The organism is Trichocoleus sp. DQ-A1 (genome assembly GCF_039961955.1).
Lineage (GTDB): Bacteria > Cyanobacteriota > Cyanobacteriia > Cyanobacteriales > FACHB-T130 > FACHB-T130.
Window position 1 is genome coordinate 1 of record NZ_JAMPKE010000011.1, and the last position, 57,671, is coordinate 57,671.

Consider the following 57,671-nt stretch of genomic DNA (forward strand, 5'->3'; position numbering starts at 1 on the left):
CGGACAGCGATGTCTTTCCGTTTTATGGAGTGGGTGAACGCTAATCGAGATGTATTCTCAGCCTATAAAGCTGCTTTGGGTTTTATTTGGGCTTGAAATCTGTTTAAGTCCCGATAACTGGTTGCCGAATCCATCCAGCGCCAATCCTGAGCTTGTGCTGCTTGCTTCAAATCGTAGGAAGGCCAAAAGCAACCCTGTTTAGAAATTGCACCATTTGTCATGGTGGCGTTGCACAGTCGTGTATCGGGAAATCCCACAACGCCCGTATCGGTCAAATCTGCTCGATCGAGATAAGCGGGAGCGTGCTTCACTTCGCTGAAGTCAGCCCCTACCAGTTTTGCCCCTATCATAATCGCGCCCTGCAACTCTGCACCTCTAAAACGCGCACCATTCAGGCTAGCGTTGCTTAAGTTTGCCTCCCGGAGGATTGCCCCAGAGAAATTAGCTCTGGTAGCCTGAGTGCCGGAGAGCAAAGCATTGGTTAAGTTGGCTTGGCGCAGGTCGGTGTCAATCAGGCGAGTAGCGGCACCAGAGAAGTCTGCCCCTTGGAGGTTTGCCCGTTGCAGATTCGCCTCCGACAAATCTGCCTCTCGGAAAATTTGGCGGGAAAAATCGGTACCGGCTAAGTTTTTACCATTCCATTGCACAGCCCTCAAGTCAGGAATCTTCTCATAGCTACGCAGACGATGCCAGTTAGAGAAGTTCAGTAGGGCAAAGATAGCGATCGCACTTCCTCCCAATCCTCCCAAGATCCACCACAAACTTTTTTTGTGCCACATCCTTATTTACCCGAAGTAGGAATTTTGCCAGCCTATCCTAAGCCACAATTGAGAAAGTGGCTTATTCAACCAACGTTTTGATTGAGGGTACAAACGTATTTTTATAGCTTCTAGGTCACTTTATACCCGCGAAACGAACCGCGATCGCTAAAGTAAGAATTACAGCGCTCGCTATCTAGGACAAAGTTCGGGATGATGTAGTGCTGGGCAAAATTGGCAGGAAGTCACGATGAAAACACGCGCCGCGATCGCTTGGGAAACTGGCAAGCCCTTAGAAATTGAAGAAATTGACCTGGAAGGGCCAAAAGCTGGAGAGGTTTTGGTTCGGATTGTTGCCACAGGCGTTTGCCACACGGATGCATTTACGCTGTCTGGTAAAGATCCAGAGGGCATTTTCCCAACGATTTTGGGGCATGAAGGCGGCGGGATTGTGGAGGAAGTGGGTGCTGGCGTCACCAGCGTGCAACCAGGCGACCATGTAATTCCGCTGTATACCCCAGAGTGTCAGGAATGCAAGTTTTGTCTGTCTGGAAAAACCAATCTGTGTCAGGCAATTCGCGCCACGCAAGGCAAAGGATTGATGCCCGATGGAACTAGCCGTTTCAGCAAGAACGGTGAAACTATCTATCACTATATGGGCACCAGTACGTTCAGCGAATACACCGTATTGCCCGAAATTGCGATCGCCAAGATTAACAAAGCCGCGCCGTTAGAAAAAGTTTGCCTCTTAGGATGTGGCGTTACTACAGGTATTGGTGCTGTATTGAACACGGCGAAAGTGGAACCAGGCTCAACGGTTGCGGTGTTTGGTTTGGGGGGAATTGGGTTAAGCGTCGTTCAGGGAGCCGTAATGGCTCAAGCGGGACGGATTATTGGCATAGATATCAATCCCAGTAAATTTGAACTGGCAATGCAGTTAGGCGCGACGGAATGCATCAATCCCAAAGACTACGAGCAGCCAATTCAGCAAGTGATTGTCGAACTCACGGATGGCGGTGCTGACTATACCTTTGAGTGCATCGGCAATGTCAATTTGATGCGAGCTGCCCTTGAAGCTTGCCATAAAGGTTGGGGAGAATCGACGATTATTGGGGTTGCGGGTGCGGGAGAAGAAATTAGCACTCGTCCGTTCCAACTGGTTACGGGGCGCGTGTGGCGGGGTTCTGCCTTTGGAGGAGTTAAAGGGCGATCGCAACTTCCCGGCTATGTAGATAGGTATCTCGCAGGCGAAATTAAACTTGATGAATTCATCACTCAGACGATGCCACTAGAGGAAATTAACACGGCGTTCGATTTGATGCACGCGGGGAAGAGTATTCGTTCTGTGATTCTATATTCGTAATATCATGTCCGGCTTGCCCATAATTAAGAGAACCCCACCCCGCCATAGCCTGCGGCTATGTCTCCCCTCCCCGCAGGCGGGGAGGGGCTGGGGGTGGGGTTCTTCTCGATCGCGCAGAACTTAGTATGATTCAGCATTATCAGTTATGAACCAACCCGTCCCGAAAAACCTCACCTTAGTCAGCCGCAACCGGAGTTTTGGGGGTTGGCAATCTGTCTACCGCCATCACTCTGCGGTACTCGACTGCGAGATGAATTTTGGAGTTTATCTTCCACCCCAAGCTGAAAGCCAATCGTGTCCGGTACTCTATTGGCTGAGTGGACTAACTTGCACAGAACAAAATTTCATCAGTAAAGCAGGCGCACAGCAATTTGCAGCGCAATACGGTGTAATTGTGGTTGCTCCCGATACCAGTCCGCGCGGCTGTAATGTCCCTGGAGAAGAAGATAGCTGGGACTTGGGAACAGGTGCAGGATTCTATCTCAATGCAACGCAAATGCCTTGGGCAAAGCATTATCGGATGTATGGCTATGTAGTTTCAGAACTACCGGAAGCGATCGCTGCAAATTTCCCCGTCATGGCAATTCGGGGCATTTTCGGACATTCAATGGGCGGATATGGTGCCTTAGCGATCGCCCTGAAAAATCCCGGAATGTTTAAAAGTGTCTCCGCCTTTTCTCCGATTGTTACCCCCAGCCTTGTCCCCTGGGGACAAAAAGCATTTCAGAATTATTTAGGCACCAATAAATCTGACTGGCTAGCTTACGATCCGATGCATTTAATTAAATCTGCTCCAGAAAGATTGCCCATTTTGATCGATCAGGGAGATGCCGATCAATTTCTAGGCGAACAATTGCAACCCGACATTTTTGCACAAGCTTGTGCAGAGGTAAATCATCCCCTGACTCTCCGCAAACAACCCGGTTACGATCACAGTTACTATTTCATTGCCTCATTTATCGGCGATCATTTCGCTCACCACGCTGCTGCTTTGATGAAGGGATAAAAGGGCAAAAATGTTTGATTTTGCCCTCGTTTAATACTCAACGATCGGTGGATTGCTCAAAGTGAGCTAAATAAGATGGAACCATCTGTCACACTTCAAGCTCGGCTAAGGTCTAACATCACCGTAGAGCGGACGGACTGCGAGTTAACGCTATATGACAATTTTTAACCGTGCTAGAGTGAGCGAAAGATGAACTTCCTGACACATGAATGCCTACGGATGCTCAGTTAGAAGGGTTATATCGAGTCAGCTACTACCTGACGTACCTGATGTTTCAACCTATTTACTTGATCTGTATTGACAGGCGAAGCGGGAATTTATTCATCCTGGCAGGACACCACGAAGAGCTTGAAATCGAGATTACTCCAGATGGGGAGGTGCTTTGATGAGTCAGGTTGACTATACTGCTATGTCCGATCGGGAGTTAAAGCGTTACTTCCTTGAGCATCGTGAGGAGGAAGCTGCACTTCAAGCATACCTAGAGCGGCGCAGAAAACGTTCCTCAACGGTGATTACGAAAGTAGGCGATCCCGATTTCGATATCAAGATCGAGGCGGCTATCCGTCAGAAGCTGCAAGAAGCTGAGAGTTAATGTTGTCTAACAATGCACTGCACCGGATGGCAGATTGAAGCTTTTAAACTTCGTCTAGGTTTGACTTGCCGCCAGTGAGTTTAATCGTTAGAAACCCTAATCTCTATCGCCTTGGGCACAGAAATCTTCATCCCCATCTCTCAGGCTGTTCGGTGACGTGAGATCCTAGAGAAAGTGAATATGGTCAATAGAGTCTCACCAGAATGGAACAGAATCGTAAGCCAACGGTTGTAATCACGGGTGCCTCATCAGGGGTTGGTTTGTACGGTGCAAAAGCGCTTGCCAAAAAGGGATGGCACGTAGTGATGGCTTGTCGGGATTTGGAGAAGGGAAAAAAAGCTGCCGAAACGGTAGAAATTCCCCAAGACAGCTACACCCTCATGCAAATTGACCTAGCTTCTTTGGAGAGCGTTCGCCAGTTCGTGAATAACTTCAGAGCCAGCGGCAAGTCCCTGGACGCTTTGGTGTGCAATGCCGCAGTTTATCTACCTTTATTAAAAGAACCGATGCGGAGCGCAGAAGGTTATGAACTGAGCGTGGCGACAAATCACCTCGGTCATTTCCTCCTGTGCAACCTGATGTTAGAGGATTTGAAAAAGTCCTCTTATCCAGATCGCAGACTCGTGATTTTGGGAACCGTAACGGCAAATCCGAAGGAGTTGGGCGGTAAGATTCCGATTCCAGCGCCTCCAGATTTAGGCAATCTCCAAGGCTTTGAAGCTGGTTTTAAAGAACCGATTGCGATGATTAACGGCAAGAAGTTTAAACCAGGCAAAGCGTACAAAGATAGCAAACTGTGCAATGTTTTAACCATGCGGGAACTGCATCGGCGCTATCACTCTTCAACAGGCATCACCTTTAACTCCTTCTATCCGGGATGCGTTGCAGATACGCCCCTGTTCCGCAACCACTATCCTTTGTTTCGGAAAATCTTCCCGCTGTTCCAAAAGAACATCACCGGGGGATACGTGTCTCAGGAGTTAGCGGGGGAAAGGGTTGCAGCGATTGTTGCCGATCCTGAATACAAGGAATCCGGGATGTATTGGAGTTGGGGAAATCGCCAGAAACCCGGTCGTCAGTCTTTTGTGCAAGAGGTTTCTGACGAAGCCAGCGATGATAACAAAGCTCAAAAGCTGTGGGATCTGAGCGCTAAGTTAGTTGGAGTAGCGTAACGAAGACTGTGCGTTAGCGAATTATTGGTCATTGTTCAATATAGCTATCTGGTTTTGATGTTGTCTGCCGAAACATCAAAACCAAGGCTAAACCTTTAATCGCAGCACTAATCGGAGGTAGAATCATTGCCCCGCCTAAAGCAGAAACTGGAATCCACCAACCCGCTCTCGAAATCTGCCGCTTCAGCAACAACCATTGTGCAGTTCCAACAATTGCTTCATTTATTGCACCTATCTTAGATAGGCTAAAAAGCTCATACGAATTACTTAGATCCAATGATATAAAGTCACTAAAAAAATCAGATAGTGCGTTTGTAGATATAGAGTAACTCGCTAGCACACATACTGGTAAAGCTACCGCTCCGCCTATAGCAGACGCTGCAATCCACAAACTCGATCTCTTAATTCGCCGCTTCAGCAACAACCATTGGAAGCAACCCAAAATAGCCCATACAACAGTCCAGCCAAAGGGAAATCCGTTGCTGCCAAAACCTCCAGTCAAAAGTGTTACAAAAAAGCCAGCAACAATCCCAAGCAAACTACCTATAGTAGATAAAGCAATCCAGCCTAACCAAAACTTCCATTCCGCACTCTTTAGCATTGCGAAGTTAGAGGAGTTATTCATAGACCTCTGTGAAAAAATTTAGATTAAAATTTTAGCCGTTTTTCCCGGCTTGGGTGTGTTAAATACATATTTATTTGCCCAGTTGTCAAATTGTTGATGGTCGCAACGAATTGTCACGCAACCAGGCAGAAGTCTTGGTTTCAAGCTTTCTATAAAAGTGCTTGTACTCAACAGCAGCTTACTTCACGTCGCAACTAGACCAGCTCGGCAGAAATAACCCACCATGAAAACTCTCCCCCTGCTTCATCAACTATGTGAGGGGTGGGTAGTAAAGCTGATTGTCATTCTTTAGGTGGGTATTTTACCAAACATAAAATATAGCCTCAAAGCCATTCACTTTGAGGCTATTCTCCTTCAAACTATTAACGCTTGAAGTAAGACGATCGCGGCTTTTTTATGGCTGTTACTGACCAGGAGCTTCCGGACTATCGGCAGCAGGGTTTTGTTGACTGCTGGATGTTGAATCTGTTGCACTCGATTCGTCTTGAGCTGGAGTGCGATCGCTCTCACTTTCGGACTGTGTGGGAGCAGTTTGTGTCGAAGGTGCTTGTTGAGCCTCAGGCTGCTTTGGCTCAGCATTGGGCACAGTAATGTTGATGTTAGGTGCCGGAGCTTGCTGTTGAGGTGCCGGAGCCTGCTGTTGAGGTGCCGGAGCTTGCTGTTGAGGAACTGGAACCAAAACATCCCTAGTTCTTTCAATGATCGTGGTTTCCTTTCTAGGAGCTTGCCTTGCTTCAGGAGCTGGCTTCGCTTCAGGAGCTGGCTTGGCATCTGGTTGTCTAGGAACCACAATATTTGGGATAACCGGAGCGGGTGCCTCATTCCGTTGGTTTAAAAAGAACCAAGTACCAGCGGCTAAGCCTACCAGCGAAGTCAGGAGCAAGCCAATTACTAAGCCACTCGCCGCATTGTTATTATCCCGAACAGCTAAATTCTCTTCTTGGTAGCTGCGTTCGGAGATTCGACCGCTAACGTAACCATCCCGGTAGGAGTCAGTGTTAGGCTTAACAACGCCATTATTAACTGTTTCTTCTGTTCGCGTTACGTTGGTGTGAGTATGACCGTTAGCGTCATTGTAAGAATCCTGACGAACTTCACGGTTATAAGTTTGGTAATCCTTTGGATTAGTCATAGCTGTTGATAAACTCCAAAAAAATGTAGATAAAATAGAACCTTGAAAGTCTGTCGGCGTGACGCACTTTCTTTCAAAAAAGAATTCTTAGCTTTGTTGTAGTTTGATTCGCTACTTCTGCTTGAATTGTTTTCAGAATAACTTTTGCAAACGCACGAATGGCTCTATCTCAAGAGCGTATTCTTACTTCTATCAAAGGACTGACTGTTTCAATAACTGCTATAAGCTATTAGCGAAAGCTGATAGATATAGAGCAAGCTTAGTCAAGGGAAACTACTTTCAATTAAAAAAGTATCTTTACTAAATCTTTATTTTTTTATGGGCAATCTTTACTAAATATTTATAGATAAAAACAACCAGTTATGCTGAGTATTAAGCCATTTGTAGCGGTGAGCGTTTATAGAGACATGGCACTGACATAAGGAGAAATGCGAGAATTCGTAAGTTTGTTCCGTGCGACTAAGCGTTACCCAACATTTCAAAGGGTTTGGCTGGGTTCGTCGAAGGAAATCCAGCCTACGAGCTTCAGGCTTAAGTCAGTGACTCATACTAAAGGTAAAAATCAAGCCGTAACCAGCAACGGTAGCGATCGCATCTGGGAGTCCACTATCGTCAACGAGTATCTAGATGAAGTATTCCCCAAACCGCCATTGATGCCAAGCAATCCGGGAGAGCGATCGCACTTCTCTTCTATTCAAAACACCACTACACCGAGGGCAATAGCAGAGTTTACCATAAAGTTTAAGTAAAGATGGACTGGCGAGAATACATTCATTCTGACTCCAAGATCCTGCTAGGTAAGCCAGTTGTGAAAGGAACTCGCCTGTCAGTAGAGTTTTTGCGTGGGTTATTTTCCGTAGGATGGACCGAACAACAAGTGCTGGAAAATAACCCTTCACTAACTCCTGAGTCACTAAGAGGTGTGTTCGCTTTTACCGCTGAGTGTAGGCGTGAAGAATCCTTGTATATTCTTCCACTCGCATCCGAGGCGGTTTGATATGGAATCTTTTGCTGATAAGTGATCGCTTATCTAAGGTAGAGGTTTGTTGCTGTCTGTAAGTCTTCCATTACTTTTGGATAGTTTCCCAAAGCTGCATAAGCACTACTCCTTCTGTTGTAAGCATCAGCATAGTTGGGATTGAGATAAATTGCGTGAGTAAAGTCCTCAACTGCTCCTTGAAAATTTCCAAGTTGATAACGCTCAACTCCTTGATTGAAGTAAGCAACTGCATCTTGAGGATGGGAGGGATCGTTTTTAACTTCCTCTGTATGGCTCTGGTTTGGTTCAGACTGCTGCCGATACTCCTCTTTTCGCAAGTCATAGGAATTATTTCCACGAATGTATTCTTTAAGAATAGAGTTGCGATTGGGATGGCGCAGTTTGCGAAGAGCTTTGGCTTCAATTTGCCTAATCCGTTCCCTAGTTACATTGAAAATCTGGGCAATTTCTTCGAGAGTTTTCATCCGTCCATCATCCAACCCGTAGCGCAGACGTATTACATCCCTTTCACGAGGACTAAGGGTGTCGAGGACGCTTTCTAAGTCTTCCCGCAGCAAGTTTTTGGAAACTTGATTTTCTGGGTCTTGCTCATCTGTTTCAATCAAATCTCCTAAACACAACTCTTCCTGTGTTTCTCCCTTATAAAACCACGGGTCTTTGTTTAAATTTACATGGATAGGAGTTTCCAGAGAAATGGGTAACTGAACAGATTTGGTGATAAATCGCAGTTTCTCAATGGTCATTTCCATGCGAGTAGCGATTTCATCTTCAGCGGGCTTACGACCCATCTCTTTAGTAAGAAGCCTGCTAGTTTTCTTAATTTTAGAGATAGTTTCATACAGATGAACAGGCAAACGAATTGTGCGAGATTGGTCAGCTAGCGCACGGGTAATTGCTTGCCTAATCCACCAAGGTGCGTAAGTTGAGAACTTATAACCCTTTTCATGGTCAAAATTTTCCGCCGCCCGAATTAAACCCAGGCTACCCTCCTGAATCAAGTCTTGGAACGCTAATCCTCGATTCATGTATTTTTTGGCAATTGAGACAACCAAACGCAGGTTTGAATGCACCATTCTATCTTTGGCGCGACGACCTATATAGAGGCGGTGACGGAACCTGGGCAGGTGCTTTTTGACCTCTTGTAACCACTCTTCTTGTTGGGGATCCCGCCGGAGTTCTTTAGAAAGCTTCTCCCAATAGCACTCAGATTTTAATACTACTTCTGCCCACTCTATATCCTGCGGTTCGCGATTTAGCTGCTTAATGAATTGCTCACGTAGTCTTTCTAGTTCCATTAGGTCTGCCACTTTACGGGCGAATTCAATTTCTTCATCAGATCGTAGAAGACGAATTCGGCCAATTTCTTGTAAGTATATGCGAATAGAATCTTCCGTATAGTGTCTGTTATTTTTTCGGGCGCGAGGATGGATAAAGCAATCTTCACTATACTCATCTCCACTCTCATCTGCTTCGACATCCACCAGTTTATATTGGTTATCCTCAACCTCAAATAATTGTTCTAACTGGCTTTGAGGTTGGATAATAGTTTCAATTGCTTTGTTTATCCGATATCTAATTACCCTTCTTACCTTGGTAGTTGAGCCGTCTGAGTGAGTAATTATGGCTCCTGGTGTAAGAACTTCTGTCTTAAATCTCTCTACCCTTTGCCGCCACTCTTGGAAATACTTATTCAGCATTTCTAATTGTATCGGGACTATCTGTGGTTTTTGGTCTGGTAGGGCAATCACAATTAATGCGTGTCTTAAATCCAAGCCGTAAGTTTTATTTGCTGCATTCAGATAGGCAACACATTGGATTTTATATTCGTGTATCCGCTCCACTGGATAGGGCTGATGGGTGGTTTTCCAGTCTATAAGGCAGAGCGCTCCCTTCAATTGCACAATACAGTCAACTTTTCCCCAATAGCCTAGCTCTAGATTAAATACAAAATCTTCTACGTACAGCACCCGCTGTATCTGTCTCAGTGCAGGCTCGATTGATCTACACCACGGTTCTAGGTCTTTTGAGCAAGATTGGTATCTGTTATTTAGGCAGTTCTCTATCCACTCATGCAAGCGTTTCCCACGGTCTCGCACTTCGTCCCGCGATTGTTTCTGTAATTCCTCCGAGCCTGTATGTTGCTCCTTTGCGGGGTAGTAACCTAGTGGCTGATGGAGTGTTGTTTCTTGAAGAATGCTTGAAACACTAGACAGCTTGTGCTTTAGGTAAGTACAGAACCAGTTAGCTGTGTCACCTTCCAACCTCTGCAAGCTTCCGGCTAAAACTTGCTCATTGAGGTTCTCAAATATATCATCAAGGGCTGTATTGCTGCGTTTTTGGCAGCAATGTATTACTTGCTCAATTAGCTGGTTAAGCAGTGTCATTAATCGCGATCCTTGGCAAGGAGTAGAGTAGGCTCAATTCTTAGAGTTCCCATTACTGAATTACTGTTAACGGTTATCAAGGCACAGTTAGCAAAACTTTATGCAAAGTGATGTCGATGGCTCTAGGCGATCGCATCCTCCCCAAACTACTCACAAACTCAGCCGACAGAGGTGACAATCAAGCTATGACTAGCAGTAAAAAGATGTAGTAAACTAACCGAGATCAACTTGCAAAATAAGCCAGAGTGGTTTGCGGATGTCTCGCCTTATAGCAAAGTTCCAGTCATTAAATACGGTAGCGCTGCGTTTGGGAATCCACTATCATCTCTTTTCGAGCAACAGTCGCAATTTCCCTAACTGGAAGATTTCTTTAATAAATAATGTTCCACTGTCCCTTTCTCATCTTGATAAATCTTTGAGTAATTTTCATTAAGGTAAGCGCTGAATTGACTGTTACTCTTAAATGTTTCGATCCATCTCGCCAGGACAATTTGTTCGGGACGATACTTTTTCAAAACAGTAATGATATCATCGAAAGTCAAATTTCCCGATTTAAATCGTTTGTCTGACATGACGGCAAGTTCTGGAGGAACCGGCAAACCTGCATAAAAGGCGTATATGGGACGATCCGTGAATATCCATTGAGTAGAATCTTTGTGTTTCAAGACTAGATTCATAACTTCAAGACTTTTGGGTGGTCTTCCTTTAGGCTTAGCAGGAATCGCAATCATAGAGACAATCAAAAGTGCCGTTGCTAAGAGGGAAAAAATTAGCTTTTTGAAGTTTAGGGATTTTAGATTAGAATTCCACCCATTTGGAAACAAATTAATGACTAAAGCAACTCCATAGGCGGCTAACCAGCAGATGGGAATCGCCAGTAAAGGATAATAGTGATACCAAACAGGTTTATGCTTGAGGAGAATTAGGCTAATAGTTACCAGCCATGTTAAAGGAAAAATTCCCGCTCTTTGTTTTTTAAATAAAATTACTAAAGTACCGATGAATGCCAAAAATACATAGTCATAGTCTTGATAAAGAAAGTAAGGTAAATTCTCAATGTTATTAAAATTTGTTGATTGACCTTGAACTCTCTCTCCCAAGTGTGCTTGAACTAGCTGTTCATAATTAAAAGCTTGGAAAATTAAGCTAATCCCTAGATAACTAACTGCTAGAACAATTAACCATAAAATCAGGGGAGACAAAACAAAGGACGAAAAAGAGTTTTTTGATTTACTTTCCTCCGGTTCTGGCAGCTTAAAATTTAGTAGATAAAAAAGCATTAAAGGAATCAAAAATACAGTAAATAGTTTTGTTTGTAAGGATAGCGCTAAAACGGCTCCGGATAAAATAATGAAACGTTTACGAGGCTGCTGTTTGTATAATGGTAGAAAATAAATAGAGAGCATTGCCAGCGATAGAGAGGGAATCCCAATCATCACGGAAATGCTGAGTCTAAGAAATAGCCATGAAGTGAAAATTAATAGTGTAGAGACAAGAGCAGGTATTTTTCCTAAAGAGAAGCGTATAATTTGATAAAAAGACCAAATTAGAAGTGCTGAAAAGAGTATAACCAACACCCGTGCCGCAAAAACTGAATATCCAAATACATTAAACCAGTAAGATAAAAAGACGGTGAATAGAGGAGGTTGATCGTTCCATATCTGCGTGTATAGAGAAAAGCCTTGCGAGTATAAAAGCGCTTTGATTAAATTTAATCCCTCGTCATAATCGAATTCAAAGGCTTGTTGAACTGGTCTGATGGCAAGTACAAAGCCAACATAGAGAAATAGGATGAATATGTGAAAAAAGATATTTTTTAAATGGGTCATGCTTAATAAAAATTTTAAGTTTATAGGCAGCGAAAGCCTAAAGTTGATAATTTATGAGCGGCTAATGGTAAATGAAGAGGATATTTTTAATAACTTTTAAAAAGCTAATTACACTCCGGAACCCCACCCCAACCCTCCCCGTTTACGGGGAGGGAGAAAGGAGAAAGGGAGAAATCCTAGCTGAGGATGGGTTATATAAATTTTCACAAGAGAGATGCTCCCAATTAAATAGCTAGCAGACAAACCTTATGTAGGTTTTTATGTAATAGGTGAAATTAGTCAAGCGTTTATATTATGTATCTGACCTTATTACCTCGACCTCACCAATGATTGCTTGGGTTCCTGGGGAATTTCCGACCGCATCGCGGACTTCCAATGCTTGTCCGTTGCTGGGCGAATACCACCCTACCTCAAGACGGTAGCGATTAGGTGGTGTACCGGGTGTAACTGTAAGTTTATGGACATCCCGTAAGACTGTCCCTGAAGTTACTTGATCTGTGAAAAAATAACCATCCAGCGGACGTGCATCGGAACGGTTTTGCAGGTTTCCTTGCGTGTCGCGCAGACTGATGTTAATGGTCATATCAGGGGGCATCGGTGCTAAAAATTTCCAATAGAATGTCACTACCAGCGCTTCATCGGGCAAGAGTTTAGAAGTATTCAGGTCATAACCGAGCAATTGTACCTGCTTGCCAAAAGACAAAGAAAGCGGAACCTGAATGCGTTCTAAATCCTCCGGTAAAGGCACCGGGCCAGGATACACTCGTGCATAGTCAATATCGTGCAATCGTGCCGCATATAACGGTTGCTGAGGGGCAAAGTAAGCGATCGCTTTTGGTTCTGGCAACTGACGCTGGAATTGGTTGTAGTACAATACCACGCGATTCGCTGTTGTCCAAGGTTGAGGATCGGGCAGGATATCTTTTTCGATCGGTGAAGTTTGACCGTGAAAATAGGCGGCAAATGAGGAACTATACCAACTAGCGACTTTGATTTCTTTGGCATTCGGTGACTGATTCAACCATTTAGCCGCTAAGTCGAGACCCTCGCCTTGACCGATCATAAATATGTGTTTGGCAGCACCCGAACCGCCCAGCAAAGGGTTGTAATAGCTCAGGTAATAAGGATAGTAGGGGATAAGGACGATGAGTTGTAATCCGAAAAGGGCGATCGCTGTCATTACGCCTCGGTTGATTCCCCGTTTACCGATGTGATGCTTCCCGAAGCGACGCCGCAGTGCCTCCGCACCGCGTCCGACCCAAACCACCATTTCTAGCCAGCCAACCGCAGATAGCAGTGCTAGCACTGGCAAGAAAAGATTAATGTAACGGTCAATCTTACTGTCGCTGACTGAGAGGATCAGCAGCACGCACAAGGGAATTAAAGCGAGTGCTGTTACTTCCGGCATCTTCTTTTGGTGACGCCGCAGCTTGGGGATTAACAATATCGCTAAAAATGCCAGCAACCCCACTTGCAGCACGGGAGAGAGACGATACGCCAGCACTAGCGGATAAAAAAGTAGTCCCGGCGAATCAGTGATTTGCCCTAAAAAGAAAAGTACGCCTCTGGCTGACTCTTTCAACAGACCTTTATAAATCTGCGCCACAACATAGGAGGGGGACACCCACATCGCAGGCCAAATTAGAACGATTGTCCCTAAAATGCTCAATCCCCACCACCTGAGATCCGCCAACTGCTGCTTCCAACCCCTTTGAGGGAAGCTGGGTCGCCAGATTCCCGACTCAATTAGCGCTATCCAGAGGGCAACAGCAGGCAAGATAAATAGAGCCGTCACTTTTGTCGCTGTCGCCAGTCCCATAAATACCCCAGAGGCGACAAGCAAGCGACGATAGCGGTAGCGATCGCTCCGCAGATACAGTAAAAACAGCAGCAACGCCAAAATACTAAAATCAGCCATGAGCGCGTCAGTCGTGAGGTAGCGCTGATAAGCCAAAAAGAAGGGTTCTAGTAACAGTAGGCTAAGAGAGCATAGGGCGACGGATTGCCCTAACAGCCGCTTTGCAAGTATATAAAAACACACCATACACGCTGAAGCGATCGCACCCTGTAGCAAGCGCGGCAGCACGTAGAAGAGGATGGGGAACTGAACTTGGTTGAAACAGGCATCCAGGTCTAGTGGCTGATTCAGACCTAGCAAACTTGGGAAGTGCTTTTGCAACCGACAATTCGCTAACATACTGCTGCCAATCACCCACATATTGGTGACGCCTGGATGATGACGGCGATAGGTGCCAGTTAAATCTCCCTCCAGCAAGTTCTGTATAAAGGTGCTACCGCGAGTCATCCACAGCACTTCATCAGAATTGATGGGAACGGTAATTGCCAGGATGCGTAGCGTCAGCGACACCAGAAAGATGCCGAGCAAAAGAGGAGAGCCTTTTATTTTGATCAATAGAAGTATGTGACTTTAAATTAATAGCCCATTCTCCGACTTTTAGAGGCTGTTTGTAAACATCGGTGAGCAGATAGCCTTGATCTAGCAGTTCTATATAATTCCGAAATACGAAATCCCCGGATTCTTCAAGAATTCGGGGATTTAAAACTGTTAGGCTCTCATACCTTAAATAGGATTGCCCTATTAAGCTTGATTCGTGATAAAAAAAGTTTACTTCCCAGACAACAGTAACTCTATCACTTCAAACGCCCAGAACGTAGGATGCTTACAATTAGCCACAAACCCAGGAAGCTAGCAGCAGCAAATAAACCATTGCTTAATAAAGATAGCCCCCCTCCTGTTTGAGCATTGCTGGAGATAATCGCCGCCCCGATAATTAGGGAACCCACGACAACACTAAAGGAAAGGCGGTTAGCAGAGTTCTCCAAACTGCGACGAAATGGAACGATGTCTGGCATCTTGATATTCCACTTCAACGTTTCAGAAGTGATTCTTTCGAGCAGCAACTCCACTTGGCGGGGAGATTCCAAAGACAAACTTTTAATATCTAAAGCTGTTCTCAGCAAAGCTTGTAACGGGTCATCCCCGAATAATTGACGCCGGAATAAATCGGTCATCAAAGGCTTAATTTCCTCGATGAGATTTAAGTCTGGGTCAAATAAATGCCCTGTTCCCTCTAAATTTGCTAGCGTTTTTGAATATAATCCCATATTGCTAGGCAACCGGATTTTATTGTCGCGGGCGACTTGCAACACTTCATAAAAAACTTGACTCAAATTGATTTGTGACAGACTCAGGTTGTAATACTTTCGCAACAGCTTTTCAAAGTCACTTTCTAACTTTGCTAAATTTGCTGGTTGAGCCGATTCAGCTAATTGCAAAGTCAACTGACTACAGCGACGGGCATCAATATTTGCGATCGCTAACAGCATCTCGGTTAAAATCTGCTGAGTGCGGGGGTCTAGTCGCCCGATCATCCCAAAGTCAAGCAGCGCTACGCGACCATCTCTCAGATAAAAAATATTGCCTGGATGCGGGTCAGCGTGAAAGAAGCCGTCAAGATACAACTGTTGAAAGAAAACGCGACACAGTAGCCGAGTGATGTCTCGCCGCTGGTCGCTGGGGCTTTTACCGTCGTTGATTTGCTCGAAATTTGCCTCTAGCAACGGTACCCCATCTAGCCATTCCAGTACCAATAGCTTTTGGGTGGTTAACTGCCAAATAATTTCCGGAATCACCACCTGCTTCGGGTCAAACCAGCGGCTGGTCGATAAATTGCGGCGTAGCTGGTTGGTGAAATTGGCTTCTTGGGTAAAATCAAGCTCAGCCAGCAAAGCATTAGAAAATTCGTTCGCTAAAGCGACAATATCGATATCTGGCCCAATATCGGTGCGAGCAACTAAATCGGCTAAACCTTTAATGATGGAAATATCTTGAGAGATAATCGCATCAATTCCCGGTCGCTGCACCTTCAGAGCCACTTCCCGCCCATCTGCTAAGGTGGCGCGATGCGTCTGAGCAATTGAACCAGCAGCAACCGCCACCGGGTTGATGGTGCTGAAAACCTCCTCCATCGGACGATCCAATTGCTTCCGAATCACCACTTCAACCTCTGACCAAGGCACGGGCGGTACCTCAGATTGAAGCGTTGACAGTTTTTCAATGTAGTCCGCCGAGAGTAAGTCAGGGCGAGTCGAGAGCAGTTGCCCCAGCTTGACATAGACTGGCCCCAAATCCACTAAGATGTTGCGAAGGACGGCGGGAGTCGGCAGCCTCGGTTCATCAGCTTTGCCGCCGGTCAAGAGCCGTCTCATGTAGTCCCAACCGTTGCGGAAGACGACCTCAAGGATTTCTCTTTGGCGAGAAGTGGTTTGGGTTAAGGAAAACACGGGTTTTAAGGGATAGCTAATGGAATCATGGAAGTCTGGCTAATGGGTCTTGAACAATTCGCAATTCGCCATTAGCCATCATCCCTCTTATTAATACTTCATACTTCCAACTTCTGCCTTCCGTTGGAGGGTAGATTACAGCAACTTTTCAAGCTTCGGATCGGTTCGTAGCAACTCAAGAACCTTTTTGATTTCTTGGGTGCGGTCTTTTTGGACAATCAGCGTGACATTGCGATCGCGCACAATCACCACATCCTCCATCCCAATCGTCACGATTACCTCATCCTCACCCTCGGCGTAGAGAATCGCCCCTTGCGTATCCATTCCCACGTGAGTCGCCAGTTCCACGTTTGGTTTGTCCCCTTTCAGCAACCGTTCGATGGCGTTCCAATCCCCTAAATCGTCCCAGCCAAAAGACACTGGCAGCACATAAGCTAGCTGCGTCTTCTCCATCAGCGCATAGTCGATACTCTTCTTCGGCACCTGAGAGTACGCTTCGACACCTTTTTCTTCGAGAAGATCCATCATTTCCGGCGCGTAAGTGCGAAGTTCATCTAGCACGACTCCAGCTTGAAAGATGAACATTCCGCTGTTCCAGCTGAATCGCCCTGTTGCCAGAAACTCCTCTGCCGTCGGGCGGTCGGGTTTTTCGGTGAATCGGCTGACGCGGTAGGTGGGAAACTCCCCAACCTTGCCAGTTTCTTCTCCTTGCTCAATGTAACCGTAGCCCGTAGATGGATAATTCGGCTTAATCCCCAATGTCACAATCGACGGCTGAGTTGCTGCCAAAGTAGCACCGGCTTCCAGCGTTTGTTGAAAAGCCTTCTCATCAGCGATCCAATGGTCGGCGGGGAAAAAGCCCACAACCACGTTTTCTCCATACCGCTTGGCAATTTCCAGCGTTGTCCAAGCGACCGCTGGGGCAGTATCGCGTCCTTCTGGTTCAACGAGCAAATTTTCCACGGGTAGCTGGGGCAGTTGTTCTTTCACCCCATCTGCCAGCAAAGCCGAAGTAACGACCCATAGCTTCTCCCAGCCTCCAGCCAGAGATAACAGCCGGTCAGCCGTCGCTTGCAGCAAACTCTTGCCGCTGCCATCCAAACTTAAAAACTGCTTAGGTCGGTGCTTGCGGCTGAGGGGCCAGAAGCGTTCCCCTTTACCACCGGCGAGAATTACAGGGATTAGCGATTGATTCATTTTTGGCTTTAGCGATTCTTTTCGGCTCTATGTTAACCTTGACGCGATCGCGATCGCTGTTTAACCTTTGTGCTTGCTCCCGATCAAACGCCTTGTGCAACTTCTCCCAACTTTCTGTAGAAACCAACCTGTAGAAGCAAGCTTAAGGTACCGCTGCAATGTCATTTCCTTTGGGAGATGGAGAACCTGAAGTTATAATCCACCTTGGAAATAAGTCTCCAGAAAGATACATATAGTCTGCGGTTGTGGTGATGAGGTAAACGTGGAAGAAGGTATCAAACAGTCTCAAACCAGTCCAGACCACGAAATGTCTAAAGGTTCTGGCAATCAGCAGGAACCCCGTACAGATGGCGTTGATGACGATTCCGATACCTCACCCCAATCGCAGACAAGCGATGTGGCAAATGAGGTTTCGCCCCAAAGAAATAGCTTGGGGCGGCGCTTGTTATGGATCGCTGTCTTTCTCATTACAGCAACAGTTTCTGCCACAGTGGGAGCAACTTTAGCACTGATTACCCCTTTGTCGCCGATCGTTGCCTCCCAGACTCCAGGAGAAAAAACTGCGACTGAGGGATGGGGTCGAGGTTTTCAGTACCGTCTGGCGCGACCCGTCAATATCCTGGTTATGGGAATTGACCGCCTCCACAACTCACCAGATAATTCGCCGGATAATTTCACTGGCAACAGCGATACGATGCTGCTGTTGCGGTTAGACCCGACTGACCATTCTGTGAAAATGCTTTCCATTCCACGAGATACGCGAGTGGAAATTCCGGGCGTTGGTTTTAACAAGATCAACCAGGCGAATGTCAACGGGGGCGCAGCCTTATCCGCACGAGTTGTCAGCCGTACCCTAAACAACGTCCAGATCGATCGATACGTGCGAGTCACCACCGATGCCTTTCGGGAGTTGGTGGATTTGGTGGGCGGCATTGAGGTATTTGTTCCTCGCCAGATGTCCTATGTAGACGAAACCCAAAAACTCAAAATCGATCTTTCCCCAGGCTGGCAAACTCTCAATGGCGACCAAGCAGAACAATTTGCGCGGTTCCGAAATGACAAGAACGGCGATATTGGTCGGGTGCAGCGACAGCAAGCCCTTCTCAAGTCGTTGCGGCAGCGTCTGACGAACCCAGCCGTATTGCCTCGCTTGCCTCAACTGATCCGGGTGATGTGGAAGTACGTTGACACGAATCTCAGCTTAGAAGAAACCCTAGCGCTGGCAAATTTTGGCATCAACTTGGAGCAAGATGATTTCAAAATGGTGTTGTTGCCCGGTCGATTCAGCGACCCCCAGGAGTACATTGCCAGCTATTGGATTCTGGATTCCGAGGGGAGAGATCGCATCATGCGCCAATATTTTGGGCAAGAAACGACTCTTGCCTCTGTAGAGGAAAGCCGTTCTCTTAGCACCCTGAGAATCGCAATCCAAAATGCCACCGAGCAGCCTGGTATCGCTTATCGCGTTTCTGAATATCTGGCGGCGAAGGGATTTGTAAATGTTTATGTTGTCAATGATTGGCCCGACCGCGAACGCCAAACTCAAATTATTGTGCAGCAAGGCGACTTAACACAAGCAGCGGCTTTGAAAAGAGTGCTGGGCGTCGGTCATATTGAAGCGGCTTCTATTGGTGATTTGGAATCTGAGATTACCCTACGAGTGGGTGAAGACTGGCTCGATACAATGAAAAATGTACAATAAAAAATTGAAAAACCGCCTTATTTTTATCTTTGATTGCAGACGAAGCTGGAGAGCCTTAAAAAGAACAACTTGCTTTTTAAATTTTTGATTAATCCTATGCAACCTTTAACTTCAAAAGCCATTAAAAATTTTGTGGTGCGCGTGCTTAGCGGTATCTTGCTATTAGCTTTGGCATGGCTGTGGGTGATGTTGAGCGCTACTCCTGCTTTTGCTCAGGCAGGGACAATTAATTACACCAATATTAATTTGGAAAATCGGGATTTCTCGAATGCTGATTTAGTTGGTGGTGTATTTGTCGCAGCTGAAATGCGAGGAACAAACTTCCAGGGAGCTGACCTTACCAATGCGATTCTGACCAAGGGAGTGTTATTAAAAGCAAATCTGGAAGGAGCAAACCTGACTGGGGCTTTGGTAGACCGAGTAACGTTGGACGAGGCTAATTTAACCAACGCGATTTTAGCGGAAGCGACGTTGACGCGGACTCGCTTTTACGACACCATCATTACGGGCGCTGATTTTACGGATGCACTAATTGACCGCTACGAAGTGGCTCAGCTCTGTCAGCGAGCAGAAGGTGTGAACCCAGTAACGGGTATTGCTACGCGAGACAGCTTAGGCTGTCGCTAAACTGTCGTTCGCCAATTGTTGCATTGGCTCCCAGTTGAGGACATCTTGGAGCAATGCCTGATAGCCTGCAACATTGGGGTGGAGTCCGTCTTCAGTAAGATGCGATCGCCACCAATCTTCACCCCGATTCATCCACAGCTCGAAAATATCTAGATAAGGAATCTGTCGCGCCTGACACGCTAGCCGCGTTGCTTCTTTATACCGATATTGATCGCCGTGATTGTAGTAAAAACAGTCCAAAAATGGCATTTTCGCCTCATCTACCGGCACCATCCCCACAAAGAGTACCGGACAGAATCTTTGGGTTAGCGTTGCAGTTGCGCTCTGAGTACATCGCTCCAGCAACAAATCCATTTCTGCTTTGAAAACTTCAAAGTCGGTAAAATTCCGCCCAGTCGGTCGAGCCAACCGAGCCGAATCATTGACCCCGACTGATAGAATAATTGCATCGGGTACGCGATTTCTCAGCTCACCGCGATGGCGAAACTCCTGCTCTAACCGCTGTTGCACTTGGCTGATGCCGTCACCCCGGACACCCAAATTGTAGAGAACGTGTCCCGGACTATCCGGCAACATCCAGCGACGTCGCAGCCGCTCTACCCACCCGCCACCTTCCGGATCGCCGAATCCATAAACAAGACTGTCTCCCAGTGCTACAAGCTTCAGAGGATGGCGATCGCTTTCAGGAAACGGCTTAATCGTAGGAGGGACAAGGGTTTGCATGGACTGTAATCTCGAACTTATTTTCAGAATGATATAGATAGATTGATAAGAATCTACATAATATTAAACGATTCTTTGTCTTGAAAGAAATTCTTCAGTGAATCTCCGGGCGGTGCTAACAGCCACAAAAACTGGGGACTCCTGCTAGACTGAAGGGTGCAAGGTGACAGGAGGGTCGCGCGACTGTGCGCCGCTACTCACGAACAACAATTAACAACTAATCCAACGTGATGCAAAAGCGTTTCAAGTTTGATACAACCGAAGTTTTACTCCGGGCTGAAGAGCTGGTGAGTGCTGCCTCCAATCGCTACCGGATTACCGTTCAAGTAGCGAATCGCGCTAAGCGCCGTCGCTATGAAGACTTTGATAATGTTGACGATCCGATGATGAAGCCAGTGCTGCGGGCGATTCTGGAAATGTCCGATGAGCTAACGCAACCGGAAATTATTGGCGATTAGATAAAAAACAACAAGCAAGATGAAGCGACAAACCAGAAAATTTCCCAAGCGAATGCTACGTTTTGCCGTTGCCTCTCTAACGGCGCTGTTTTTATTTCCTTGGGGAAGCATCTTTGATCCTTCATCCTCGCTTTTTCATCTTTCCGAACAGCCTGCGATTGCCCAGATGTACGGAACTCAGGATGTCTGGCGGCAAGTTTATCAACGCCTACCGGATTTGCCGCTAGAAAATCAATATATCAGCAAGGAAACTGGCAAGCAGGCATCGGAAAATACCCTAGTGGGGCGCATCATCCGGTATCACGTTTATGTAAAATCACGTCCGCCCAATTATCGGCTGGACTGGAAACTGACCTTGGCGGACTATCTGGGCGCAAACGAACTAATCCAGGAGTCGCTATATCCGGGTTATGATACGTTGCAGAAAAATCCCATGCAGAGCGATCGCGCGGTCATTGAACGTCTGAATCGAGCGCAACGAGACGCCTTAGTTCAAGTCCTCGTGAGTCTATTCACTCCCAATTCTCAGCAGCAGGCACCCGTACCTTCTCCCAGCGCTTCACCTCAGCCACAGGCAGCACCCAAACCCAGTGGAGGGCTAGCACTGCCTCAGCCAGGAGATGCTCAGTTACTCAAGTAATGAAAAATTAAAAACTAAAAATGTAAGAAAAGCCCTTTAGTTTTTGATTTTTAATGACTTTTATGGAACGTCTCATCAAAAGTGGAGTTGGCTGGCGCATTGGCTGGAACCCTAACACGACTGAGTTTAAAGGGTTAGTTGGTGGGGATGATTGGGCGATAGAGCTGACAGAGGCAGAGTTAAATGAGTTTTGTCGCTTGCTGGCACAATTGGCAGAAAGTATGAGCCAGATAGCGACTGAGTTGATGGATGAGGAGAAAATCGCCTGCGAAACCGAAAGCGACTTACTTTGGATGGAAGTAGAGGGCTACCCCCATGCTTACAGCCTTCGTTTCATTCTCCACACGGGACGGCGGGGTGAGGGTAGCTGGAATGAGGCAGCAGTACCGGGTTTGATGCAAGCGGCTCAAATGTTAAAGGTTTTCTGATTGCATCTTGACAGCTTTAAAAAAGCTGATATATAATATAAGACTGTGCCGGGGTGTAGCGCAGGTTGGTAGCGCGCAGCTTTGGGGTAGCTGAGGTCGTGGGTTCGAATCCCGCCACTCCGATTAGTCCGGCAGAATCCGTTAAGTTGAAAGGGGCGAGTTCTCCTGAGGGAGATAAAAAATCGCTCATCATTGTCATAGAAGCTAAGTCATAGAAGCTCATGGCTTAATGTGTAGGGAGCCTGTATCGCGGTTATTGCTGTGGAGCGATCGCTTATGCTCAGACGTTTAACCAGCCGCTCTCTGCTGACGGCAGCTATTTTTCTGGTTGTGACATCGCTTACCCTAATAATTGTCCTATTAACTAAGCAGCCAGTTATGACATCTCAACCCCAGCTGCTAACCGATCCCTTTCTACAACTGCCGACCGAAACAAGCGTGCGAGTTGTGTGGTTTACTGAGTTTGCTGGTGAGCATCGTGTCGCCTACGGTGAGAATCTCGCTCGCAGTGTTGTCGCCAGTACCACCAAACTCAGCCGCACTCGTGAGGATAGTCAATCGCGGGTAGGAAATCAGACTCAAGACGGTCAGATTTACCAGCAGCCGACCAGCCGAGACATCTGGCGGCACGAAGCAGAGGTGACTGGGTTAACTCCTGGCACGCGAGTTTCTTATCGCGTCACTAGCCTGCGGGAAGATGGTACGAGCGTTAGCAGTGAGGTATTCACGCTCGCCCCCAAACCCACACCGGGCACATCACTGAAAATTTTGCTGACTTCCGACCACCAGCTCAAGCCGATGACATCTGCCAATCTTCAGAAGGTCGTTGAGACCGTCGGGCAAGTAGACGCTGTCTTCTTTGTCGGTGACTTAGTCAACATTCCCGACCGTGCCTCCGAGTGGTTTGATGATAATCGGGGGGGTGCCTTCTTTCCTTGCCTCCAAGGTCGCAGCAACTACGAACTTGAACACAATGAACTTGAACACAACGGTGTCAAGACGGTTTATCGGGGCGGACAGATAATTCAAAACGCCCCCATGTTTGCAGCGATTGGCAATCATGAGGTGATGGGACGCTTCTCGATGGAAAGTAGCTTAAACGACCAGTTCGATGACTCTTATCCTCGTTGGGCTGCTCAGGAAATTTATGCACAAAAGGCAGAGGAAAAAAAGGCAGAGCAACTAAACCCCGGTGAGGACACGAAGCGCAATTTCGCGTCTCTTCAACAGTTAAAAGATAATTCTTTTAATACCGATACTTACGAAGAAATTTTTACTTTACCCGAAAGCAAGGAGGGTGGAAAAAAATATTATGCCGTCACATTTGGTGATGTGCGGTTGGTGGTACTTTACGCGACCAATGCGTGGCGTTACTGGGGATTGGAGGAGAAGACAAAGGGAAGATACCGCGAACGAGAAAAACACTTAAATAACCCGGAAAAGTGGGGATATGGGCAGCACATCTTTGAGCCAATTGCCAAGGGTAGCGAACAATACACCTGGCTCGAAAAAGAACTGAATAACCCAGATTTTAAGAAAGCAAAGTATAAAGTCGTGATGTTTCATCACCCACCACATTCACTGGGGGATAACGTTGTCCCTCCTTATACCGACCCAGTGCAGACGATCGACCGAGATGGGAATGGCAATATTAAATCGGTGCGTTACAAGTACCCTAGAGAAGCAGATTACATTATCCGAGATGTAGTACCACTGCTAGAAGCTGCTAATGTGCAGTTAGTATTTTATGGGCACTCGCACCTGTGGAATCGCTTTGTCAGTTCTAGCGGGATGCACTTTTTAGAAACCTCGAATGTCGGCAACTCCTATGGTGCGGCGTTGGGCGAAAAGAAGCGACCTGTCCCAGAAGAGTATCAAGAGAATGATATCGTAACGGGCGATCCAAATGGGTTGGAGGCAGTGGTACCGACCATTGCGCCGCTGATAGGTGAAGATGGGAAGCCATTGTCGTATGTGGCGAGTAATGAGATTACGGCATTTAGCATCTTCGACACGGGAACGGGTACGGTGAGCAGTTACCGTTTTGATACGCGAAAACTGGACTCAGAGGTGGTAAAGTTTGATGAATTTAAGCTGAAATAGAGGAAATTTACCTGGCGATTTATCGAGTAGGCAATGAGCGCGATCGCTCAATCATTCTAAAAAGTTGTTACCCCACCATTTTGCAAGCATAAATTGCCTAAAATTATGTGAAAAAATCCCCTTTACACTTACTTTTATAAGAATCCGATATGAGTTTTGAGATGCCAGTGGTTTATATCCCCGATTTCCCGCTCGAAATCGGGGATTTCGCCTTCACGAATCATTGAAGAAATAGCACAACTTAGCTATCTCGGATGGAAGGAGCCGTTGCCAAAGTTTCTGCTGCTTTTTGCATTGCTTCAAGATCCGAAGATGTCCAGGTACGAGCATCCTGACAATTATGAGCAACTAGCAATCCCCACAACCGAACAGAATTGAGAATTGGCACCACTAAATTAGCGCGTACCTTCATCGTGCGGAGAAAATCGCGGTGGCAAGGGTTAATCGGTTCTAATTCAATATCTGCGATCGCTCGTACCCTTCCTGCTTGGTACAAGGCAGCATATTCATCATTAAAACAATCATCGGGGCCTGTTGAGCCGAAGATCGAGTATTCTCTAGACCTCAAGGACTCAAACGTAACCTGCCCTTTCCATTGGCGATAAAAGTAATATAAAACGACGCGATCGACTTGAAGCAAATCTCTTAGCTCGTCGGTCGTCTTTTGAACTAAAACATCTCGCTCGATACTATTGGCAAGACGGTTAGCAAATGCTCGCAAACCCGGATCGCTATCTTGTATAGCAGGACTAGAGTCAGAATCTCTGTTAAAGTTACTTTGCACGGGAAGACAAATCCGACTGAGTTATGACAATTGAATGTTTTTTATGATAACGCTATAGTCCAAATAGCATCCACTCTAAAAGCTAAGAGATTGATGCAAACAGCGAGCGCTCTTATTTTTTGGGGGTGTGCAATGTCCTATACAGCAGAAATTAACATTTTATACTTCTTGATTCACCAGTAATTGACTTTTTTGTTGCTCAATTGGAATCTCAATTAAGAACTCTGCACCCTGTCCCGGTGCTGAAATACACTTCAGTTGACCGTTATGCTTATCTACAATTTGGTAGCTAATTGACATCCCCAAACCTGTCCCAGAACCGACCGGCTTAGTTGTAAAAAACGGATCGAATAACCGACTGCTGACTTCCTCCGTCATTCCTGGGCCATTGTCAGCAATCTGAATCCTGACTTGATTGGGTTGCACCGTAGAAGTCCGAATCCAAATTGTTGGAGATTCTTCGGGGTTCATCGTTGATAGTTTATTGCCGCGAACGGCGAACGGCGAGCAATGAACTGCTTCGAGGGCATCAATCGCATTCGTCAAAATATTCATAAATACTTGATTAATCTGTCCCGCATAGCATTCAACTTTGGGTAGGTTGCCATATTCTTTGACGATCTGAATACCCGAACGATCCGGTTTGGCTTTCAGACGATTTTGCAGGATTAGCAGCGTGCTATCGATGCCTTCATGAATATCGACAGTCTTCATCTCTGCCTCATCAAGACGAGAGAAGTTTCGTAAACTCAGGACTATTTCGCGGATGCGGTCAGCTCCTACCTTCATAGAAGATAGGATTTTAGGCAGGTCTTCGAGTAGGAAAACCAGGTCGATTTCTTCCGCCTGAGCTTGAATGGCGGCGGGTGGCTGGGGATAGTGTTCCTGGTAGAGCTGAAGCAGGCGTAGTAAATCGAGAGCGTATGCATTAGCGTAAGAGAGATTGCCGGAGATGAAGTTAACGGGATTGTTAATTTCGTGAGCAACCCCCGCAACCAACTGTCCTAAAGAGGACATTTTTTCACTTTGAATCAGTTGAGCTTGAGTTTGCTTCAGTTCGCGCAAGGCGTGTTCAAGCTGAGCGGCTTTAGTTTGGGCAGTGCTGGCGGCATCAAGCTGCTGGTTGTAAAGTTCGGCTTGGTTAATCGCGATCGCTAGCTGGTTGACAACCGCCGAGAGTAATTCCACCTCGCTGTCCGTCCAAGGTTGCACTGGGTTCCGGCGATGACAAGCCAAGGCACCCAGTTCGCCACTCGGTGTCTGTATTGGCAGCGCCAGCGCTGACCGAGTGCCTGCAACGAGTAATGTTTGCGGAATGACTGGATCGTCCGGAGTTTGCACTTCATCCAGGCGGAACATTTCTAAATTCAGCATTTTTTCCTCAAACTTTGGAAAAAATCCCACCGGATAGAAGCCAAGCCAGTTCGCTTCGGTGGAAGTTCTCGCTTCCTTAACAACCTCCCATCCGGGGGGTGAGGAATGGGGGCGATACCAAGCGAAGGTGCATGACTCAATCCCCATCCGCCTTTGGATCGCCCCGACGGCGGTTTCTAGAATCGTATCTAGATCGAGGGTGTTCCGGATCTGGTTAGCTAGACGGTTGAGTAGTTCTTCCTGCTGAGCGAGTTGTCTGAATCGAGTTTCCGATAGTTGCAGAGCGACTTCAGCCTGTTTGCGTTCGGTGATGTCGGTGGAAATGCCGCAAACTGCATAAGGCATACCATTGTCGTCGTAAAGCGGAAACTTCATCGAAATGTAGGTGTGTAAGCCGTCGTCTTGAGGAATCACTTCCTCACTTTCTAAAGGAATCCCTGCCGCAAGTACCTTTTGATCGTTGGTTTGCAATGCCTCAGCGACCTCATAAGGTAAGTACTCGTACTCGGTCTTCCCTTTGACTGCCTTTGCATCAACGTTGAGCAAGTTGGCACACTTCCGGTTCATCAAAATATTACGACCTTGAATATCCTTGACGTAGATAGCGGCTGGAGAGTAAGCCAGAATTGCTTGAAGCTGCTGTTCGCTCTCCCTCAGAGCGGCTTCAGCCTGTTTGGCACTTGTGATGTTCCTCGCAGTGCCCGTGGTGCCGAGGATGTTTCCGGCGTCGTCCTTAGATGCGATCGCGTTGAAGCTCATCTGAATTGGCGTTCCATCTTTACGCAGATGCACCGTTTCGTATTGGAAATACGGCTCACCCTCCAGCAGGCGCAGATGTATCTGCCAGTTCTGCTCCACTTGTTCCGGTGGCTGGAAATCGGTGAACAAACGCCCGATCATTTCTTGGGGATCGTATCCATGCATTTGTTTGACCGCAGAGTTCACAAATGTAAATCGCCCCTGTCTATCCACCGACCAAATCAAATCCTGGGAAGTCTCGACCAAATGGCGGTATCTTTGCTCACTCGCCTTCAGCGCCGCCTCTGCCTCTTCCCGGTTGGCAATTTCGCTTTGCAATTGCCCAATGGCAGCTCTTAATTCGCAGGTACGCTCCTCAACGCGGATTTCTAGTTCTTCTTTGGCTTTCTTGAGTGCTTCCTCTGCTTGTTTGCGCTGGGTGATTTCCCGCGCTACGCCAACTAAACCGATAACCTTTCCTTTGGGGTCGCGGTAGACGCTTTTTGTGGAAAGAAACGTCCGGGTAATCCCTCTGGTGAGTATCGTTTCCTCGACAATTTGAGTCACGCCCGTCGTCATGATTTGGCGGTCAGTCTCCATGACTGGATGTGCCAACTCTAGAGGCAGTAACTCGGTATCATCCTTGCCGATAATTTTCCCTTCCGGTCTGCCAAAAACAGCGGCACCCGCCGAGTTGATCATCAAATAGCGACCCTGAAGATCCTTCACATAAATAGCATCCGGGGTGCCTTCAATCACCGCACACACAAGGCTGTAGCTGAATTCTAGTTCTTCTTTGGCTTTTTTCGCAGTTTCCTCGGCTCGCTGGCGCTGGGTGATGTCCGTGTGCGATCCCGCCATCCGAATCGCTTTGCCATTGTCATCTCGCAGCGCTGCTCCCCGCGCTAAAATCCACCGATAAGAGCCATCTTTGTGCTGCAAGCGATGCTCTAATTCGTAATTAGAAGCTTGGCTATTCATGAGATAAGCTTGGACGGTCGCGATCGCGCGATCGCGGTCATCGGGATGCAATCGTTTTTCCCACTCTTCAATCTGATTGGGCAACTCATGCTCTTCATAGCCCAGCATCTTCTTCCATTGAGGTGAAAAATAGGTCTCGTTGGTTGCTATATCCCAATCCCATAATCCATCTTTAGAACCTTGAACTGCTAAATCAAACCGTTCTCGGCTCTTACGTAACTCTTCTTCAGCAGCTTTCCGTTCGGTAATATCTTCAAAAGTGCAAAGGATGCCGACCACGTTTTCTTCACCATCATGGAGTGGAACTTTGTTACTGTCTATCCAAGACGGTTTACCATCCGCCTTGAGCGTTGATTCAATGCTGTGATATTCTGGCGTGTTTGTTTCCATAATTCGCCGTTCGCTATCCCGCAATAAGCCCGTTTTTTCTGTGAACAACAAATCGTAGTCGGTTTTTCCAACAATATTTTCTGGCTTGCCAACCCCTACTAGCTGTGCAAAATTCCAATTGCACCCCAAATAGACTGAAGTTCTGTCTTTCCAAAAGATAAATTGGGGGATGTTATCCATTACCAATTGCAGCATTTGTTGCGACTTTCGCAGTTGTTCCTCAATGTGCCTGCGCTCAATCATTTCGGTTTCAAGTTTGCGGTTAGCTATCTCTAATTGAGCTGGGCTAGGTAATGCTAGAGCTTTGGGAATTAAGGGCACTAAGCTTGCTGCTGTATAGACTGATATTCCAGCAGTTAGCGCTTTCATAAAACCAGCTATCCAATAAATCGGATGCCAAAGCGTCCACACTTCGATTAGATGAGTGGTACCACAAGAAATAATAAAGGTTCCAAATAATAGAAATATCCCTGCGTAGGGTAAATCTTTTCGCTGGTGAACGAAGTAAAAGAGCGTGATAGGAATAGAGTAATAGGCAAGAGCGATTAGCACATCTGATATGATATGCAGCCCTACTAACTCTGGTTTCCACAAGTAACAATGTCCATGTGGAATAAAAGAGTTTGAACCCAAAAAAATCTGCAAAAATTGCAGCATATAGCTCCTACTACGTGTTCCTAATTTTTGCTCAACTTTGTAAACTTGTAGAGTATAAAAACATACAATTAACCTTTACATTTTTTCTCAACGAGAGAAGCTGAGAAGCCAAAATTCTAGAAAATTATGTTTAGTAATTAAAATTTTTAATCCCAGCCCATAGCCACGACAACTGTAATTTTTCTAGAAAACATACTCAATTCGCATAGCGATCGCCGTAATATTACGTATGCCAACTGGAAATGAATATCAATGTTTAACGATTGATAGGTTTTTCTACGCAATTGTTGTGTTAAAAAAGGTCTCTGGCGTTAATGTAGAAAATTAATAAATTAAACGAGAGTTCATTTGTCAAGAGAGCGATCGCTGAAAATTAGCTAGAAAATTACCGACAAAATGCTCAATCGGAGTCGCTGCGGCACTAAAACACTCAAAACTGGGCTTTCTTGCTATAAAAAGAAGAATCACCTTCCGATAATCATTCTTAGAATGCGGCTAGGAAGGATAATGATTTTAAATTCGAGAGCGATCGCTATGGCTGGAACGCAGTGAGTAGCAACCGTTCGGCACACTGGGGTAGATTGTAAAGCTATATTGCAACTCTTGTAAAAAGATTTAGAAATCTGCCAAGCCCGTGTCAGAACCTTAACCTAGAACTTTAAAGGAATGTTGCAAGGGAAACGTCATGGATAAAATGCAAAAGTATCGCTTCGTCTGTACTCTCTCCTTTGGCGATATCTATGGGCAAATCATCGTTTGGCTGATTGTCATCTTCATTAGTCTCGCCTCTGCACTAGCGCTGTGGAGTACCACTCGGCAAATTTACGCCCTAATGACTGTCGGACTCATCCTCGTGCTGTCTCTGCCGTTCTTGCTCTTTGCCTTCGTGACTACGTTGTTTAACCACATTGAGGTTTCTGCAATGGATATCCAGGACACCACTGAGACCGTTGGTGGCAGTTTACCCAACCAAAACCCTGCCCAAGTAACCAGTTGAAGAGCCATCAGTCTTTGGTCAACACTGAGAACTGAGGGCTAAGGACTGAGGACTGAGGACTGAGGACTGAGGACTGAGGACTGAGGACTGAGGACTGAGACGCCAGAACTGGTATTAGGACTAAAAAGAAATTTATGAAGAACTTCCCCGCTTTGTGGTGGGGAAGTTTTTATTTGCGTCAGCATGGATGTAAGAATTCCAAAGAGCGGATCTTAAAGATGCTTGAACACGATGTCGTGATTGTGGGAGGTGGATTAGCGGGGTGTCGCGCCGCCTTAGAAATTGCCCGCACCGAACCCAGCTTGGATGTGGCACTGATTGCCAAAACTCACCCGATTCGTTCCCATTCGGTCGCCGCGCAGGGGGGTATGGCGGCAACGCTGAAGAATGTAGACCCTGAAGACACTTGGAAAGACCACGCTTTTGACACCGTAAAGGGATCTGACTACCTGGCGGATCAGGATGCGGTGGAAATCCTCACCCGCGAGGCTCCAGACACGATCATCGACCTGGAACACATGGGAGTATTGTTTTCCCGATTGCCGGATGGTCGGATTGCCCAGCGGGCTTTTGGGGGACATTCTCACCGGCGCACTTGCTATGCAGCGGATAAGACGGGTCACGCGATTCTGCACGAACTGGTGAATAATCTCCGGCGTCACGGCGTCCGCATCTACGATGAGTGGTACGTGATGCAGCTGATTCTGGAAGACGCCCAGGCGAAGGGTGTGGTGATGTACCAGATTCTGGATGGGCGAATTGAGGTTGTGCGGGCGAAGGCGGTGATGTTCGCGACGGGCGGCTATGGCAGGGTATTTAACACCACCTCGAATGACTACGCCTCGACGGGGGATGGGTTGGCGATGTCTGCCCTCGCCGGGGTGCCGTTGGAAGATATGGAGTTTGTGCAGTTTCACCCGACGGGCTTGTATCCGGTGGGAGTGCTGATTTCGGAAGCTGTGCGGGGTGAAGGCGCGTATTTGATCAACGCTGAGGGCGATCGCTTCATGGCGACTTATGCCCCCAGTCGCATGGAACTCGCTCCCCGCGATATTACTTCACGAGCGATCGCGCGAGAAATTCGTGCCGGAAGGGGCGTTCATCCCGATGGCAGCGCCGGTGGCCCGTTTGTCTATCTCGACTTGCGCCACATGGGGCGAGAAAAAATTATGAGTCGGGTTCCCTTTGCTTGGGAAGAAGCTCACCGATTACTCAGCATCGATGCCGTAGATCAACCGATGCCCGTGCGCCCTACGGCTCACTATTCAATGGGCGGCATCCCCGTCAATACCAGCGGTCAGGTGAAAAGTGGCCCAGATGGTTTAATTGACGCTTTCTTTGCCGCTGGAGAAGCTGCTTGTGTCTCGGTTCACGGGGCAAATCGATTGGGCAGTAATTCCCTGTTGGAGTGTGTGGTTTATGGCAGAAAAACGGGGGCAACGATCGCGCAATTTGTCCAAAACCGCAAGCTGCCCGAACTGGATGAGCAACCCTATCTGCTAGAAGCTCACTGCAAAATCCAAGCGCAACTAGAACAATCGGGTCAATACCGGATTAACCAAGTGCGTCAAGCCTTCCAAGACTGCATGACTGAGTATTGCGGTGTCTTCCGCAGCGAGGAATTGATGCGCGAAGGTTTGAACAAGCTGCAACAGATTCAGCAGCAATCCCAGGATATTTACCTGGATGATAAAGGTAAACTCTGGAACACTGAAGTCATCGAGGCGCTGGAACTCCGCAGTTTGATTATTGTCGGACAAATGATTCTGACATCGGCGCTCAACCGTCAAGAAAGTCGAGGCGCTCATTACCGCGAAGATTATCCTGAGCGTGACGATGAGAATTTCCTCAAGCACACGATGGCTTTCTATTCTCCAGCCGGGATCGATTTGCGCGATCGCCCGGTGACGATTACTATGTTTGAGCCAAAGGAACGGAAGTATTAAGTGATTAGGTGGAAAGTTTGCAAGTTCATAACCTGCCGACTTTCCACCTGCCCGTTTGGTGCTGGCTGCGAATGGGGGATATATTGCGATCGCCTGTCATGACACTCCCCAAACAAATTTATGTAGATTTATTAATTTCTTCTACCCACAGTTAGATGTATAATTACTTAACAATGAAGGGGAGTAGCTGCTAGCGAAGAATGATGCTAGCCCATCTGAATCAACATACTGGCGATGAGCCTGGTTCAGGTGACAAGCGAAAGAAACTAAAAATAAGCGCCTAGTCGCTGAACTAATTGTTTCAAACCTTGGGAGCGAGACCTTCACCGAGTTCACATCCGATGTGAGCTGCTGGTGAAGTCCCATGTACCCTCCAGAAAGCTCACTCAGATGCGATAGGTAGAACATTCTGAGGAGCTTGAGAGGATGCTGACAGCTTTTACTGCCGGTTTATTATTCATCACTTTTTCCGAATTAGGCGATAAAACCTTTTTCATTGCGGTAATTCTGGCAATGCGCCACTCCCGACGCCTGGTATTTGCAGGAGTCGTGGCGGCATTAGCAGCAATGACGGTTCTGTCGGTTCTCTTAGGACAAGTGGCGTCTCTACTCCCCAAGCATTATCTTCATTTGGCGGAAATTATTTTTTTTGTTGGCTTCGGGGTGAAGTTATTGTACGAAGCAAGCCAGATGCCAGCGGGACCAGACTGTGAAGAAGCCGAAGAAGCGATCGCCACGGTTAAAGAAGCTGAGTCGAAAATGCCAAAAAAGAAAACTCCTTGGGCGATTGTACTCGAAGCCTTTATGCTGACATTTGTAGCAGAGTGGGGCGATCGCACTCAGATTGCCACAATTGCTCTAGCTGCGTCCCAGTCGGCTGTAGGGGTTACGGCTGGGGCTATTGCGGGGCATAGTATTTGTGCAGCGATCGCTGTTTTGGGGGGTCGGATGATCGCCGGACGAATTTCCGAGCGATTAATTACAGCAATTGGGGGCGGCTTGTTTTTACTGTTTGGAGCGATCGCCTTATTGGAAGGAAATTAAAAATTAAAAATGCCTGCATTAAAAATTCTGTTTTTTGATGAAAGCATTTTTAATTCTTAAGACCCAGGTTAAGGCGTAGGGCTGGGAGATACAGAAGGCGAAGTCGTAGGTGAAGTCGTGGGCGCAGCCGTGGGTGCGGGTGCGTCAGCCGCCAGTTGTTTAATTTGGTCTTTGACTCTAGCTGGAGCTAGAGCGATCGCCGTATTGAATAGGGGTTTAGCTTCGGCGATTTTGCCTTGTTCTCGCAGCACCAGTGCCTTCGCTAGCACCGGACGAAAATCCTGTCGATTGCCTTTGATGGCGTCATCGTAGATAGCGATCGCTTCCGGATAGCGCTTTTGCTCAACGTAAACCTTGCCCAACTCCAACTGCACCGAAGTGACATCGACGCTACCAGGTTGAACTTGATTCACTTGGGGAGCAGTTTTCAACGTGTCTTGCAGCAAGCCAATCGCTGCTTCCGGACGGTTTTGTTGTACCAGAAGACTCACAAGACCTTGCAGGGCGTTCATATCTCCCGGTTTAGAAGTCAAAATCGAGCGATAAGTTTGGGCAGCCCCTTCTCGATCTCCTGTTTGCTGTTTAGCTTGTGCAAGTAAAACTGCGTACTCGCTTTGATCGGGATTCAGCTTTGCCAGTTTGTCCAAAGGTGCGATCGCGCCTTTGATATCGCGCATTTTTAGCCGTGCTTCTAACAACCCCCGCAGTGCCGTTTGATTCTGTGGTTCTCGCTGCAAAACCAGTTCGTAACCTTTCGCTTGCGCTTCCAGTTCCGCCTGATTAGCTACCCCTGCCGTCTGAGTTGGTGTTGGGGTTGCCCCAGTGGTAGGCTCTTGACCGTCAAAAACAATACCCACCAACGGAATGATGGATAATCCGACAAAGATCAACACACCCAGCCCTAGGACTAGATTTATAAACCAGCGATTGCGCTTTTGGGACACACGACTGCTCTGAACTCTATTGCCATTATCAAACACAATCTTATTTTCCACTGTCACACTTGGCAAACCGCATCACTGTCTCCACATTTTAAAATAGTGGCAGCATCGAACCGAACTTGATAAGGTGTAAGTGTTTTTGCTGAGTGCAAAAACATTACGGATCTACCAGTCGTATCACCGCATTCAGTACAATGAGCTGACTGACTCCCCCCAAGGGGATGTGTCTCCGCCGCGAGGAGTATTATGAGTCCTTCTGTAAATCGGTTCTCCGAATTATCCCAGTCTTCTGGCGATCCTAAGCCAGAACCACCACCCCTATCCAGTCCGCCAACGCCAGCGGATACAGCGTCAAACAGCGATTTGGAACAAACAACTGAAGAGAATCCTGCTGTCACACGACAGCAACCCATTCCTCCCCCTAGCGAACCCATGCAATACCGGGCCATTGGCCTAGTAAAGGGTAAGTACACGTCCTCCGACGAGCAATTTACGCGAGGAATGCTGCTGGCAAGCGATGGAACAGCCATCGATGCCGTGCTATTAGGTCGGGTGATGAGTTTAGTTAAAAATCACCTGAACTTAGAGCAGGAACATTTATGGGTTGTCTATCCCCGGATGCGACAAGAAGACGGCAACTTGCACGTCCAGATTGTGGGCGTTTGGGAGCCAGAAAGGCTGAACCAACCGTCGTCTGACCCAGAAGCGGAAGCAGCCCAATCGTCCGAACCCACGCATATTCAAAGTGAAGAGTCAGCGGCGAACGATGGCTATTTTTCGATTCGCGGGGAAGTGATTTTTCAGTCGCGAGAAGAAGAAGAAGGCATCATCGTCAAGATTAAGCAGTCTCCCCGCAAGCAGGAAGACACGCCTAAGTTTTTCAAGTTGAAACTCAATGGTGTGGTTCAAGAAAAGGCAGTCGGTCATTTCATGGATTTGCAGGTGCAGCGACAGGGGAACTCCCTGGTAATTCAGGAGAGCCAGGATATTGGTCGCCTGCCTCCTAGAAAGATTCCGGGCAAGAAGCCGTTTCGAGGAGGTGGAGGTGGGCGTCCTCCCAACAGAAAGCCAGGAGGAGGAAGCCGAGAGCGTCCCGTGCGTCCAAGCGGAGAAAGACCCGCAGCGATCGCGCCCCCATCCCCCAAACGCAAGGAACCCTTGCCAAAGCCAGTTAAGCGCTCTTCCCCGCCGCCAGAATAAACTGGCGGTTAGTCATGAGTCACTGTGATGAGTTACACCTAATAACGAATGACAAATGACGAATGACTAATCTAGGGAAATTTGAGAACCCCATCGGTCTTGGGGTAAAAATGATCGATCCATTGGAATGGAGGCAACAGGTTCGGTGAGGGTAAATGTCCCCGCCTCAATCCATTGCTTCAACTCCAGCGCTACTTGATTAGAAAAGAATAGGCTGACTAAGGGGGCAACCCGCACGGGTTTGCCCTCTATTGTGATGCGTCCCGTCTTCAGCTGGGCGTAACTCACAAGCCCAAAAGTGGGACGGACGCGCCGAGGAATCGAGAAATCGACAACCGGCGCAACGATCTCCTTGTCTTGCACGGCACAATTGGCGACGACTTGCTCTTGTAAAACGGGCAGTGGGATACCAACGCCGAGCATCATAGAAGGGCCATAATTTTTGAAGTAACAGCCGCGCACCCAGCGAGAATTCATTTGTTTGGCGTCTCCCATTAAGGCAAGGGTAGCCGCCGGACCAACAGGCGTTCGATTTGGCAACCGCTTTTGTAAGGGGAAGTGTTGGGTGCCTTCCCACGCTACATAGCCAACGCCGCCGCCTAAGAAAATCCGAGTGCCAATCCCGATCGTTTGCAGGTCTGGATCGTTCAGGAGGGGAGAAATTGCCCCAGCGTTTGAGTAGACGGCATTGGCGAGGCGGGGTTGCAGAGGGCCGAGGTAAGTATAAAGTGGGCGATCGCCTCCATTCACCCCGACGATAAAATTTTGGTATAGATTGCGGGGATTATATAGATAAAACTGGTTAATCGTGTCGCGGGTGATGGTTGTCTCAAAGGAAGCACGAGGGTAGCAGTCCGTCCCTTGCCCAATGGCGCGTAGTTGCACCGTTTTCCCAGCAATTAAATCTTCAATCACATGACCGCCGCCGCGTTCTCTAGATTCCTCGCCGTCTAGGGGTTCGCCCGTACTCCGATATTCCACCATCTGGGTTGCTCCCAGATACAGATCCACTGCCCCAAAGCCAGAGTAGGCTAAAACCCCATCTAACCAACAGGAGCGAATTTTAATTGGGGGATCGGTGTGTCCCAGGTTAATAATCGCCCCCGAAGACTCCATCGGCTCGAAAGTGCCGGTGGTAATGACATCTACTTGCTTCGCAGCTTGGGTGACTCCCACTTCTGCCACCCGTGCTTTTAATTCTTCTATTGTCCACACCACTGCACGCTGGTGGCTGATTTTGTCGTTAATTTCGGCAAGGGTTCGCATAGGGAAGGTTGAAGGGTCGGACTTTTGCTCATCCCTAGTTTCCACTATTGCGATGCCTCGTGGGGCGACGCTTTTGGGAGGTTAACGGTATGTGTTGCTGTTCAGATTGCCGATGAGTCTATCGCCGCCAAGTAACTAACTAAATCAGTTTGGCTGGAGAAATCTAACAGCGCTTCTGCCAATCCCTCTAATTGAGGAATCGATAAACCGCGAATCTGTTCTTGCAGTTCGGGATTGATGTCACCAAATCGTAGCCTGAGCTGCCGCAAAATTAACGCCACTTCTCCTTGTCGCAGACCTCGTTGCTCGCCCTTTTGGAGAATGTCTTGATAGATAACAGATTCCTGCATAATTTCCTCTCGGAATAGTTGTTGAATCAAATCTTTTTTAAACCGCAAACCAGCAAGAACCCCGGCACAAGCGAGGATATTCTGTCGCTCGGTGGTTTTCTCGATCCTAGCGACCCCAGTGGCGACTTGCTCTAATAAGGCTCTGGGTGAATCGCTGCGGGCTAAGGTTGCCAGGGGTAGGAGAGCCGGGTTTGCTAGCAGTGGGGTGGGATCTTCCTCCCACATACGGATGACTCGATATTGATGTCTGGTGTTTGTGTCTGTGTACTGCTGTCGAAAGACGAGTTCTGAGGTAGTGGCTTGCAAAAAGATTGCTATCTGCACAATTTCACACCCATATTGCCGCTTCAGCCGCGTGTAGTAGTCGAGCATCCGGAAGTCGAGGGGCGGAGTTGATTGCGCCGAGGTTTGAAATTCCAGGTGCAAGATTTGGTTAGCGACTTGCAGGAAGATGACAGAATCGGCGCGAATCGGTTCCAGACTGAGTTCGGTTTTGATTACCTGGATGTCTGAAGCTTCAGATGACAGTAGCCACTTGGCAAATTCATCTGGGTAGTTCTCAGCGAGATACGTGCAAGTGTTGTCGTATTCCAAGAGGGCAATTGGAGAAAGTCTTATTATTCTCTCATCGGAGATTTCTGAGAATAGCGATCGCTACTTATCGCTACTTCTTCCCTTTACCAGTCACATCATTAACATTCGCCTGATTCTCGTTATCAAGATTAGGCTTGTCATTAATGGATGACTTCCCTTCCGGCAACACCACAGTTTCTCGCTCAAATTCAGCAGCTTCATGAGACGTTGCTATACCCTCTGGATCAAAATCTGCTTCGCGCTGACTGCGCCATTGATCGAGAACATCTTTGAATAAGACTTCTTTGAACCAAATCTGACCAACAACGGTTAGCGGTAACGCCAAGACCAACCCTAAAAATCCAAAGAATGTGGCGAAAAATACTTGAGCAAGTAACGTTACGGCTGGCAACAGCGACACCTGTTGAGCCATAACGTAGGGTGTTAAGAAATTGCTTTCAACCTGCTGAATAAAAAAGTAAAGACCGAACACAGCCAAGCATTTCCAAGGAGCCTCCAACAGCGCGATCGCCATTGGTGGGATGACACTAATCGTCGGGCCAAGATTGGGAATCAAATTTAGCACCCCCGCCAAAATCCCTTGAGCCAGCGGTGACGGGATTCGCAAAACCGACAAGCCAATCATACTCATCAGTGCGACTACACTCATGCTAATGAGAGCGCCTCCAAGCCATCGCCCTAATGACACCTCGCATTGATCCAAAATCCCATCCACGCGCCGCCGATAAAAAGAAGGAAATAGCCGCACAAATCCCTTGCGGTAAGCTTGGGGATTTGCTAAGAACATTCCGGTTAAAACCAGCACCAGCAAAACGTTGAGGATAATCCCTAAAGAGCTGGAGAAAAAGGCGACCGAACTGCCCAATAGCCGATTGATTAAGGGCTGTACTTGTTGGCTTATGCTCTCCACATCGGGTAGGTACGGTGTCAGCTGGCTAGGAAGACCCGTTCTGAGGCGATCTACCCAAAGATTCAAGCGCTCAAACCCTCTAGGAACCCGTTCTGTGAGTTCTTGAAACTGGACGGTAAAGGGCGGCACAATCAGCCAAAAAAACCCGACAATCAGAGCTAATAATAAGACAATCGACGCCAGGATCGCGATGCCATGTTTCATTCCCGATCGTTGCAGCCGCCGCGCCAATCGGTTTAAGGCAGTCGCCAACACAACGGCGGCAAACACCAACAGCAACACCTGCCGAATTTGCCACAAAACATAAAGAGAAACGACTAAGACGAATAAGCCAATCCACTGACCTAGATTCACAGGTGTTGACTCCGAGCTGACATAGGCTGTAATTGCCGTTTAATGCAGCTAGATTAGCCGATTTTGGCAACTTTCGCATGGGTTGAAAGTAAGGTTTGAATAGCTGCCAAGCGTCAACTGTTTCAGTGTTTTTATGTAAGCCGCTCTACTCAGATAAGTATTCATTGATACTTAAAATACAACTTAGTCCAGTTGGCGATATTGTCGCGATCGCTGCCAGAAGGTCACAGCCATAATCAGCGTTGGCAGAAACACAACCATCAGCACTAGGGCTGGGGATGCTGGAATTGATAAATAGGGACCACCGTACTTAATTAAGATTGACAGTGCCGCTGAGGCGAGTAGCACTTTAAGAATGAATCCAACCTGAGTTGTCATACAACTTAATAAACAAAGACTAAAGTACGGCTATACGGATGCTTGTAGGGGTAGACACCGAACCCAGGCGATCGCATCCCCTTTTTTACAATAGCTTTTAGAGCCTCACCCTGTTACCAATTTCGATGCTCTAAAAGCTTACTAAAGCCAAGAGTACATTTAGCTTTCACTCAGTAGACATCTGAAAGCAACCTTTCAAACTTTATAACTTTTAAGAGGTTCGTATCTACAATGCCTGTTGAAAATAATAATAAGCGATCGCCCAAAGCCTCTAGAACAAAGCAGTTTGGCGGCAGCTTCCTGATTTTGTTCACTATCCTTCTACTGCTAAACTTTATCATTCCGAGTTTTGGCTCTCAATTGCCGCAGGTACCCTACAGCGACTTTATCAATCAGGTAGAAAGCGGTAAAGTTGAGCAGGCAGTTGTGAGCAATGACCGGATCGAGTATGCGCTTAAATCCGATGCCACGGGAGAGCAAGCCGCACCAGATCAGGTATTCGTCACCACGCCAGTGGCAATCGATCTGGATCTACCCAAGATCCTGCGCGAACATAACGTAAAGTTTGCTGCACCTGCACCCAACAACAATGGCTGGATTGGAACCCTCCTCAGTTGGGTTGTTCCTCCCCTGATTTTCTTTGGAATTTGGGGATGGTTGATGAACCGGGGTGGAGGCGCAGGTGGCGCAGCGCTGACGGTTGGGAAAAGCAAGGCACGGATTTACTCAGAAGGCAGCACCGGCATCAAGTTTAGTGATGTGGCGGGTGTCGATGAAGCCAAGTTAGAACTGCTAGAGATTGTGGATTTCTTGAAAAATGCCGGGAAGTACACCCGATTGGGAGCAAAAATTCCCAAAGGCGTGCTGCTGGTGGGACCTCCGGGAACTGGAAAGACACTCTTAGCAAAAGCGATCGCGGGTGAAGCGGGCGTTCCTTTCTTCAGTATCTCTGGCTCCGAATTTATCGAGCTATTCGTCGGTGTCGGCGCTGCACGAGTCCGCGACTTATTTGAACAAGCCAAAAAACAAGCCCCTTGCATCGTCTTCATCGACGAACTAGACGCGCTAGGTAAATCTCGCGGCGGTGCTGGAGGCTTTGTCGGTGGAAACGATGAGCGCGAACAAACCCTTAACCAGTTGCTCACCGAAATGGATGGTTTTGATGGGAATACCGGGGTGATTATCGTCGCCGCCACCAACCGCCCAGAAGTGCTAGATCCGGCTCTGCGGCGTCCGGGTCGTTTTGACCGGCAAGTGGTAGTAGACCGCCCGGATAAAGTGGGTAGAGAAGCCATTCTTGGCGTCCATTCCCGAAATGTCAAATTAGCAGATGATGTAGACTTGGTAGCGATCGCGGGTCGCACACCTGGGTTTGCCGGTGCCGATTTAGCCAACCTGGTGAATGAAGCGGCGCTACTGGCAGCACGTCAGAACCGCGACGCTGTGATGATGGCAGACTTCAACGAAGCAATTGAGCGTGTTGTCACCGGATTAGAGCGCAGATCCCGCGTTCTGAATGATGTTGAGAAAAAGACTGTCGCTTATCACGAAGTCGGTCATGCGATTATCGCGGCTTTGATGCCGGGAGCTGGTAAAGTCGAGAAAATCTCTATCGTCCCCCGTGGCGTCGGTGCCTTAGGCTACACGCTCCAGATGCCAGAGGAAGACCGCTTTTTGATGGTAGAAGATGAAATTCGCGGTCGAATCGCCACTCTCTTAGGTGGACGCTCATCGGAAGAGTTAATCTTTGGAAAGGTGTCTACGGGTGCGAGTGACGACATCCAAAAAGCAACAGATTTAGCGGAACGGGCGATTACTCTCTACGGCATGAGTGATGAATTGGGACCCGTGGCGTTTGAGAAGCCGCAGCAACAGTTCATGGAGGGTTACAGCAATCCGCGTCGTTCAGTGAGTCCCGTGGTGGCTGAGCAGATTGACCGCCAAGTGAAGGAAACGATTGATGCAGCGCACCACATGGCTTTAGAAATCTTAGACAAGAATCGGGATTTACTGGAAGAGCTGGCACAGATGCTTTTGCAAAAAGAAGTTTTGGAAGGCGCTGAACTGCGGGAACAACTCAAATCCGCTAATATTCCTTCAGAAATGGATGAATGGTTGCGTAGCGGGAAGCTACCTGACGGGATACAGTTGAAGCAAGCCGCTTTGGTTTAATGACTCCTTGAGGTGAGAAAAAAGCGATCGCTTTTCGTTTAAAGCGATCGCTTTTCCTTTGGGAGCATCCCGATACGTGCCAATCTACAACAGCGGATTTCTTTCGCCTGTTTTACGGTTTTATTGCAGAAATCTGAAAGGTAACTGGACTAAGTATTATTACCTGGTTCCAGAGAGGAGTGATGGAATCTCATTGCGATCGCTAACTAGAGCGGGTAGTGAAACGCATCTTTCTTGTAAAAATTTATATATAACCATCCTCTGTAATGGCATTCCCCTGGAGCGTCACCCTTCAAAGTTGATAATCTACAGCAATCGGTTGGGCTTGCTCTTCGCTAGTCACTACTGGGGCACCTGAAAATGGATGAAAATTTATCAATTCTGCCAGAAGTGCAGCCGCTGTTATAAAGTATAAAACTACACTAAATTTTATGAGCCATGCACCATTCATTGAAGATTTCCTTTTGGGCAGAGTTTAATTTCTTAAACATGATACCAACCTTCTCAAAATCGTCATGTATCTTAAGCAACATTGAAGCGATCGCGCGACCTAATTTCCCTTGAGGATGCTCCACAATGAATCTCCCTATCGCTTTTGAAGGCGAGTAGGAATATTTGTTTCTGTTGTAGACATCCAGTAAAATCGGATTCGTCTTCTGCGATCGCTAGCAGGCTTTTTTCCTATCCTGCTTTATCAATTTTTGTGGTCTTCCAATCCCTAACACTAGGGGCTAGAGAAATTAAATCTTCAATATTGCGCCGCATTGTGGCACAAATCGCATCCAAAGGAAGGTCATTGGCATCGTGCCCAAAAGGATTCTCAATTTCAATCCCAATTTCTTCAATTCCAAACAATGTAAAGCTAATTAAAGAAACCGTTAGCCCAGTCCACCAATGCAACTGTCCAACCATTTGAAACGGCAAAGATAGACAATAGATTAACAGTAACTGCTTGAGATGGATTACATAAGCCATTGGAATTGGAGTTTTGAGAATGCGTTCACAAGCCCCTAAATTGTCTACTAGTAGATTAATCAAATTTTGCAAAGAATTCATTTGATAAACATTCAGGCGATTTCGACCATGTTGTTCTTGTAAATAATCTCCAATCCAAAACGCAACTTCTAGTGGTGGATTGTTCATTGTCTTTAGCTTAAAGTAGCGAGACTCAGACATCAAATCTTCTAGTTCACTGTTGACTGGCTCTGACCTAAGATGCAATTTAGTCGCTACTGAAAAAGCTACTAGAAGCCGTAAAGCAGCTATTTTCGACTCTCTATCTTTCGGTTCGTTTTCGTCAACCGATACCCAAATTTGACGAGCCAGGTTGCGGACAGTGTTCACGATACTACCCCAACATTTCCGACCTTCCCAGAACCGCTCGTAAGCTGTATTCGTCCGAAAAACCAGTAATAAACCTAAAACAATATTAGGAATTAAGCTAGCTAAAATTGGCAAAGATACAGCTAATTTAAAATGGTGAAGAACAGAAATAATTAAGCCAAATAGCCCGCAGATTAGGGTTCTGGGCAAGACTGCCGGAATGACCGATCCTTTTAACTGGAAGGTAACTTGAAACCACTGCCATTTCTTTTTATCCATTAAACTTTAACCTCTAACTTTGACTCAGACGCTGAATTACATCCAAAAGATAATACTCGATTTATCCTTGAGATTTTTTTAAGGTTATAGCATAGTCAGTAAATGTTTCTGAAACAGTCTTGTCCTTTTAGGAGTAGATTGTGTCAACGATGTTCCATTGCAGTTAGTAGCAGGTAAGCGATCGCATTGTTAGATGGTTTCAATCGCGATCGCGCTTCGGAATTGCTAAAAGTATTAATAATTGCAGTATTGTTTACCCGGATTGTGGTAAATTATTGGGTTTTGCTTGAGATTGCTCTAAAATTTAAATAATTATAAAATATAGCGCTCTTTGACAGGCACGCAAAGCTATCTTAGCTGCCCCAAGCCATATTTAAGAAGTGTCTTCTGGAGGTACTTTGACCACTGTTCCCCTGCCGCCTAACGAAATAGAACGCCTAGAGGCACTGCGTCGCTACAACATTCTCGATACACCTCCCGAAGAAAGCTTCGACCGCATTACGGCTCTGGCGGCTCGGCTTTTTGACGTACCCATTGCCCTCGTTTCTTTAGTTGACCAATTTCGAGCCTGGTTTAAATCCTGCTACGGCTTTGACACCCGCGAAATTAATCGTGAAGCAACAATGTGTAGCTTCGCGATTTTGTCTAAGGATGTTTTCGTGGTTGCAGATACCAGAAATGACCCTCGCTTCGCTTGTAAGCCCTATGCAATTAGCGAACCGGGCATTCGCTTCTATGCAGGTGCGCCCCTGATCGCTAAGGATGGTTTTAATCTTGGCACCCTTTGTCTTGTAGACAGCAAGCCGCGCCATGAGTTATCTGCCGAGCAGCGAGCAACCCTTGCCGATCTAGCGGCGATGGTGGTTGATGAGCTAGAGTTGCGGCTGGCTGCACACAAAATTGCTCAGATGGATGCTGTCCTCATTGAGGTGACGAAGGGAGTTTCGGCAGCGACAGGGGAGGCGTTTTTCTACTCCCTGGCGCAACACCTCACCAAGGCATTGGATGTTGATTTCGCTTTTATTGGGGAACTGGCGGGGAAAGACGAAGATAAAGTCAGCACGATTGCTCTCTATGCCCAGCATGAGATTGCAGACAATATTGAGTATTCACTGCTGAATACACCTTGCAAACAGGTGATTCAGCAAGGAAAGCTATGCTGCTATCCCCGCAATCTCCAAGCGCAATTTCCTGGTAATTTTTTGCTAGCCGAGATGGACGTTGACAGCTATATCGCAACTCCGCTTTTAGGCTCCACAGGAAGAGTGTTGGGATTAGTGGGGGTGATGGCTCGAAAACCGTTGGAGAATCTCCATCTGGCAGAATCGCTGCTGACAATCTTTGCCACCCGTGCGACGGCAGAACTGGAGCGCAAGCGAGCGGAGGAAGAACGTGCCCGACTGTTGGCTAGCGAACAAGCGGCACGCGCCGAGGCAGAGGCGGCGAACCGTATGAAAGACGAGTTTTTGGCGGTACTTTCTCACGAATTGCGATCGCCCCTCAACCCAATTATCGGATGGTCGGGGATGCTTCGCACTCAGAAGTTGAATGCAGCAACGACTGCTCGCGCCCTGGAAACCATTGAGCGCAACGCTAAGTTACAAGCAGAGTTGATTGAGGATCTGCTGGATGTGTCGCGGATGATTCGAGGCAAACTTTCCTTGAATGTGTGCCCGGTTAATCTGATCTCAATTGTTCAAGCGGCGATGGAGACGGTGCATCTAGCCGCAGCGGCTAAAAGCATTCGACTGGAATCGGTACTCGATCCCGCCGTTGGTTTGGTTGTCGGCGATCCAAACCGCTTGCAGCAGATTATCTGGAACTTGCTCTCGAATGGGATCAAGTTCACACCCTCCGGGGGACGAGTGGAAATCAAGCTCGATTGCACTGATTCTTATGCCCAGATTGAGGTGAGCGATACAGGCAAAGGAATCGAGGCTGACTTTCTGCCCTATGTCTTCGAGCGCTTCCGTCAAGCTGATAGTACCAGCACGCGATCGCAAACAGGGCTTGGTTTGGGTTTGGCAATTGTTCGTCACCTCACCGAACTACACGGCGGAACTGTCTGTGTTGACAGCCCTGGGGAGGGGCAAGGGGCAATCTTTACGGTGAAACTGCCGCTGATGATGAAGACTGAGTTGAAAGGACTCAAGCCTGAGCTAGAAGCCCCACTTAGTACACAGCCTTCATCAAGCTTCAGCACTGTACTAGAAGGGTTACAGGTGTTGGTTGTAGATGACGAGGCTGATAGCCGAGATTTTCTCGCGATCGCGCTTGAACAGTATGGAGCGAGGGTAACAGCAGTGGCATCGGCACAGGAGGCACTCTTAGCGCTGCAACAGGTAAAACCAGATGTCTTAGTGAGCGACATTGGGATGCCCGATGAGGATGGCTACACGTTGATCGGCAAAATTAGAGCAATGACGCCAGAGCAAGGAGGACAGATTTCAGCGGTAGCACTGACGGCCTATGCCAGAAGCGAGGATTGCGAGCGTGCGATTTTGGCAGGCTTCCAGCAGCACGTCACGAAGCCTGTCGAGGCCGCGGCATTCGCTGCGACAATCGCTAGCTTGGCTAGAAATTCTTTCAATATAGTCTCCTAGTTGGGGATGCGATCGCGTTGTAACTGAGGTCAAGGGCGATCGCATTACGAGATTACTTGCCCAGGCAGGTAATTCTTGTGTTTATGCTGCCTTGATGAGAATTACTGACATCTTCATTTTATCAACACAATTCTCTGCAAGAAATGACCGTGTTTATTCGGATGGCTCATTCTTTTCTTTACCTTTATGGTTTTGATATTGCTGGATTCAAGTTGGTTGTATTGGCAACGGTAATTTTTATGAATATCCAGCATCGAACTAACTAATTTCAGGAGTGTTTAATGATATTTGTGATACCAATTATCCTGGGTGCTGCTGCCTTAGCTACTGCCGCTTATGGCGCGGTCAAAGGTGTTGAAGGTGTTTCTGACATGAAGGATGCCGAGAAAATTGGCAAGAGTGCTCAAAAAAGACACGAGCGTGCTGTCAAGAAGTTGCAAACTGACTGGGAAGCCACCCAAGAACTTGCAGAAGCTTATGGTCAACTCCAGATTGATATTAAGGTGCGTACAGTTGGGCGATTTGTTAATTTCATCAAGCGGATTGGTCGGCAGGCTTCTGAAAGCGAGATGGAGTTTTTAGCTGGGCTAGAAGGCGTTTCTGTTCAGCAGCTCAAAGAATATGAAGCTGCTGCTTTGGAAGCTGAAAAGTTTGCCCAAGGTGGTATTACAGCTCTTGGGGCAGCAGCGGCGGCTGGTCAAGGCGCAGTAGGGCTTGTAGGACTTTTTGGGACAGCAAGTACCGGAACAGCTATTGCAGGACTTAGTGGTGCTGCTGCTTGGAATGCCACCCTAGCATGGCTGGGCGGTGGTTCACTGGCTGCTGGTGGCGGTGGCATGGCACTTGGCACCCTTGTCCTCGGAGGTATTACGGTTGGTCCAGCCTTGATGATTGGTGGCTTCGTGCTTGCTGGTCAAGGTGAGAAAGCTTTAACAAAAGCACGAAAATACGAAGCCAATGTTAGCACTGAGATTGCTAAGATTGATGCTGCCAAAGACTTTCTGCAACAAGTGAAACGGCGGATCGCTGAGTTAAGCAACTTAGTGGAAGACTTGAATAATCGTGCTGTTATAGGTCTTAATGAACTTGAATCCCAATCCTTTGAAACAAACCGGGATGCTAGCAAGTTTCAACAGGTAGGACTTTTAGTGAAGGCACTTGTAGAAATCATGAAAACCCCAGTTTTAGATACTAAAGGCAACCTAAATCCTTCTTCTGCCACTATCAAAGCAAAATATTGTAAGCTGTGAGGTAATTAGCCGTGTCGGCTAAAAGAGTTTCTGTAGAAGTGCTTGCACAAAGCATGGGTGAATTCACTAGGCTCGCTGAATGTCTACGCGATCTTGTCTCAGCTTACACGGAATACAAGAAGGTGGCTGAGGAGGAACGCACTAAGCGACGCGATATTGACGCCTGGGAAAAAGAAAGAATAGCCAAGATTAATGCCCAGCGAGACTTGCTAATGGCATACCTTGACCGCTCATTTGATGAACGTGCAGAAAACTTTCGCGCTTTGTTTGGTGTCGTTGATCGGGCAATTACAGCCGGTAATAACGAGCAATTAGCCCTAGCCTTGAACTCAATTACGGAAATAGCAAAGTCAAGTCCGTTCAAAGACCTTGCGAACTTAGCGTCTGTCAAAGTAGCACTTAACGATCCAGACCACGAATGGACATTTTGATCGGGAGCATCCCAATGCTTGTAAAAAGGACGAAAAGAATTCGCATTTATACAGACTAAACCCGACCGAAGCGGGTTTCAAAAGTTTCGCGTTGCTCGTACCAAAGGACGTTTGTGTAGCGTTTGTCGCTTTTTTGTAGCATTTTGAAGTATAGCTATCGCCAGTAGTTGTACAGCGACTTTTTATTTGACGTGGAGACATATTATGTCGTTAAAGAGTCAAAGCTTAGCCTGGCTTGCTTTTTCGGCCCAATCTAATTTGGCAACGCTGATAGTCAAATGCTAGCTCATTGACTAATCTTTCTGTGTAATCCTGCAATCAGAAAAGTTTTGCTCAGTGACACGAAATTGTCTTGACATCATTTAATTTGGCACTGTACACAAACAGTCGCTTGTAAGGCAAAATCTTTTAGCCCCAATTGGAACCAAAACATAAAAAATACCCTGACTTTAAAAGCCAGGGTACCGGGTAGCATCGAAAATTAATCACAGTTAGTAAAATCAAACAATTACCTCTAATAATCTAACAATTACCTCTAATGAAGCTTTATTTGTATTTCTCTTCGCCCCTAGCACTCATTGTCCTTGCCTCTTGCAGTTTACCGGGGATTCCACAAAAGCCACAATCTAATATGAATCAGGTGACTCAACCCCAACTTAGGGTGGTAACGTTGGATGACAATAGTAAGATAGCGATGGGGCAAACTATCTATGTCCCTATCTATTCTCATATTTATTACGAAAACCAGAAGGAAGTTTTATATTTATCAGCCACTCTTAGTATTCGCAATACGGATTTGAGCAATCCCATCATTGTCACTTCAGTGCGCTACTATGATACAGAGGGAAAATTAATCAAGCACTATTTAGAGCGCCCTGTGGAACTTGGTTCTCTAGCTTCTACAGATTTTGTTGTAGCGAGAACTGACACCACTGGGGGGTTAGGAGCTAACTTTATTGTTGAGTGGATAGCTAAAAAGAAAGTTTCTGAGCCTGTCGTTGAAGCCGTTATGATTAGTGCTGCATCCAACCAAGGAATTTCTTTTGTTAGTCCTGGTAGAGTTATTAAAAATCATAACAATAAGTAATTTGTATCAGTAGCTTTTTTTTGTCACAAAAAGCTACTGTCAAAGTTTTTTAACGATTATTAGTTTACCATCAAACTTCTAGCCAGAATATCGACAAAAAGGAAACCACGTTAGCTTTCAGTGAGGATAATATCGAAGCTATCCTTTTCCAAAGTGCTAAGCTGTTCAGCATTTAGATTGAAATAGCTAAATTCCTCAAAGAGAACAGAAAATAACATGGTTTTTCAAGGCGATCGCATCTCCAAAAAAAGTCTTAATACATTGCGAGTCTTGCGCTTAATTTAGCTGGGTTCATCGTCATGAAGATGGAATCGACCTAATCACGTCAATCATTAATAAATTTCGGTTTAATAGCTCCTTGCCGCCTGAGTTGAAACCATTCTGGAAACTCAGGACATTTTTGCTCATCAATCACCTTTTCAACGTTGATGTACAGTGCCAAATTAAATGGCGTCGAGACAATTTCGTGTCACTGAGCAAAACTTTCCCGATTGCAGGATTACAGAGAAAGATTACTCAACGAGCTAGCATTTGACCAGCAGCATTGCCAATTTAGATTGAGCGGAAAAAGCAAGCCAGGTTTAGCTTTGCCTCTTTAACGACACTAATCCGATCTGTCTCCACGTCAAATAAAAAGTCACTATACAGCCTGTCAAAAGGGCGAAGAGAATTCGCATCTATACAGACTAAACCCGACCGAAGCGGGTTTCAAAAGTCTCGCGTTGCACGTACAAAAGGACGTTTGTGTAGCGTTTGTCGCCTTTTTGTAGTATCTTGAAGTATATTGTATTCACCCAAAGGTGATGAGATGTACTGGTATAACGGCAACCTGATTGAGTCGGGAACCCTGGAGTTAGCGATTGACGATCCGGGGTTGCTTTATGGAGCGAAGGTGTTTACAACGCTGCGGGTTTATGAGCAGTCGTTGGAGAGTCCGCTGACTAACTGGAAGGGACATTGCGATCGCCTCTGTTGCAGCGTGCAAACGTTTGACTGGCAGCAGCCAGACTGGGAACAATTACGGCAACAAGCAGAAGCGTTAATCCCACACTTCCCCGTTCTCAGAATTACTCTATTTCCCGATGGGCGAGAGTGGATTAGCGGGCGGTTTTTTCCCGATGAATTGATAGAAAGACAAAAATATGGTGTTAAAAGTTGGCTAGCGGCAGAGCCGTTATTTTGCCGCTCAATTCCCGAACATAAAACGGGGAACTACCTGCCTGCTTGGCTGGCATTGGGAAAAGCTCAGCAGATGGGAGCGACAGAAGCAATTTTGGTCGATGATAAGGGAAATTGGTTAGAAACCAGTACGGGCAATCTTTGGGGATGGCGGGATGGTAAGTGGTGGACGCCGCCTCTAGATGCTGGAATTTTGCCGGGAATCGCGCGATCGCAACTGATCAACTGGCTGGCAAGTCAGAATCTAACCCCTGGGCAAGTGCCTTGGGATGCTGACTTTGTGAAAGGATTGTCAGTTCTTGCTTATAGTAATTGCGTGGTGCAAGTCGTTCCGATTCATACCGTTCTTTGCCAAGAAGGTACTTTGACTTTTGACCCGTTACACAGCAGCCTAGAGCAATTGCAGAGCTTATTTCAGCGCTACCAAACCCATCAAGCTTCCCCCTGAGCGTAAAAATCTCGACGACTGAAGTCGCGACTCCACAAACGAACCCTGTCTTTACAGGCTAGGAGACAAAGCCTGCGTAGGCAGGCTTTGTCTGTGTAGTCCCACCCTTCTAGGGTGGGGGACTATGTTGTGTAGCCCCATTTCTAGGGTGTGGGAGTAGATTGTTCCAGCTAGGATGGTTGTTTTTGTGGCGACGGTTACGATGAAGATAGATGACGTTGTTGAAGGTTTCTATGAACCAACCGTGTCAAGGAATTCTGAGACGGGTTAACATAAGTTAATACAAATAAAAATTCAAAGCGTCCCCATATCCTAGAGCTTAGGAGGAAACTCGGTGAACAAACGGTGGAGAAATGCAGGGCTGTATGCGCTGCTAGCAATAGTTGTAATCGCCTTAGGAACAGCATTTTTAGACAAACAACCCCAAAGTCGGGAAACCTGGAAATACAGCAAGCTGATTCAGGAAGTTCAAGACGGTCGGATTGAAAGAGTTGGTCTTAGTGCCGACCGCACTAAGGCGCTTGTTACAGCACAAGACGGCAGCAAGATTGTCGTTAACCTGCCTAATGACCCAGACCTGATTAGCATTCTGTCCACCAAGGGTGTAGACATTTCAGTTTTGCCCCAGAGCGATGACAGCTTCTGGTTCCGCGCCTTGAGCAGTCTCTTCTTCCCCGTTCTGCTTCTGGTTGGATTATTCTTTTTGCTACGCCGCGCTCAGAGTGGCCCAGGCTCTCAAGCGATGAACTTTGGCAAATCCAAAGCCAGAGTCCAAATGGAGCCACAAACCCAAGTAACTTTTGGGGATGTCGCTGGCATTGACCAAGCCAAGCTAGAGCTGAATGAAGTCGTTGACTTCCTCAAGAACGCCGACCGCTTCACCGCCATTGGAGCAAAAATTCCCAAAGGCGTGCTGCTAGTTGGACCTCCGGGAACGGGTAAAACGCTGCTCGCTCGTGCAGTTGCTGGGGAAGCAGGTGTGCCTTTCTTCTCTATCTCTGGTTCTGAGTTTGTAGAAATGTTCGTCGGTGTCGGTGCATCTCGCGTGCGCGACCTGTTTGAACAAGCCAAGGCAAATGCTCCCTGTATCGTATTTATCGATGAAATTGATGCCGTGGGGCGTCAGCGGGGTGCAGGTTTAGGCGGCGGTAACGATGAGCGGGAGCAAACCCTCAACCAGTTGCTGACCGAGATGGACGGTTTCGAGGGCAACACGGGAATTATTATCATCGCTGCTACGAACCGCCCAGATGTACTTGATGCAGCACTGCTGCGTCCGGGTCGCTTTGACCGTCAGGTGGTCGTGGATCGTCCCGACTATGCCGGTCGCTTGGAGATTCTCAACGTTCACGCCCGTGGCAAAACGCTGGCGAAGGATGTGGATCTTGAGAAGATCGCTCGTCGTACCCCTGGTTTCACGGGTGCTGACCTCTCCAACTTGCTGAACGAAGCAGCGATTCTGGCGGCTCGTCGCAACCTGACCGAAATCTCGATGGATGAAATCAATGATGCCATCGACCGGGTGCTAGCTGGCCCAGAGAAGAAAGACCGGGTGATGAGCGAAAAGCGCAAAACCTTGGTGGCTTATCACGAAGCGGGTCACGCTCTCGTTGGTGCATTGATGCCAGATTATGACCCGGTGCAAAAGATCAGCATCATCCCTCGCGGTCGTGCGGGTGGTTTGACTTGGTTTACACCGAGTGAAGACCGGATGGATTCTGGTTTGTACAGCCGCTCTTATCTGCAAAATCAGATGGCAGTCGCCTTGGGCGGTCGGCTTGCTGAAGAAATCATCTTCGGTGAAGAAGAAGTAACAACGGGTGCCTCGAATGACTTGCAGCAGGTGGCTCGTGTGGCGCGTCAAATGGTGATGCGGTTTGGCATGAGCGATCGCTTGGGACAAGTTGCTTTAGGTCGTCAGCAAGGCAATATGTTCTTGGGACGCGACATTGCCGCCGAGCGGGATTTCTCGGAAGCAACTGCGGCGACGATTGATGATGAAGTCCACAATTTGGTGGATCAAGCTTACCATCGTGCCAAAGCAGTGCTGGTGAATAACCGCCACATCCTGGATCAATTGGCTCAAATGCTCATTGAAAAGGAAACGGTAGACGCTGAGGAACTGCAAGAGGTTCTGGCGAATAACGATGTGAAGATGGCAGCGATCGCATAATTCGCTAATTGCTCATTGAGCGTTCTAAAAATTGGGGGAATTCTAGGATATTTTCTAGAACGACCCCAATTTTTGTTTGGCGTTGCACAAAGACATCAGGAGCGAGCAGGTACGGGTGAAAAATCGCTCTGAGCCAAAGTGCTACAGAGATTCGATGGCGTAGGCTGCATTGGGATTTGCGCGATCGCAGAAGTCTCAAATAAGCTTGCCTTAGCGCTGAACAGCAAGACTGAAACGACAAGGGCGATGCTCAAAAAGCGGAGAACGAACGAGCGATCGCAAAACAATGATTGCAGTCTTCGAGACCTCACAACAAATCTCCTGTGATTGTTAGCCGCCTAAATTCCCAGCATCCCGTAGCTGTAACGCGAAAAAATTCAGATGCTTCAAATTGGTAGACAATTTGATTGGGTTTTAGCTGTGAGTTCTAAAACTTTCCTCTCTTCTCAGGAGTAAGTTGAAGGATAGAATGCGATGCCTTCGGCACACGGGAATGCGATCGCGAAATTAGATTTCAAACTGTGAATCTAGCAGTCACACTTCACTCTCCAAGTCTTGGTTGTACCTGCAATCTCTAGAAGTTCCAATTAAAACCTCTAATGATTGGTCTTTATTTGATTACAACCTGTAGCTTATGTTGCATACAAGCGATCTAACGGTAAAGTTGAGCCGTCGCAGACAACTTGTGGCGCTCACCGATTACCTCTCATCGGTTGGCTCCAATGTCGTGTTAGACTGATTTTCATAGCAGTACTCAAAAACAAAACTTCGCATTTCCAAATTACTAACACAAGCTAATTTTTAGCTTTGCTCCTAAAGCAGGAATTCTAACTCTGTTAGTTTCCATGCTTTTGTGTTTCAATTTAATAAAATTCCTGCACTTGGCTAATTGATCAAATGCCTCTTTCTCGTTTTGATGATCCGTACCCTTGTTCTTGGCTTCAATAATATTTAAACAAGCCTTTTGTTGTGAAATTTCAAGTATAATTCCATCCCATTCAGCAACATGTCTTCCCCCCGAATTTCTTAGAATAAATTTATCGGCACATACTATTAATAAGGGAAAACGAGAATATTGTACGACGTGCTTAATTGCTTTTAGTTCCTGAATACGATCAGCATGTAGCTTAAAAGGATTGTCAACAATAGAGTTTTCAAGATTAATTTTGATATTGTCAAACTGTAAATCATCATCTTTTAGTCTGGTTAGGAAAGGCTGTTTCAATTTTGACGATGGTATAAATTCAACTATAGATCCTATTGAATCTTCAGGAATCAAATACTTTATGACGCTGCTCAACATATGAGAGAAAATATTTTGGAATTCCTCCATATTCTGCCTTAAAATCATAAGTCTAAACTCTTCTTTAAAGCGTGGTGGAAATTTTTTTATTATCTCCTTTGAAAAAGATTCTTCAAGGCTTGAAGCAGCGTGTACTTTAATTGTCCGAATAAACCACTTATAAAATCCACAACATAACTGTCCTATATCATAAGGACTAGACTCATAGTAATCGTAAAATAAATCAATATGAAGATTTTTAGAAAAGGGATTTTTAAGAACAGATATTCGAGTTTTTCTAGGTTTTGTTATCTGTTTTTCTAAAATATTTCTAATATCATAAGTATCCTTATTACGAAAGATTGCAGCTTGTTTTTCTGACAGAGATACTCTTAAAAATATCTTTAGATGATTATTTGAAGGTTGACCAAAGCCATCATTCATAAAGTTGCTCATAAACCCTTTAAATTCATCTACTGATTTAAAGAATTTTTCATAATATTTATTAAACTTCTGCGACGATTGAATTTCATAGTAGCGAAGAGTAGCTGCCGAATTAGGATGCATATATAATTCATCAGCTAACCAACTAGCGGTCTGAATTAAAAGGTTCTCAAAGCCTGTTTCCTGGTCTAAAAATAGATTCTCTAGATCCATGATTGCTGTAGAAATTTGATACCTCACAGGGTGATGAGAATAATAAGAATCAAGTGTAACCAAGCTAAGCAATCTGATTTGCTCAAAAATTTTGCGAAGACGATACATTTTGTAGCGATCGTTATGTGACTTAAAATTCAAGTTCTCAAGAGGTAATAATAAATTTATTAGACACTGATTAAATAATCCTTTATCCCGATTTCCAAGAGGAATATACTGTGAGATTCTCAAAATAGACAAAATCCAATGAAAGTTGGAATCCTGATAGTTTTCAATAACTTTCTTACTCCATTCTTGAAGCTCAGCTTGACGAATCATTGACAAAAAAAACTTTTTAGAATCTTTGTTCCGGCGTAAATAAGAAAACAAAGCTCTCTCAACTCCATAAGTATATTGAGTATGTCCTATGTTGCTAAAAATAGACCAATACTTTAATAGTTCTTCGCCCGATGAAAACTGAGAATTTCCACCTGCAAGTTTGACTTTCCCACTTATTGCAAATTGTTCTGTCCCAAGATTAAATTTTGGCAAAAGATTAATAATTGCACATTGCAAGAGCATGTATTCAAGACGTGAGTGATTAATTCCGGTAAATACTGTGGCTGCCGTACCCAGATGAGCTATTTTTGATAGCCGATTTAACTCTTTGTCACCTAATAGTGCCAAAATTTTTGCTGATTCTTTGTAGAAAGGAACAGTATAAGTTCCTAATGCAGGCAGAGTAGCACAAATTTTTCTTGGCTTGAGTTCTTCCTTTGGCATTACAGATTCATACCTTTAAACTTGCTATGCCTCTAGTTATATATTCAATCAGATGATTTTATCAGTCTAACTATTAATGGACAGAAAGATTCTGCCTATTCATCTAGTTCTGGCGGATAGGCAGAATTTTTCCGTATATGATTCTAAATTAAGTAGATAGGTAGAATTGTTCTGTATATTAGGCGGTTTCTGAAGGATAAGCTGAATTTTTCCGTATATTTTCAAGTGCGATCGCCCCTCGCTGTAGGTTGGGTTGAGCTTGTCACATCCTTACTTGTGAATCAGTAGGTAACGTGAAACCAAACGTGACTCGATCGAGCGATCGCATTATTGTTGAAGGATAAAATGCGATCGCGGAACGTTATGATGCAGCGCGGTTGTTAGGCAGTGACCTTAATAAGCGCGACCATCTTTGTGCGTTAAAGCCCATTCACCATTCGGCAATTGTGTTGCTTTGAGATCGTCATTTGGGAATTCGACCTCATCTCCAAGAGTGCGATCGCCAATCTCAAGATAGGTTACATTTTCCTGAGATCGATTAATCAGTTGATGGGAGATTCCCATGCCTCACAACTCACCCTTCCTTGTTATGTTAATGGCCTAACAAACCCAAGCTTTCTTTACCTTTCCAGTACCGTTAAACCATAGCATTTCAGCCACCATGCCCGATGCCCTCAGTAATAGAGCGTGATGCTATCTACACCCGTCAGGACTTCTTTGAGTTCAAAATGAAGGTCAGGAATTTGCGCTAACCCTTTCTTCCAGTAGGCTCTCACATCCGCCTTGCCATGTAGAACGCCGCTAGATTCTTCAGCAATCGATGGGATCAAAGGAGAAGCCAAGCTCGAAGTCATCCGCGTAGTGGCTTAGGACAGCATCGATGTCATGTTGATTCCCCCCCTCGATCCAACTACGGGCAAAGCTTAACGCGAAATCTGCGTTGAGGATCGGCACGATCTGCAAAGACGCTTTGGTTGCAAACAAACCTCGATCGGCATTGCTTCACAGTTCCAGCAGAAGCGCGGCATAGATACCTGCACCCAGAGCGAAAGCCCAAAAGCGGCTATCGCGATCTTCCGGGAGTTCTTCCTTCAGGACGTTCAGGACGACTCCTCCGGCAAGGAAGGCAAACAAGACTGCGATCGCTGCCTCGTGAATTTCGGTTCCGCTCCCAATGACCCATCCCACGATAATCGCCGCCGCCAGTATCCAGCGCCCCTTCTTGTGATAGGCATCCTTATGGTGTTCGCGCAAGCCGTTGTCGTTGACCATGAAATGCAAAGCCATTGCGAAGAAAAACAGAAAAAGACTTTGAAAACCCGGTTCCTCCGGGTGGATTAACAGGTAGCCGATCAAAGCATTGTAAACGGCGAATGAAGCGATGTGCGGCCAGAAGACCCCAGCTTCTGTAACATCTCCATTTCCCGCCTTTTGGTTGCGCTGGCGCGACAGTGTAGCAGCTCGCTCCAGTCCATAAAACACGCTGACGCCTATGAGTGCCACCAGGTAAACGTGGTGTTCCAGAAAGGCAAACCCCCCGTCCAACGTCTCCTTAACTGTCTCCTGTGCCTGACTCAGTTCCGGGAGGATATGGACGAAAATGTAGGCGACAGATACGCCACTCCCGATAGAAAGCCAGATACTGCGAGGGGTGGCATCCAGAAAGCGCAGCTTACCGGAGTAGAGATGCACCAGAGCCAGACCGACTGCAAGGATTGCAGACAGGAAGCGTACATCAGGATTGAATACCGAAGACTCTGCAACTGCCAACAGCATCTTAGTTGAGAAGAGGGAATATTTTTTAGAATGAATATCTTGACTAAAAAGACACGCCACTCGTCAATAGCGGCTCTGAAATCAGTGCCCTTGCTCTTTAGCTTGATAGGATTTGGGCACTAAGGCGTCCTCCCCTTAGCCGATTTTTCTGATTCTTCAAGTTTTAAACAAGTTGATTGACCGATAAATTTTCATCTTTAGGCAAGGGATCGGTTCTCTCTCTAGGTGGGCGTATAACCAGAGCCAGTAGAGGTAGTGTTCTGGTGTGGGGTATCAGCTCCTTTTTGCAACATGAGACAGATATGCAAACTCACTCAGACACCCACTCACCTTCCCCAACTAAACAAAAAATCTCCAATATTTTTCGTCTGGTAGGCTGGATTGCCTTCTGGGTCGAATTAGGATTGGCAGTTGCTTCTGGCATCGCTTTATTATTTGCTATCTCTGGTCGTAACTTTGCCAATGAAGCAAATCCTGCCCTAGGAGTCGGTATATTTTGGGCAATTTGTGGACTTTTCGCACTGTTATTCGGTGTCTTCTTAGCTTTCCGCTACACTCGCATCGCTAAAGGTTTAGCAAATCCTAATTCGGCTGTGCATCCCTCCAAAGCCGATACTGTTCAAGTCCTGCGACTAGCTTTAATTACAGGTTTGGTGGGGATTTTGTTATGTCTGTTGGGTGGTGGAGCGAGTATGGGAGTGTTACTAGCAAAATCTGTATCCCAACCTCCAGGTGTGGCAATCACCGACCCCTACAAAATCATTCGGGCGCTTGATGTTTTTGTGGTATTAGCGAATTTTAATGGGATTGCCGGTCACTTTGTAAATGTTGTCACTGCTCTAGGGCTGCTCAAGTGGGTGCATAATCAGTAAGAATTTCCCCCACCTCTGGGTCTTTGGTTTATTGCTGATGACTAATGACTCATGGCTTACAACTCATTAAAAATTTTTAACGGCGGCGCTTTGGTGATACTGATTGATCTTCGACAGTTGATTTTGGATGGACTCGCTCTTGTAGCGCCCACACGCTTACCAGTGCTGCCGTTAAAGCTCCAATGGTGTCCATAATCAGATCCACGATGGTGTCATCAAGGTCATTGATCACTTGCACCACCCATTCAAATATCTCCCAAAGAGCGCCGATGGCGATTCCGAAGCTAGAGATCGTTAAGATATACAGCAGTCGGTGGTAGCGGAACGGAGTCAGCATTGACTCATACACGAGAAAACTCAGCGCCAGCGTTACGGAAAAGGTTGTAAAGGCATGAGCAATTTCATCGTAGGGTCCCGGTGGGTAAAATA

51 protein-coding genes, 1 tRNA gene and 2 pseudogenes (1 of these 54 running past the window's edge) are annotated in these 57,671 nt (G+C 46.7%); 27 read left to right on the top strand and 27 right to left on the bottom strand.

Going from position 1 to position 57,671, the window contains the following annotated elements; all coding sequences use genetic code 11:
* Positions 1 to 62: 62 nt before the first annotated feature.
* Positions 63 to 779 carry a pentapeptide repeat-containing protein gene (locus NDI33_RS12880; protein ID WP_190675881.1) on the bottom strand — a complete coding sequence of 239 codons (717 nt, stop codon included), beginning with the start codon at positions 777 to 779 and terminating at the stop codon, positions 63 to 65.
* Between the two features lie 229 nt (positions 780 to 1,008).
* Here NDI33_RS12880 and NDI33_RS12885 point away from each other — a divergent pair, with 229 nt between their 5' ends.
* From NDI33_RS12885 to NDI33_RS12905, 5 genes are all read left to right on the top strand, one after another.
* Positions 1,009 to 2,121 (top strand): S-(hydroxymethyl)glutathione dehydrogenase/class III alcohol dehydrogenase, encoded by a 1,113-nt coding sequence (locus NDI33_RS12885; protein WP_190675883.1) that lies wholly within the window; start codon positions 1,009 to 1,011, stop codon positions 2,119 to 2,121.
* Positions 2,122 to 2,266: 145 nt separating this feature from the next.
* Positions 2,267 to 3,127 carry an S-formylglutathione hydrolase gene (fghA, locus tag NDI33_RS12890; protein ID WP_190675885.1) on the top strand — a complete coding sequence of 287 codons (861 nt, stop codon included), beginning with the start codon at positions 2,267 to 2,269 and terminating at the stop codon, positions 3,125 to 3,127.
* A gap of 209 nt (positions 3,128 to 3,336) precedes the next feature.
* Positions 3,337 to 3,513 (top strand): hypothetical protein, encoded by a 177-nt coding sequence (locus tag NDI33_RS12895; protein WP_190675887.1) that lies wholly within the window; start codon positions 3,337 to 3,339, stop codon positions 3,511 to 3,513.
* The gene (locus NDI33_RS12900) at positions 3,513 to 3,719 is read left to right on the top strand and encodes a hypothetical protein (protein WP_190675889.1); all 207 of its coding nucleotides are present in this window, start codon (positions 3,513 to 3,515) and stop codon (positions 3,717 to 3,719) included. Before NDI33_RS12895 ends, NDI33_RS12900 begins: the two co-directional genes overlap by 1 nt.
* A gap of 203 nt (positions 3,720 to 3,922) precedes the next feature.
* The gene (locus NDI33_RS12905) at positions 3,923 to 4,891 is read left to right on the top strand and encodes a protochlorophyllide reductase (RefSeq protein WP_190675891.1); all 969 of its coding nucleotides are present in this window, start codon (positions 3,923 to 3,925) and stop codon (positions 4,889 to 4,891) included.
* Between the two features lie 28 nt (positions 4,892 to 4,919).
* Here NDI33_RS12905 and NDI33_RS12910 read toward each other — a convergent pair whose 3' ends face one another.
* Entirely contained in the window at positions 4,920 to 5,516 is a 597-nt protein-coding gene (locus NDI33_RS12910) for a hypothetical protein (protein WP_190416133.1), read from the bottom strand.
* A gap of 403 nt (positions 5,517 to 5,919) precedes the next feature.
* Positions 5,920 to 6,648 (bottom strand): hypothetical protein, encoded by a 729-nt coding sequence (locus tag NDI33_RS12915; RefSeq protein ID WP_190675893.1) that lies wholly within the window; start codon positions 6,646 to 6,648, stop codon positions 5,920 to 5,922.
* A gap of 428 nt (positions 6,649 to 7,076) precedes the next feature.
* Between NDI33_RS12915 and NDI33_RS12920 the strand changes: the two genes are divergently transcribed.
* Both NDI33_RS12920 and NDI33_RS12925 read left to right on the top strand, forming a co-directional pair.
* Positions 7,077 to 7,397 carry a hypothetical protein gene (locus tag NDI33_RS12920; protein WP_242031268.1) on the top strand — a complete coding sequence of 107 codons (321 nt, stop codon included), beginning with the start codon at positions 7,077 to 7,079 and terminating at the stop codon, positions 7,395 to 7,397.
* Between the two features lie 2 nt (positions 7,398 to 7,399).
* Positions 7,400 to 7,645 (top strand): DUF433 domain-containing protein, encoded by a 246-nt coding sequence (locus tag NDI33_RS12925; RefSeq protein ID WP_190675895.1) that lies wholly within the window; start codon positions 7,400 to 7,402, stop codon positions 7,643 to 7,645.
* Positions 7,646 to 7,674: 29 nt separating this feature from the next.
* Here NDI33_RS12925 and NDI33_RS12930 read toward each other — a convergent pair whose 3' ends face one another.
* The 7 genes and pseudogenes from NDI33_RS12930 to NDI33_RS12960 all read right to left on the bottom strand — a co-directional run bounded on the left by NDI33_RS12930 (position 7,675) and on the right by NDI33_RS12960 (position 17,363).
* Positions 7,675 to 7,965 (bottom strand): tetratricopeptide repeat protein, encoded by a 291-nt coding sequence (locus tag NDI33_RS12930; RefSeq protein ID WP_242033143.1) that lies wholly within the window; start codon positions 7,963 to 7,965, stop codon positions 7,675 to 7,677.
* 18 nt (positions 7,966 to 7,983) lie between these two features.
* Positions 7,984 to 9,225: pseudogene (gene rpoD / locus NDI33_RS12935) on the bottom strand (RNA polymerase sigma factor RpoD); the annotation flags it as partial.
* A gap of 72 nt (positions 9,226 to 9,297) precedes the next feature.
* A pseudogene (locus tag NDI33_RS12940) lies at positions 9,298 to 10,032 on the bottom strand (PD-(D/E)XK nuclease family protein); the annotation flags it as partial.
* 353 nt (positions 10,033 to 10,385) lie between these two features.
* On the bottom strand, positions 10,386 to 11,861 hold the full coding sequence (locus NDI33_RS12945) for a glycosyltransferase family 39 protein (RefSeq protein WP_190675899.1): 1,476 nt from the start codon (positions 11,859 to 11,861) through the stop codon (positions 10,386 to 10,388).
* 292 nt (positions 11,862 to 12,153) lie between these two features.
* Positions 12,154 to 14,247 (bottom strand): glycosyltransferase family 39 protein, encoded by a 2,094-nt coding sequence (locus tag NDI33_RS12950; RefSeq protein ID WP_206753670.1) that lies wholly within the window; start codon positions 14,245 to 14,247, stop codon positions 12,154 to 12,156.
* A 266-nt stretch (positions 14,248 to 14,513) separates the two neighbouring features.
* Positions 14,514 to 16,166, bottom strand: a complete 1,653-nt coding sequence (locus NDI33_RS12955) for an AarF/ABC1/UbiB kinase family protein (RefSeq protein ID WP_339380518.1) — start codon at positions 16,164 to 16,166, stop codon at positions 14,514 to 14,516.
* Positions 16,167 to 16,301: 135 nt separating this feature from the next.
* The gene (locus NDI33_RS12960; RefSeq protein WP_190675901.1) at positions 16,302 to 17,363 is read right to left on the bottom strand and encodes a mannose-1-phosphate guanylyltransferase; all 1,062 of its coding nucleotides are present in this window, start codon (positions 17,361 to 17,363) and stop codon (positions 16,302 to 16,304) included.
* A gap of 262 nt (positions 17,364 to 17,625) precedes the next feature.
* Here NDI33_RS12960 and NDI33_RS12965 point away from each other — a divergent pair, with 262 nt between their 5' ends.
* Complete coding sequence (locus NDI33_RS12965; protein WP_347275903.1) at positions 17,626 to 19,065, top strand: LCP family protein; 1,440 nt, start codon at positions 17,626 to 17,628, stop codon at positions 19,063 to 19,065.
* 120 nt (positions 19,066 to 19,185) lie between these two features.
* Positions 19,186 to 19,692 carry a pentapeptide repeat-containing protein gene (locus NDI33_RS12970; protein ID WP_190427732.1) on the top strand — a complete coding sequence of 169 codons (507 nt, stop codon included), beginning with the start codon at positions 19,186 to 19,188 and terminating at the stop codon, positions 19,690 to 19,692.
* Here the strand turns inward: NDI33_RS12970 and NDI33_RS12975 are convergent.
* Positions 19,678 to 20,415 carry a GDSL-type esterase/lipase family protein gene (locus tag NDI33_RS12975; protein ID WP_190675903.1) on the bottom strand — a complete coding sequence of 246 codons (738 nt, stop codon included), beginning with the start codon at positions 20,413 to 20,415 and terminating at the stop codon, positions 19,678 to 19,680. The two genes, NDI33_RS12970 and NDI33_RS12975, sit on opposite strands and share 15 nt — an antisense overlap.
* Before the next feature lie 230 nt (positions 20,416 to 20,645).
* On the opposite strand from NDI33_RS12975, the gene NDI33_RS12980 reads away from it, so the two are divergent.
* The 5 genes from NDI33_RS12980 to NDI33_RS13000 all read left to right on the top strand — a co-directional run bounded on the left by NDI33_RS12980 (position 20,646) and on the right by NDI33_RS13000 (position 24,044).
* A complete protein-coding gene (locus NDI33_RS12980) occupies positions 20,646 to 20,873 on the top strand; it encodes a DNA-directed RNA polymerase subunit omega (RefSeq protein ID WP_190416141.1) in 228 nt (75 codons plus the stop codon).
* Between the two features lie 19 nt (positions 20,874 to 20,892).
* A complete protein-coding gene (locus NDI33_RS12985; protein WP_242030534.1) occupies positions 20,893 to 21,513 on the top strand; it encodes a hypothetical protein in 621 nt (206 codons plus the stop codon).
* Between the two features lie 62 nt (positions 21,514 to 21,575).
* Positions 21,576 to 21,941: a DUF1818 family protein gene (locus NDI33_RS12990; protein ID WP_190416142.1), complete on the top strand. Its 366-nt coding sequence runs from the start codon at positions 21,576 to 21,578 to the stop codon at positions 21,939 to 21,941.
* A gap of 49 nt (positions 21,942 to 21,990) precedes the next feature.
* Positions 21,991 to 22,064: transfer RNA gene (locus NDI33_RS12995), tRNA-Pro, on the top strand.
* A 255-nt stretch (positions 22,065 to 22,319) separates the two neighbouring features.
* Positions 22,320 to 24,044, top strand: coding sequence for a metallophosphoesterase (locus NDI33_RS13000; RefSeq protein ID WP_347275906.1), 1,725 nt, complete (start codon positions 22,320 to 22,322; stop codon positions 24,042 to 24,044).
* A gap of 241 nt (positions 24,045 to 24,285) precedes the next feature.
* Here the strand turns inward: NDI33_RS13000 and NDI33_RS13005 are convergent, their stop codons facing one another.
* Positions 24,286 to 24,828 carry a GAF domain-containing protein gene (locus NDI33_RS13005; protein WP_190439575.1) on the bottom strand — a complete coding sequence of 181 codons (543 nt, stop codon included), beginning with the start codon at positions 24,826 to 24,828 and terminating at the stop codon, positions 24,286 to 24,288.
* Positions 24,829 to 24,987: 159 nt separating this feature from the next.
* Entirely contained in the window at positions 24,988 to 28,944 is a 3,957-nt protein-coding gene (locus NDI33_RS13010) for a PAS domain S-box protein (RefSeq protein ID WP_348245643.1), read from the bottom strand.
* Positions 28,945 to 29,653: 709 nt separating this feature from the next.
* Between NDI33_RS13010 and NDI33_RS13015 the strand changes: the two genes are divergently transcribed.
* Entirely contained in the window at positions 29,654 to 29,965 is a 312-nt protein-coding gene (locus NDI33_RS13015; RefSeq protein WP_190412006.1) for a hypothetical protein, read from the top strand.
* A 38-nt stretch (positions 29,966 to 30,003) separates the two neighbouring features.
* On the opposite strand, the gene NDI33_RS13020 is transcribed toward NDI33_RS13015, so the two are convergent.
* The gene (locus NDI33_RS13020) at positions 30,004 to 30,150 is read right to left on the bottom strand and encodes a hypothetical protein (protein WP_190439581.1); all 147 of its coding nucleotides are present in this window, start codon (positions 30,148 to 30,150) and stop codon (positions 30,004 to 30,006) included.
* 33 nt (positions 30,151 to 30,183) lie between these two features.
* Between NDI33_RS13020 and NDI33_RS13025 the strand changes: the two genes are divergently transcribed.
* The 3 genes from NDI33_RS13025 to NDI33_RS13035 all read left to right on the top strand — a co-directional run bounded on the left by NDI33_RS13025 (position 30,184) and on the right by NDI33_RS13035 (position 32,955).
* Positions 30,184 to 31,911, top strand: coding sequence for a succinate dehydrogenase/fumarate reductase flavoprotein subunit (locus NDI33_RS13025; RefSeq protein ID WP_190439584.1), 1,728 nt, complete (start codon positions 30,184 to 30,186; stop codon positions 31,909 to 31,911).
* Between the two features lie 8 nt (positions 31,912 to 31,919).
* Positions 31,920 to 32,066: a hypothetical protein gene (locus NDI33_RS13030; RefSeq protein ID WP_190675908.1), complete on the top strand. Its 147-nt coding sequence runs from the start codon at positions 31,920 to 31,922 to the stop codon at positions 32,064 to 32,066.
* Between the two features lie 271 nt (positions 32,067 to 32,337).
* Positions 32,338 to 32,955 (top strand): TMEM165/GDT1 family protein, encoded by a 618-nt coding sequence (locus NDI33_RS13035; protein ID WP_190531881.1) that lies wholly within the window; start codon positions 32,338 to 32,340, stop codon positions 32,953 to 32,955.
* A 68-nt stretch (positions 32,956 to 33,023) separates the two neighbouring features.
* Here NDI33_RS13035 and NDI33_RS13040 read toward each other — a convergent pair whose 3' ends face one another.
* Positions 33,024 to 33,899, bottom strand: a complete 876-nt coding sequence (locus NDI33_RS13040) for a tetratricopeptide repeat protein (RefSeq protein WP_190675910.1) — start codon at positions 33,897 to 33,899, stop codon at positions 33,024 to 33,026.
* Positions 33,900 to 34,142: 243 nt separating this feature from the next.
* On the opposite strand from NDI33_RS13040, the gene NDI33_RS13045 reads away from it, so the two are divergent.
* A complete protein-coding gene (locus NDI33_RS13045) occupies positions 34,143 to 35,096 on the top strand; it encodes a hypothetical protein (RefSeq protein ID WP_190428984.1) in 954 nt (317 codons plus the stop codon).
* A gap of 66 nt (positions 35,097 to 35,162) precedes the next feature.
* On the opposite strand, the gene NDI33_RS13050 is transcribed toward NDI33_RS13045, so the two are convergent.
* The 4 genes from NDI33_RS13050 to NDI33_RS13065 form a co-directional block, all read right to left on the bottom strand.
* Positions 35,163 to 36,362 (bottom strand): homocysteine biosynthesis protein, encoded by a 1,200-nt coding sequence (locus NDI33_RS13050; protein WP_190675911.1) that lies wholly within the window; start codon positions 36,360 to 36,362, stop codon positions 35,163 to 35,165.
* Positions 36,363 to 36,463: 101 nt separating this feature from the next.
* The gene (locus tag NDI33_RS13055) at positions 36,464 to 37,306 is read right to left on the bottom strand and encodes a DUF4351 domain-containing protein (protein WP_190675913.1); all 843 of its coding nucleotides are present in this window, start codon (positions 37,304 to 37,306) and stop codon (positions 36,464 to 36,466) included.
* Between the two features lie 70 nt (positions 37,307 to 37,376).
* Positions 37,377 to 38,570, bottom strand: coding sequence for an AI-2E family transporter (locus NDI33_RS13060; protein ID WP_190428982.1), 1,194 nt, complete (start codon positions 38,568 to 38,570; stop codon positions 37,377 to 37,379).
* A gap of 183 nt (positions 38,571 to 38,753) precedes the next feature.
* Positions 38,754 to 38,948 carry a hypothetical protein gene (locus tag NDI33_RS13065; protein ID WP_190675915.1) on the bottom strand — a complete coding sequence of 65 codons (195 nt, stop codon included), beginning with the start codon at positions 38,946 to 38,948 and terminating at the stop codon, positions 38,754 to 38,756.
* Between the two features lie 231 nt (positions 38,949 to 39,179).
* Between NDI33_RS13065 and ftsH the strand changes: the two genes are divergently transcribed.
* Positions 39,180 to 41,120, top strand: coding sequence for an ATP-dependent zinc metalloprotease FtsH (gene ftsH, locus NDI33_RS13070; protein WP_190531875.1), 1,941 nt, complete (start codon positions 39,180 to 39,182; stop codon positions 41,118 to 41,120).
* Between the two features lie 292 nt (positions 41,121 to 41,412).
* On the opposite strand, the gene NDI33_RS13075 is transcribed toward ftsH, so the two are convergent.
* Both NDI33_RS13075 and NDI33_RS13080 read right to left on the bottom strand, forming a co-directional pair.
* Entirely contained in the window at positions 41,413 to 41,571 is a 159-nt protein-coding gene (locus NDI33_RS13075) for a hypothetical protein (RefSeq protein ID WP_190675917.1), read from the bottom strand.
* A 230-nt stretch (positions 41,572 to 41,801) separates the two neighbouring features.
* Entirely contained in the window at positions 41,802 to 42,722 is a 921-nt protein-coding gene (locus NDI33_RS13080; RefSeq protein ID WP_190412019.1) for a bestrophin family ion channel, read from the bottom strand.
* 398 nt (positions 42,723 to 43,120) lie between these two features.
* Here NDI33_RS13080 and NDI33_RS13085 point away from each other — a divergent pair, with 398 nt between their 5' ends.
* From NDI33_RS13085 to ftsH3, 6 genes are all read left to right on the top strand, one after another.
* The gene (locus tag NDI33_RS13085) at positions 43,121 to 45,325 is read left to right on the top strand and encodes an ATP-binding protein (RefSeq protein ID WP_199302451.1); all 2,205 of its coding nucleotides are present in this window, start codon (positions 43,121 to 43,123) and stop codon (positions 45,323 to 45,325) included.
* 281 nt (positions 45,326 to 45,606) lie between these two features.
* Entirely contained in the window at positions 45,607 to 46,575 is a 969-nt protein-coding gene (locus NDI33_RS13090) for a hypothetical protein (RefSeq protein ID WP_190675921.1), read from the top strand.
* Between the two features lie 53 nt (positions 46,576 to 46,628).
* Positions 46,629 to 47,006: a hypothetical protein gene (locus NDI33_RS13095; RefSeq protein ID WP_199302452.1), complete on the top strand. Its 378-nt coding sequence runs from the start codon at positions 46,629 to 46,631 to the stop codon at positions 47,004 to 47,006.
* Positions 47,007 to 47,544: 538 nt separating this feature from the next.
* Complete coding sequence (locus tag NDI33_RS13100; RefSeq protein ID WP_190675923.1) at positions 47,545 to 48,093, top strand: DUF3124 domain-containing protein; 549 nt, start codon at positions 47,545 to 47,547, stop codon at positions 48,091 to 48,093.
* Between the two features lie 808 nt (positions 48,094 to 48,901).
* Positions 48,902 to 49,720, top strand: a complete 819-nt coding sequence (locus NDI33_RS13105; RefSeq protein WP_190675925.1) for an aminotransferase class IV — start codon at positions 48,902 to 48,904, stop codon at positions 49,718 to 49,720.
* A 334-nt stretch (positions 49,721 to 50,054) separates the two neighbouring features.
* On the top strand, positions 50,055 to 51,893 hold the full coding sequence (gene ftsH3, locus NDI33_RS13110; protein ID WP_190412024.1) for an ATP-dependent zinc metalloprotease FtsH3: 1,839 nt from the start codon (positions 50,055 to 50,057) through the stop codon (positions 51,891 to 51,893).
* Positions 51,894 to 51,988: 95 nt separating this feature from the next.
* On the opposite strand, the gene NDI33_RS13115 is transcribed toward ftsH3, so the two are convergent.
* From NDI33_RS13115 to NDI33_RS13135, 5 genes are all read right to left on the bottom strand, one after another.
* The gene (locus tag NDI33_RS13115; protein ID WP_190675927.1) at positions 51,989 to 52,204 is read right to left on the bottom strand and encodes a hypothetical protein; all 216 of its coding nucleotides are present in this window, start codon (positions 52,202 to 52,204) and stop codon (positions 51,989 to 51,991) included.
* Between the two features lie 473 nt (positions 52,205 to 52,677).
* Positions 52,678 to 54,594: a hypothetical protein gene (locus tag NDI33_RS13120; RefSeq protein WP_190675929.1), complete on the bottom strand. Its 1,917-nt coding sequence runs from the start codon at positions 54,592 to 54,594 to the stop codon at positions 52,678 to 52,680.
* Positions 54,595 to 54,987: 393 nt separating this feature from the next.
* Positions 54,988 to 55,158: a hypothetical protein gene (locus tag NDI33_RS13125; protein WP_199302444.1), complete on the bottom strand. Its 171-nt coding sequence runs from the start codon at positions 55,156 to 55,158 to the stop codon at positions 54,988 to 54,990.
* Positions 55,159 to 55,268: 110 nt separating this feature from the next.
* Positions 55,269 to 55,448, bottom strand: a complete 180-nt coding sequence (locus NDI33_RS13130; RefSeq protein ID WP_199302445.1) for a nuclear transport factor 2 family protein — start codon at positions 55,446 to 55,448, stop codon at positions 55,269 to 55,271.
* 148 nt (positions 55,449 to 55,596) lie between these two features.
* On the bottom strand, positions 55,597 to 56,370 hold the full coding sequence (locus NDI33_RS13135) for a hypothetical protein (protein WP_190528079.1): 774 nt from the start codon (positions 56,368 to 56,370) through the stop codon (positions 55,597 to 55,599).
* A 302-nt stretch (positions 56,371 to 56,672) separates the two neighbouring features.
* Here NDI33_RS13135 and NDI33_RS13140 point away from each other — a divergent pair, with 302 nt between their 5' ends.
* Entirely contained in the window at positions 56,673 to 57,242 is a 570-nt protein-coding gene (locus NDI33_RS13140; protein WP_190412026.1) for a DUF3611 family protein, read from the top strand.
* Between the two features lie 76 nt (positions 57,243 to 57,318).
* Here the strand turns inward: NDI33_RS13140 and NDI33_RS13145 are convergent, their stop codons facing one another.
* Positions 57,319 to 57,671, bottom strand: the 3' portion of a protein-coding gene (locus NDI33_RS13145) for a hypothetical protein (protein ID WP_190429030.1). It continues 235 nt past the right edge of the window; the window shows 353 of its 588 coding nt (coding positions 236–588); the start codon falls outside the window, past its right edge — the gene reads right to left on this strand; the stop codon is at positions 57,319 to 57,321.

Excerpts from the sequence above, each read along its gene's own strand:
- NDI33_RS12880 (WP_190675881.1), bottom strand. The coding sequence starts at position 779 with ATGTGGCACAAAAAAAGTTTGTGGTGGATCTTGGGAGGATTGGGAGGA.
- NDI33_RS12885 (WP_190675883.1), top strand. The coding sequence starts at position 1,009 with ATGAAAACACGCGCCGCGATCGCTTGGGAAACTGGCAAGCCCTTAGAA.
- fghA (WP_190675885.1), top strand. The coding sequence starts at position 2,267 with ATGAACCAACCCGTCCCGAAAAACCTCACCTTAGTCAGCCGCAACCGG.
- NDI33_RS12895 (WP_190675887.1), top strand. The coding sequence starts at position 3,337 with ATGCCTACGGATGCTCAGTTAGAAGGGTTATATCGAGTCAGCTACTAC.
- NDI33_RS12900 (WP_190675889.1), top strand. The coding sequence starts at position 3,513 with ATGAGTCAGGTTGACTATACTGCTATGTCCGATCGGGAGTTAAAGCGT.
- NDI33_RS12905 (WP_190675891.1), top strand. The coding sequence starts at position 3,923 with ATGGAACAGAATCGTAAGCCAACGGTTGTAATCACGGGTGCCTCATCA.
- NDI33_RS12910 (WP_190416133.1), bottom strand. The coding sequence starts at position 5,516 with ATGAATAACTCCTCTAACTTCGCAATGCTAAAGAGTGCGGAATGGAAG.
- NDI33_RS12915 (WP_190675893.1), bottom strand. The coding sequence starts at position 6,648 with ATGACTAATCCAAAGGATTACCAAACTTATAACCGTGAAGTTCGTCAG.
- NDI33_RS12920 (WP_242031268.1), top strand. The coding sequence starts at position 7,077 with ATGCGAGAATTCGTAAGTTTGTTCCGTGCGACTAAGCGTTACCCAACA.
- NDI33_RS12925 (WP_190675895.1), top strand. The coding sequence starts at position 7,400 with ATGGACTGGCGAGAATACATTCATTCTGACTCCAAGATCCTGCTAGGT.
- NDI33_RS12945 (WP_190675899.1), bottom strand. The coding sequence starts at position 11,861 with ATGACCCATTTAAAAAATATCTTTTTTCACATATTCATCCTATTTCTC.
- NDI33_RS12960 (WP_190675901.1), bottom strand. The coding sequence starts at position 17,363 with ATGAATCAATCGCTAATCCCTGTAATTCTCGCCGGTGGTAAAGGGGAA.
- NDI33_RS12975 (WP_190675903.1), bottom strand. The coding sequence starts at position 20,415 with ATGCAAACCCTTGTCCCTCCTACGATTAAGCCGTTTCCTGAAAGCGAT.
- NDI33_RS12980 (WP_190416141.1), top strand. The coding sequence starts at position 20,646 with ATGCAAAAGCGTTTCAAGTTTGATACAACCGAAGTTTTACTCCGGGCT.
- NDI33_RS12985 (WP_242030534.1), top strand. The coding sequence starts at position 20,893 with ATGAAGCGACAAACCAGAAAATTTCCCAAGCGAATGCTACGTTTTGCC.
- NDI33_RS12990 (WP_190416142.1), top strand. The coding sequence starts at position 21,576 with ATGGAACGTCTCATCAAAAGTGGAGTTGGCTGGCGCATTGGCTGGAAC.
- NDI33_RS13000 (WP_347275906.1), top strand. The coding sequence starts at position 22,320 with ATGACATCTCAACCCCAGCTGCTAACCGATCCCTTTCTACAACTGCCG.
- NDI33_RS13015 (WP_190412006.1), top strand. The coding sequence starts at position 29,654 with ATGGATAAAATGCAAAAGTATCGCTTCGTCTGTACTCTCTCCTTTGGC.
- NDI33_RS13020 (WP_190439581.1), bottom strand. The coding sequence starts at position 30,150 with ATGCTGACGCAAATAAAAACTTCCCCACCACAAAGCGGGGAAGTTCTT.
- NDI33_RS13025 (WP_190439584.1), top strand. The coding sequence starts at position 30,184 with ATGCTTGAACACGATGTCGTGATTGTGGGAGGTGGATTAGCGGGGTGT.
- NDI33_RS13035 (WP_190531881.1), top strand. The coding sequence starts at position 32,338 with ATGCTGACAGCTTTTACTGCCGGTTTATTATTCATCACTTTTTCCGAA.
- NDI33_RS13045 (WP_190428984.1), top strand. The coding sequence starts at position 34,143 with ATGAGTCCTTCTGTAAATCGGTTCTCCGAATTATCCCAGTCTTCTGGC.
- NDI33_RS13050 (WP_190675911.1), bottom strand. The coding sequence starts at position 36,362 with ATGCGAACCCTTGCCGAAATTAACGACAAAATCAGCCACCAGCGTGCA.
- NDI33_RS13065 (WP_190675915.1), bottom strand. The coding sequence starts at position 38,948 with ATGACAACTCAGGTTGGATTCATTCTTAAAGTGCTACTCGCCTCAGCG.
- ftsH (WP_190531875.1), top strand. The coding sequence starts at position 39,180 with ATGCCTGTTGAAAATAATAATAAGCGATCGCCCAAAGCCTCTAGAACA.
- NDI33_RS13075 (WP_190675917.1), bottom strand. The coding sequence starts at position 41,571 with ATGAATGGTGCATGGCTCATAAAATTTAGTGTAGTTTTATACTTTATA.
- NDI33_RS13080 (WP_190412019.1), bottom strand. The coding sequence starts at position 42,722 with ATGGATAAAAAGAAATGGCAGTGGTTTCAAGTTACCTTCCAGTTAAAA.
- NDI33_RS13090 (WP_190675921.1), top strand. The coding sequence starts at position 45,607 with ATGATATTTGTGATACCAATTATCCTGGGTGCTGCTGCCTTAGCTACT.
- NDI33_RS13095 (WP_199302452.1), top strand. The coding sequence starts at position 46,629 with ATGGGTGAATTCACTAGGCTCGCTGAATGTCTACGCGATCTTGTCTCA.
- NDI33_RS13100 (WP_190675923.1), top strand. The coding sequence starts at position 47,545 with ATGAAGCTTTATTTGTATTTCTCTTCGCCCCTAGCACTCATTGTCCTT.
- NDI33_RS13105 (WP_190675925.1), top strand. The coding sequence starts at position 48,902 with ATGTACTGGTATAACGGCAACCTGATTGAGTCGGGAACCCTGGAGTTA.
- NDI33_RS13120 (WP_190675929.1), bottom strand. The coding sequence starts at position 54,594 with ATGCCAAAGGAAGAACTCAAGCCAAGAAAAATTTGTGCTACTCTGCCT.
- NDI33_RS13125 (WP_199302444.1), bottom strand. The coding sequence starts at position 55,158 with ATGGGAATCTCCCATCAACTGATTAATCGATCTCAGGAAAATGTAACC.
- NDI33_RS13130 (WP_199302445.1), bottom strand. The coding sequence starts at position 55,448 with ATGACTTCGAGCTTGGCTTCTCCTTTGATCCCATCGATTGCTGAAGAA.
- NDI33_RS13135 (WP_190528079.1), bottom strand. The coding sequence starts at position 56,370 with ATGCTGTTGGCAGTTGCAGAGTCTTCGGTATTCAATCCTGATGTACGC.
- NDI33_RS13140 (WP_190412026.1), top strand. The coding sequence starts at position 56,673 with ATGCAAACTCACTCAGACACCCACTCACCTTCCCCAACTAAACAAAAA.